Origin of the sequence: Mesorhizobium sp. B2-8-1, from assembly GCF_006440955.1 — a bacterium.
Classification (GTDB): domain Bacteria; phylum Pseudomonadota; class Alphaproteobacteria; order Rhizobiales; family Rhizobiaceae; genus Mesorhizobium.
Genome location: NZ_VFTX01000009.1, coordinates 57672 through 113109 on the forward strand (window position 1 = coordinate 57672; position 55438 = coordinate 113109).

The window sequence follows — 55438 nt, forward strand, 5'->3', positions numbered from 1 at the left end:
TTACAAATGCGTAAGTCCGGTACGGATTGTCATAGATCCCGCAGGTGCTCGGCGTCTTGTCCCGATGAAGGCCTGGCCGACAGGACCGCGGCGACGACCGAAGCGCCGACAAGGCCGAGCACGACCCCGAGATAGGCCCAGGGGATCGACAGCGCTTCGGGCGGCGGATCGAACACGCCGGTCAACAGCTTCACCAGCATCCACGCCGTCAACCAGCCCGACAGAAGACCGAATCCGAAACCCCCGACGAGGATGAGGATGCCTTCGCCCCACAGAAAGGCCGCCAATTGCCGGGGCTTGGCGCCGATGGCGCTGAGTATAGCGAAGTTTCTGCGCCGCTCGATGAACCCCAACGCCAGCATCAGGCCCGCGGCTGCAGCCGCCATGGTGACGGAAAACCCCAGTTCGATCGTCGTCAATCCGCCGAGGTCGACCGCCGTCAGGCTCGAGCCGACGAGATGCGCGGCCTGGCCGATGTCGGTGACCTTCAGTGACGGATCGAAGGAGAGCGCCGAAACGGCCTGCCGTGCGAGCGCTGCCGGATCGGTCTTTGCCCGCATCAGGACGTATTCGGATGCATCCGACCCGGTCATGCGGGCGACATAGCCGGCGTTGGCGACGAGGAAGGAGTCCTTCGGCGCGGTCGGAAACTCACGCGCCACCCCAATGAACTTGAAGGCGATAGGATGGTACTGATGATCTCTTGCGTCCATGAGCCGAAGATTGATCGTATCCCCTTGCTGGAGCTGGAAGTCCTGCACTGTCTCTTCCGACACCAGAACACCGTCGGGCGTCAGGGTGAGCTGGTCGAGCATGCTGGCTGCGCCGGCACCGCTGAAATAAGCGTCGGAAAGGCTCGTGGCGCGTTCGATGTGCCGGGGGTCGATGCCATAGAAATCCTGCAAATCGGCGCCGACATAGGCGAAACGGTGCTGCATGGGCTCTGCCGCCGCCGCCGCGGGCAGTGAGGCCAGCGCCGCCAGATGTGACCCGGCCGGCCTGTCCGATGTGCCGAAGACGGTGACGTCGGAACCGTTGGTCAATTCCGCATCGATGCGCGCCTGTGCGTTGTAGGTGGTGTTGAAGATCGCGGTCGACGTGGCGAAAGAGATCGCCAGCGCGGTCATGGCGATGCCGATGGTCAGGCGCCGCGATTGCCGCGACAGCGCGGCCGATACGACAGCCGTGAGGGGTCCGGCGACCGGCGCAATGATCGCCCGAAGACCGCTGCCGTTGCGCGCGATGATGGCGCCCGACAGCCGCACGGTCAGCAGCGCCATGCCCAGCCAGAACAGCGCCGGCGCGATGAACGCCTTGTAGTCGACGGAGGTGGCGGCGACGCCCTCGGGCGCAAGCACGATCTGGTATCCGGTGCTTGCCGACTGCCAGAAGAAGAGCCCGGCCGCCGCGAGCAGAATGATGTCGAGCCACAGGCGCTGCCAGAGCGGCGTCCCGTTGCGGGTGACGGTACGCCGCGCGGCACTGACAGTTACCCAGCGCGTGTCGCGCAAGGCGGGAAACAGAAAGGCGATGAAACCGACAAGCAACCCGAACAAGGCGACAACAAGCAGTGTCGGACCGCTCGTGGTTGCCGTCACGCGCAAGCCCGGGGCGATGCGGCCGAAGAGCAACGCCGCGGCTATGCCGAGCGAGGTTCCGCCGACTGCGGCGATTGCGGCCTCGGCGGCGGACAGGGACAGGATTGTTCTCGTCGTCGCGCCGCGGACGCGGAGCAGCGCCTGCTCTGTGCGCCGCCGCGTAGCACCGGACGAGGTGACCGCAAAGGTGAGGGCAATGGCCAGCACAATGCCGGGCAACCCGAGAAACAGAAACAGGACGGAGGCATAAAGGGCATCCTCGCGGACCGCTCCGAGGCGGGAGCCGAGATTGTCGGCGACCAGAGCCTGACCTGCGGTCCGCGCCTCGAGATTGCGCTGTGCACCGGTGACAAATGTATAGGCCGTTACCGGGTCGGGCGGCAGCGTCTCGTGGGCGAGCCGCACGTGAAATTGCAGCCTGGTGGTGTCGGGGCGTATTTTCTGCTGCGGGTCGAATAATTGCTGCCAGTCTTGCTGCGGCAGCACGAGCACATTGTCGGGCGGCGCCTGCGGAGCCGCCTGCGGGGGCAGGCCCACCGCCTGGAACAGCGAATCCGCGTCGGGAAGGTCGATCACGCCGGCGACTTTCACCTCTGCCGGAGGCAGCCCAACCCGCTTGATCGACACCGTGTCGCCGGGGCCGACATGAAGGTTGGCCGCCGTCTGCTGGGCGATCAGCACGCCGTCGGTCTTGCCGGAAAGTGGTCGGACTTCCGCCGGGAAATCTTCCTCATTGGAGCTGTCGAAGGCGATGACCTGCCCCGGCCCGGTAGTCTGCATCGTGCCGCCGGTCTGGGCTTCGAAACCGGCGACATCCGCATAGCGGACCTGGTGAACGGCCTTGACCGGCGCGGCCTCAATCAGCGCTTTGCCGATCAGGTCCGAGTCGGCACCGGAAATCACCTGGACCTGCCAGTCGATCGGCACGGCCGATATGGCGCGGGTCGTCATCGAGGTGCTGGAATTGGCGAGGAAAAGCGCCATCGCCGCCAGAAGCGCCACGGTCAGCGCAACGCCTGCCATGGCACCGGCGACGCGCAGCAGACGGCGGGCGAGAACGCCCCGGATCCACAACAGCAGCATCACGCCGCCTCGGTTCTCGGTCGCCCGGCAATCAGCCGGCCATGGTCCATTGTCCACCGCGTTGCCATCCGGGCGGCCACGGCTTCATCATGCGTCGCCACCACCAGCGCGATGTCCGTTCCCTCCAGGTGATCCAGCACAGTGTCGAAGAACAATTGCGCCGTGATGCTGTCGAGCTGCCCGGTCGGCTCGTCGGCAAGAACGAGTTTGGGGCCTATGGCCAGCGCACGGGCCATCGCAATGCGCTGCGACTGTCCGCCGGACAATTCCTCTGGCTGTTTGTCGCCAAGCTCGCCGAGGCTGAACGAGCCCAACAGTGCTGCCGCAGTTTCGTCCGCGGCCGCGGCTTCGCCGGCAAGCACCATGGGCAGGCCGACATTCTGAGCCGCGGTGAGAGCGGGAAACAGGCTGGGCGACTGGAACACAAATCCGACCTGACGCGGCCGCAGTTGCTCGAACGTCCCAAGTCCCGGCCATTCGATGGCGCCGGTCGTCGGCCGGTCCAGCCCGCCAAGGATATGCATCAGAGTTGTCTTGCCGCTGCCGGAAGGTCCAACCAGGGCAATGCGCGCACCCAGCGCGATCTCGCAGTCGACATCGCGCAAAACGGCGATCCGGCCGGCGTTCCCATCAGGAAAGTCGCGGCCAAGAGCTTTGCCGGCAACGAGCGTCCTACTCACTCTCGACCCTCCCGTCTCTCAGACGAATGATCCGGTCGGCTTTTTGCGCCAGCGCTTTGCTGTGGGTTGCGAGCAGCGTCGCCAATCCGGCTTCGCGTCTGGCCTCGAACTGCTCGATCAGCCCTGATTCGGTGTCGCGGTCGACCTCCGCGGTCGGCTCATCGGCAACCAGAATGGGGGGATCCGCGGCCAGCGCCACGGCAAGGCCGGCGCGCGCCGTCTCGCCGCCCGAGAGCTCGGTTGGAAATGCATTTGCGCGATGCGACAGGCCGACGCGTTCCAGCAAAGCGCCAAGTCGTTTCTCGTCCGGCTTTCCCGCCAGCAGCATCTGCAAACGGACGTTTTGTTCGACGCTGAGGTGGCCGAACAGATTGCCGGACTGCAGGAGGATGCCGAAATTGGCGGCGCGAATGCGCGTGCGCTCGGCCTCCGATCGCCGGGTCAAGCGCATGCCGGCCACCTCGACATGGCCGCCATCCGGCTCGTCGAGGCCGGTTGCGCAGGCCAGCAAGGTCGACTTGCCGCTGCCGGACGGCCCGGTCAGGGCGACGATCTCACCGGCCGACAGCTGAAAACTTACACCGCGCAGTGCAGCCGTCTCGTCGTCGCCGATGTGATAGAACCGATAGAGTTCGTGCGCGTCCAGCGCGTGCATCTCACTTCCACCGCAACGAGTTGGACATCAACTGCCACTGGTCGACATTGTCGGCGCCCTTTGGCGCATAGAGTTCGAGCGTGACGAGCTTGCCGCCCTTGAAATAGAGGTAGCGCTCGTTCTCCAGGCGGATCTGCTTGTTGGTCACCGCGTTCGGTTCGGAGTTGGACGTGTAGACGATGCGGATTGCCGGCCCCGCCGGCAGCTTGACCTGCTTGACCGCCGTTACCCGGATGGCTCGACCGGTGGATTGCAGCTTCGGAACATAGTCCGCCTTGACGCTGTCGACGGTCGGCGCGGCGTCCGCCTTCGCCGCGGAGACAACGACGCCGTCGAGCTTGTCGACGAAACTGGCGCCGTCCGCATGATCCGACCGCGCCCAACCCTCCGGCACCTTCATGGTGAAGCCTTGAGGCGAGACATAGTCGATGAAGACCTGCGTATCGGGAATGTCGCCAGGAGGGTTCTTTTCCGCGGGGACGACCTTTTCGGCCGCCAACGCCGGCAGATTTCCGAAACCTGGAACGAGCGCGCCGGCAGCGCCCAGACATGCCGCCACGGTAAGGATCGGCAGAATCCGGTTGATTTTTCGATGAGCGGAGATCATTTGAGCGGCCTTTCGAGTTGAACGGCGAATGCACCCACTATCGCGCGTCAAGCTTACAGGCATGTCGCCTGGTTCATACGGATTGGTAAGCTTGGAGGGCGGTGCCTAGCCAGCCGACGATTTAGCAGCGGGGAAACTGACCACCACCGCGAGGCCGGGCTGACGGTCTTCCAAGGCAATGGATGCGCCGTGCAGATCGGCTATGGCGCGCACCAGGCTAAGCCCAAGGCCGCTGCCGGGCGTCGAGCGGCTGTTGTCGAGCCGGTAGAGCCTCTGGAACACTTTTTCGCGCTCCTCGGTTGGAATGCCGGGGCCGTCATCGCTGACTTTCGCAAGAATGCGGTCATCCCTAGGGATCACCGACAATTCGATGGCAGTGCCTGCCGGGCAATGCCGCAAGGCGTTCTCCACCAGATTGGCGAACATCTGCGTCAACAATTCCCAATCGCCGTGGATCTGGCATTGTTTGCCTTGAAAGATCTTTGCCGTCAGCGACTTTCCGTCATCCTCGGCAACGTCGGCATAGATTTCAGCAATGCTCTCGACGACGCCATTGACGTCCAGATCGATGAAGCGCGCCTTGCGCGCGCCGGCCTCGATCTGGGCGATGCGCAGAAGCGCGTCGAACGTCTCGTTGATCTGAAGACCTTCCGCGCGCGCTTCCGCCAAATCATCCGAAACCTCCTCGCCCAAAGCGGTCCTATCGGCGGAGGCTTCCAAAATCATCTGCAGGCGGTTCAGCGGTGTCTTCAGATCATGGGCGATGTTGGCGCTGACCTGCTTCATGCCTTCGACCAGCGCCGACAGCCGGTCGAGAGCAGCGTTGACCTGCGCGGAAACCCCGTCGATATCGTCGCCGTTGCCAACCAAGGGGATACGGGCGTCAAGCCGGCCATGCGACACGTCGACCATGGTGGCGGCAATGCCGTCGAGGCGGCGCTGGACACGCGACGCCAGCAAGGCGCCGCCGGCCACCGCCAGACCGGAAATGATGAGGGTTCCCCAGCCGAAGCTCATCAGCACGATGGTTTCCAGCTCCTGGGTCTCGGCAAGGCTGAAGGCGACCGTCAGATTGTTTCCGCCAACCGAACCGGACCAGGCCCGGTAGACGGTGCCGACCGGCACGCCCGGCATGGTGGCGTCAAACATCGAGAAGCCGTCGGGTAGGTCCGCCGCGGTGAAGTTTCCGGCGAGATGATTGCCGGTTGGACCGGTCAGCGAGAACAGCTGCTCCTTCTTGGTTGAGAGCGTGGCATGGCTGTCGACCGTGGCAACCAGATCCTCCAGGTCGCTTTCGGCATAAGTTGCCGCCACCACGGAATAGGTCTCCTTGATGGATTCATCGAGCCGCTGGGCAAGGTCGGCGCTCATCAGCTGATAGACGATGGCGCCGGACAGGATAAAGGCGAGTACGAACAGGAAGGCGAAGGTCAGGGCAAGCCGGAAAGGCGTGCTGCGCAGCAGGCTAAATTGGCGCATGCAAACTGTAGCCGGTGTTGCGGACAGTATGGATAAGCTGGGTCTCGAACGGCTTGTCGATCTTGGTCCGCAGCCGGCTGATATGGGTCTCGACGACGCTGGTCTTGGGATCGAAATGGAAATCCCAGACGCGTTCCAGCAGCATGGTCCGGGTAATCACCCGGCCTTCGCCGCGCATCAGCACTTCGAGCAGGCTGAATTCCCGCGGCTGCAGGTCGATCGCCTGACCCTGCCTGGTGACGCGGCGCATGATCAGGTCCATTTCGAGATCAGCGACCCGCAAGGCGGTCTTCTGCTCCTGCGCCGCCGGCCGGCGGCCAAGGGCGTTGATGCGGGCAAGCAACTCGGAAAAGGCGAACGGCTTGACGAGGTAATCGTCGCCGCCGGCTTCGAGGCCCTCGACCCGGTCGTCGACGCCGCCGACCGAGGTCAAGAAGATCGCCGGCGTCCGCACGCCGGCGGCCCGCACCGCCTTGATCATCGACAGGCCGTCCAGGCCGGGGATCATCCTGTCAGCAATGATCACGTCATAGGCGTCGCGTGTCGCGGCAAACAGCGCGTCATGGCCGTTGCGCAACAGGTCGCAAACATGCCCGGCTTCGCTTAGTCCCTTGACGACGTAGTCGGCAGTCCGTGGATCATCCTCAATAAGGAGAAGTCGCATCTCTGTTCCGGTCTGTTGCCGAGGCTTTGTCAGCGCGGCATGCTAGCATCGGCAGCCGCCCGTTCCTAGAAATACCTGTTCCTGGAATATGGGATCATGAGCCGAGATCGAAACTCGCCGTGAACGTGTCATGGGCTGCCTTTCCGTCACGGCTTGAGGCCTTTGAAAATGGTCCGAAATCATCTGGCCGGATCTCGCGCGGGGACAAACATCCTGCGCAGCACTGCGTCCTTCAGGACAAAATGATGGAAGAGTGCGGCGCCGGCATGGACGCAGATCAGGACGATGAACACCGGTTTTGCCCAGCCATGTATATCGCCCATCCAGCGCCAGAGATAAAAGGCCAGAAGCCCGGAAACGGGAACGGCGACGAGAAGGCCATAGAACAGCACATGCGTTGCTCGTGAGGCGAGAGCCATCCATTTCGGCATTGTCGATTGCGGCTTGGGCGCACCGATAAAGAGGCGCACGGCCAGACGCACGAACACTAGCAACAAGATCGCCAGGCCGACCCAGTAATGGGCGGACCCCATGGTCTGCTCGCTGGACGACAGTCGGCGTCCGTCCGCTACCGCATCGACGTAGATTGTCATGCTTTCCCCGAACAGGAGCTGGAACAGGACAAGCGCCGCTATCGTCCAATGCAGGCTAATCTGGAGGCCGCTATAACCGGATTTCTTGGAGTTCATTCTTCTGTCCATGGTGAGCGCGATAGCTGTGATGGCGATCCACGGCAGGGATCCGTTGCCATTTTGGCGCGTTCTCGTCGCGTCCGGCGGGCGTGCAGATGCTTGATTCCTACTCCGATTCAAGCAGGATTTTGTCGGCCTCGTCGGCGTCCTTCTTCAGGCTCATGTAGAGAACCAGGGCGACGATGCAGCCAAGGAAGAGGATGCTGGTCAAGGTGGTGCCAAAGCCGAGGCCGCCATATTCGACCGGCTGCGAGAGCAGGTCGCCGAATGAAGCGCCCAGCGGCCGCGTCAGAATATAAGCGAGCCAGAAGGCAAGGATGCCGTCCAGTTTGCGACCATAGTAGGCAAGTGCGATAAGCGCGATGACGCCGCCAAACAACAGGCCGGTGGTGAGGTAGCCCATGTCGAACTTTTCGGCGACCAGATCGCCTGCCGCGGTGCCGAGCGAAAAGGTGAACAGGATCGCCAGCCAGTAGAATATCTCACGCCTGGTGGTGAAGATGGTGTGGATCGACAGCGTTCTTTCGCTGGCGTACCAGACCGCGAAAGTCGCCGCGAGCGCAATGCTGAACGCAATGGTCGTCGTTTCGAGCCGCACGCCGAAATTGTCGACAAGGTTGTCTGTCACCAGCGTGCCGACGATGCTGATCAGCACCACCGCAAGCCAATAGGCCCATGGCACATAGCGTTTCTGGGCGAACTGCAGGATGAGGGCGACAACCAGGATGCCGGTCATGATCAGCGATGTGACCGTCAAACCAAGGCCGAGATTGACCGCGAGATAGTCGGCCGCCGTCTCGCCCATGGTCACCGCCAGGAGCTTGATCAGCCAGAAATCGACGGTGACATCGGGAACCCGGTTAAGTGCAGGCGCGAAACGTTGGGCGGCTGGCGAGAGCATGGCTGTATCCTGTCGTTGACGGGGAGGGGGGTGGACTTACTTGCCCAGGATTTTCATGGCCTGAGCGAAGAAGTCGTCGGCGCGCTTGTCGTCGTCGGCGTTGCAGCGCTCGATGCCCTTGGTCTCCAGCTCGGAAACCTTCGCCTTGTCCGCATCGCCGATTTTGGCTTCGGCTTCCGCGGCGCGCAGGGTCTTGAGCGTCTCTTCGCAAGGCGCCGGCGCGGCGGAGGCGGATGCAATCGGGCTGGCGATAGCAAGTGCTGTGAGCGCGAAAGCGAGAACCAGTCTGTTCATGGGATGATTTTCCTGTTTGGCGCCGGTCTCCCGGCGTCGAGCTCCGGCCAGGCCGACCGGCACAGCGACCATAGGGACGCGACCTCACCGGCATCTGTCTCGTAGTTTACATTTTCGTAAGAATGGGCGCGGAAGCGACAAAAACGCGCCCGACGTCTCGCCAGCAATCGGCAGAAAGAGTAGTGGCTAATGCCGGGCGCACATGCCTTTGCCCGGTTCCACAGGCTTGCCGGGCGCGCGAGAAACACCAATGACCTATGCTTCTTCCAAGCCGTCACCGAAGGCGTTCAACCAGCACAAGCGCCTGATCGTTGTCCAGGTGGCGGCCGTGCTCGCCATAGTGCTGCTGTTGTTTGCCAAGCCTTTCCTGAGCGAAGCGTCGAGCGGACACGAGCTCATCGAACTGCTCGGCTGCGTCCTCATCCTCATCTGCGTCGGCGGCCGTCTGTGGAGCATTCTCTATGTCGGCGGCAAGAAGAACGCCGAACTGATTTCCGCCGGGCCATTTTCGATGACCCAGAACCCTCTCTATTTCTTCTCCACGTTGGGCGCGGTGGGCATCGGGTTGATGTATGGATCCATCGTGGTGGCCGCGGCATTGGGCCTGGTCAGTTTCGTGGTTTTCCGGGTGACGGCGCGCAAGGAAGGTGAATTCCTGCTGCAAAAGTTTGGCCCCGCTTACACGGCGTATGCTGAGCGAACGCCGCGCTTCTGGCCGAACCCGTTTCTGTTTGCCGACCAAGCCGAACGGCAGTTCTCAACGCATGCCTTGAAGCGGACGTTCTATGACGGGCTTTATTTCCTTGCCATCTTCCCCGCGATCGAGATGATCGAGTATTTCAGAGCCAGCGGCTTTCTGCCCACGTTTTTCACGCTCTATTGATCAATATTGATCAATGCATAAGTCTGCTGCCATTCGTCATGCTCGCCGCTATCAGCTGGAACATAAGAGCACCGACTAATTTTCGGCACATCGCGCAATGCAGACCGGAATTTACGACATCGGATGGTCATTTACCGGGAAGGGCACTAAGCGGGACGGCGGTCCGCGGAAAACCCATCTCCCAACATTGGCCAAAGCATTTTTGCCGGACCATGATGTAAGCACTCTTTCGCGATGTGGCTATCGTGCGCCGAGACGGATTAAATGCGTATCTTACTTGCGGAAGACAACCGCGAATTGTCGACATGGCTGGCGCGCCTGCTGCGGCGCGACAATTACGTGATCGATTGCGTCTTTCGCGGCGATGATGCCGATGCCGCCCTGGCAAGCCAGGACTACGCTTTGGTGATCCTCGACCTGGCGTTGCCGCATCTCGACGGCATCGAGGTGCTGCGGCGGCTGCGAGGCCGCGGCACCACGACGCCGGTCATCATTCTCACCGCCAACGATGCCGTATCGAGTCGGGTCCGTGGCCTCGACAGCGGCGCCGACGACTATCTGGTCAAACCGTTCAATGTCGACGAATTCGAAGCGCGCGTCCGTGCGCAGCTCAGACGCGGGCGGGCGAATTTCGATCCCATGGTGCGGTTTGGTAGACTCGCCTTCGACACACAAGGGCGGACCTTCGTGCTCGGTGATACACCGCTTCATCTGACGGCCAGGGAACACGCCGTGCTTGAAACGCTGATCATGCGCGCCGGCCGGCCAGTGCAGAAGACCGTGTTGGCCGAGAACATCTTTGGCATCGACGACGAGACGAACCCGAATGCCCTGGAAATTTGTATCCATCGCGTCAGGAAGAAGCTCGAGGGCAGCGGCATGGCCATCACCACGCTTCGCGGTCTCGGCTACGCCCTCAAAATCGACGATGGCCAATAGACGATGGCCAGCAGAAGCCTCCAGCGTGAACTGCTCGGCTGGCTGGTCGTGCCACTGACGGCGGTCGTCTCGTTCAACGTGTGGACGACTTACAAAAACGCAGCGGAAACCGCCAATCTGATAACAGATCGAACCCTTCTGGCGTCGGCCCGGGTGATCGCGGAAAACATTCGCGAGAATGACGGTGTGCTGGAAGCGCCGATCCCGCCGGCGGCGCTGGAAATGTTCGCCTCCGATCAGCCCGACCGCGTCGTCTACCGCGTGACGACGCCGCGCGGCCAGGTCATTGCCGGCTATCCCGACGTCATCGCGCCGCCAGGGCAGCCCGTTGATCTCAAACCGGTCTATTTCGAAACAACGTTTCGCGACCAGCCTGTCCACGCGGTTGCCATTGCCCAGCCTATCGTTAGCAAGCAGAATCCGGGCAATGCGATGGTGGCGGTCGGTCAGACGCTGAGAGCGCACGATAAGCTGATGACCAGCCTGTGGCTGAAGGCGCTGCGCGATCAGGTGCTGCTCGTCGCCGCTGCCGGCCTGCTCGGCGTTTTCGGGCTGCGCCGCGGCCTGGCGCCGATCCTGCGGCTTCGCAACGATGTGATGGAGCGCGATCCTGCGGAGCTGAAACCTTTCGCCGCCGACACCGTCCAGAGCGAATTGCGGCCGCTTGTCGAGGCGCTGAACGAGGCCTTCGATCGCATCCAGCGCCAGATAGCCACGCAGAGGCGGTTCGTCGCCAACGCCGCGCACCAGTTACGCACGCCGCTGGCGCTGTTGAAGACGCAAGTCAGCGTCGGCCTGCGCGAACGCGATATCGGCACCAAGGATGAAGTTCTGGCCGCGGTCGACATGTCGGTCGATGGCATGGCGCACCTGTCGAACCAGCTTCTTTCACTTGCTCGCGCCGAGCAGGGCAGTGCGTCGCTGATGAAATCCGAGGTCGATTTCGGCGCCGTGGCCAGGGATGCCCTCGAGGGGTTGGCGCAGGCGGCACTGGCGCGCAATATCGACCTCGGCTTCGAGTCCGGGGAAGATGGCTTGGCTGTGTGGGGACATCCAACCTTGCTGCGCGAGCTGGTCGTCAACCTGGTCGACAACGCCCTGCGCTACACGCCGCAAGGCGGCTCGGTCACGGTAGGTATTGGCCACGAGGCGGGCTGGGTCGTGCTGCAGGTGGAGGACACCGGACCCGGCATTCCTGACGGCGACCGGGAAAAGGTGTTCGAGCGCTTTTTCCGTGGCTCCGAGGCCGGCAGCGAAGGCACCGGCCTGGGTCTTGCCATCGTGCGCGAGATCGTCTCCTCGCATGACGGCCAAGTCGAACTCGCCAATCGCCGGCCGCAGCCTGGATTGAGTGTGCAGGTCAGGCTGCCGGCCCACCCGCCAGCCCAGACTTGATTCAGCCCTGAACTCTCCGCAGCTTACTGCGTCTCGTGCAGGGGCTGGGGACGCCACTTCGCCAGCCGGTCCTCGACCAGCGTCATCAGATATTCCGCGCCGAGCGCCACCACCATGACGATGACGATCGCGGCATACATGCCGGCGGCGTCGAAGGAACCCTTGGCGATGTTGATCAGCAGGCCGATGCCGTAGCGCGAGCCGACGAACTCGCCGACGATGGCGCCGATGATGGCAAAGCCGAAGCTGACATGCAGGCTGGCGAAGATCCAGCTCATCGCCGACGGTACGATCACCGAACGGGTCAATTGCCAATTGGAGGCACCGAGGATGCGGGCATTGGCGATCATCGCCCGGTCGGCTTCCCGCACGCCCTGGAAGGCGTTATGGAAGACGACGAAAAAAACCATGACGAAGGCCAGCGCCACTTTCGAGGCCAGCCCAAGACCCAGGATCATGATGAAGATTGGCGCCAGCACCACGCGAGGAATGGAGTTGATGACTTTGATGTAAATGGAAAAAATGTCGGCGGCCATGCGGTTGCGGCCGAGTGCTACGCCGATGATGATGCCGGCGACCGATCCGGTGACGAAGCCGATCGTGGCTTCCTCCATGGTCACATAGAGATGGTACCAGAGCGGTCCTTCGGACGTACCCTCAGTTGTCCATTCGTAGAGCCGTTCGGCAATCGTGCTCGGCATCGCGTAGAAGAACGGATCGATCCAGGCGAGGCGGGCGGCGATCTCCCACAGGGCGAGGAACACGACGAGAATGGCGATCCGCCAGAAGATCACCGTGCGACGCCGCTGCGTTGCTGCCTTGGCGGCGGCGGCTTCGATTTCGGCGTCCGAGGTTCCCGGCCTGAAGCTTCCGGTGCTGATGTCGATGGCAGCATCAGTCATGATGTTCTCCCTCAGGCCGCGGCGCGTGCATAGCTGGTCTCGACCTCTTCCTTGAGATCGGCCCAGATCGTGCGCGAATAATCGATGAAGCTCTGTTCGTAGCGTATATCGGCGACGACGCGCGGCCGCGGCAGATCGATGGTGTAGACCGACTTCACCGTCGCCGGCCCGGCGGTCAGTACATAGACCTTGTCGGCGAGCGCGATCGCCTCTTCCAGATCGTGGGTGACGAAGACCACGGAGGCCTTGGCCTCGGACCAGAGGCGCAACAGCTCTTCATGCATGAGAACGCGTGTCTGCACGTCGAGCGCGGAAAACGGCTCATCCATGAGAAGAATCTCGGGGCCGTTGATGAAGGTCTGGGCGAGCGCCACGCGCTTGCGCATGCCGCCCGAAAGCTGGTGTGGATAATGCTGCTCGAACCGCGACAGGCCGACGCGCGCCAGCCAGTCGCGCGCCGCGGCCTGGGCTTGCGCTTTAGGCTTGCCGCGAAAAAGCGGTCCGGCCATCACGTTCTCGATCACCGTGCGCCAGGGGAACAAAGCGTCGGTCTGGAACACGAAGCCAATACGCGGGTCTATCCCCTTGACGGGACCGCCCATCACGCGAACCTCGCCGGCGCTTGGGCTTGCCAGACCGGTGATCAGGTTCAGGGTCGTCGACTTTCCGCAACCTGTCGGGCCGACGACAGCGACGAATTCGCCACGCTCGACCGTCATGGTGAAGTCGCGCAGCGCTGTCAGCGATTTTCCGGTGGGGGAGAGGAAGCGGCGGCTGACGTTGATCAGCTCGATCGCCGGAACGGTTTTTTCGGCAGCCATGATGAAGACACTCCAAGACCCAACGGTCGCCGCGCGGGAGATCGCCGGACGCAGAAACAGGATGGATGCCGGCGCGAGGCTCGCGCCGGCGATGTCGGCTATTTCACGTTCTTGACGAACTCGGTGGTGTAGGTCTTCGACAGGTCGATCTGCTTGCCCTGTAGGTCCTTCTTGAAGGCTGAGAGCACGGTCAGCACCGTTTCCGGGCCGCCTTCCGGCATGACACCATCGGCGGTGAACATTGCCTTGCCCGAGTCCAGCGCCTTCACATAGCCTTCCTTGTCGCCGACATAGTAGTCCTTCGGCATCTTGTCGGCGATCTCGGCGCCGCTATGGGTGTTGATGAACTTCAGTGTCTTGACGAAGGCATTGGCCAGCTTCTGCACCGTCTCCTTGTGGGCGTCGACCCAGTCGGTCTGCATGTAGAGGGAAGCAGCCGGATAGGTGCCGCCGAGCGCGGCTTTGGTGCCTTCCATCGTACGCATGTCGACAAGAATAGAAGCTTCGCCGGTCTTCAGAAGCCGGGTGATAGTCGGCTCGGTCGTCATGCCGGCCTGGATCTTGTCCTGCTGCATGGCTGCGATGAAGGTGTTGCCGGCGCCGACCGGAACCGAGGTGAATTCGCCGAGCTTCAGGCCGTTCTTGACGGCAAGATATTCAGTCAGGAAGTTTGTCGAGGAGCCGAGGCCAGTCACGCCCAGGCTCATGCCCTTGAAGTCGGCGGGCGATTTGATCTCGGGATGCTTTGTTGAAACGAGCTCGACTTCGCCGGGCGCCTGGCTGAACTGGACGACGGATTCGACGAATTTGCCCTTCGCCTGCAGGTCGATGCTGTGGTCGTAGAAACCGACCACGGCCTGCACGGCACCGGCCAGCATCTCGTTTTCGGCATCGACGCCGGCTGGCTCGTTCAGCAATTCGACGTCGAGACCCTCGTCCTTGAAGTAGCCGAGTCCTTCCGCCAGCTTGGCGGGCAGGTAGATCTGCTTCTCGTAGCCGCCCACCATGATCGAGATCTTTTCATCGGCGCGAGCCGATGGTGCGGACAGGGCCATTGTGGCGACGAGTGCGATTGTAGCGGCTGAATCAAGCAGTGTTCGCTTAAGCGACATGGCCTCTTCCCTTGTTTCGTTTCCCGCGTCCCTCTCTTCTCCCATCGCTTTTGCGACATTTGCGGGGACGCCTGCCAATGTCTATGGCATCAACCTTTCATCAACCTTTCAAACGGGAACGCGAACGGCTTCAAGGTTTGGAGTTCTGCCGGAGTTGTGCGGCGCGGCGAACGCTTTGCAGCAGTATGGCGAGGCAACCCAACAGCAGCAGGCCGCCGCCGAGCAGAGGCGGCAGCGCCAACAGCTTCACCACCGCCGTGATGACGGCCACCAGGACTAGCGCCAGCAGCGCCAGACTGCCATCATCGACGAACATGCCGAAGAATTCCTTGGCCGCGAGACGACTGACGTTCATCGGGCAAGCCCTCCTGTGAGTTCGGGGTAGGCACCGCGCAGCCAGCGCACCATGGCAAACGACGCCAGCGCGACGATGGCGAAAATGGCGAGCAAAGCGAGATCGGCCCCCGGCCAGTCGGCGCCGATGCCTTCGCCGGTCCAGAAGATGCCGAAGCTGGTCAGCATCAGCCCGACGACGAATTTGAGCGCATTCTCCGGCACCCGCGCCAATGGCCGGTGGACCGCCAGGCCGATAAGCATCACCAGGATGAACGCCGCCAGCGCGCCCAGGCTGGCGTAAAGCGTCTGCCCGTGCGCTGCGCCGACGGCAATGACTATGAACACCACTTCGACGCCTTCGAGCAACACCGCCTTGAACGACGCCAGCCCGGCGAGGTAGTCGGCCCGGCGGTCGTTGGCCTGCTGGTGCAAGGCGGCGGTTTCCCTGGAGAACGCTGCCTCTTCGTCATGCAGGGCGATGACACCAACACTGCGCAGAATGGCCTTTCGCAGCCAGCGCATGCCGAACAGGGTCAGCAGCACCCCGACAACGAACTGCAGCGTGGTGATGGGTACGAGCGCCAGCAGCGGGCCGAACGCCAGCACCAGTGCCGTGAGCACCGCCAGCGCCAGTGCGACGCCAGTCAGCGCCGGGCGCCAGCTGCGCGTCACCCCGACAGCAAGCACGTTGGTGAAGGCCTCGACGACCTCGACGAAGGACGCCAGGAATGCCGCCGTGACGGTCGAAAGGATGGGTGTCAGTGTCTGCATGGAGGTTTCCTGTCTCGTTCGACCGAATGCCCATCGCAACCTCTGACATCCGGGATATTGCTACGGCCGTTTGAATCCGCCCATCGCGCCGCGATCAACTCGTGAATTCGCCGACCTCAACTAAGGCCGCCGCCGCCTTGAACCTCGACGTTTTGATAGCTGCTCGTCTCATTGTTTGCATACAAGGAGCTAGAGAATTCTCGTCACCAGATTGTCCAGCCGGGTGTTCTCACGATAGGCCAATCGGACCACAACGGCACCTAAGACGCCAGTGATGCCGCCGCCGACCACGTCGGTGACGTAGTGGGTGCCAATGTAAATTCTCGACCAGCATATTAGGAATGCCATGATCATGAATGCCAGCGTCCGGCGCGGCAGAGCTTGCGTCGCAAAGGCCGCAACGATCGCAGTAGATGCCGTCGCGTGGTCGGACGGGAACGACCAGTCGGCGCTGGGCGCAATCAACAGATGCGACACGCCGGCATCGTAGGGCCGTACCCTGTGCTCGAACAGGAGAATGAACTGGTTAATCGCCAGACCGACCAGAAACGCCAGACCGGACGACACTGCTGCGTGACGAACATGGTAGCGGTCGGCGTTCGCCCACCATTGCACAACCACAGCCAGCACCATGAGCGGAACGCCGATTTGTGAGGCGCCAATCATTGCTTTATCCAGAACCGGGTGAAGCCCGGCTGCGGCGTTGATCCAGCGGGTGAGAGATGCATCCATTCGTTCTTGCCTCCGTTATTGTCGATCGCGAGGTGAATTGTGAAAGCAGTCGACGAACGCCACATCCATCAGATTTTTGAGGTCAGTGTCTGGCTCAAGGGTGCGCACGCCTTGATCGAATGCCTTGGCGGTGTCCTGCTTTATCTCGTCACCACGGACACCATTGCCTCGTGGGTCAATGCTTTCACCCAAGAGGAGTTGACCGAAGATCCGCACGATTTCATAGCTGGCTATCTGTCGCAGATGGCAAGCCATTTTTCCTTCGCCAGTAAGGGGTCAGAACAAGAGCAGTGCGAAATCGTACGCTAAGGTCGAACCGAGCGTGAACGTCATGCGGCGTGGCGTAACCGAGCCGGAAGTCTGAGCGACCGGAAGCCTTCAGGCATTTGATGCTCTGCATCCCAGGTGTAGATGCCGGTCAGATTGATGTGTTCCCAGCTCAGCGGCGAGACGTGCTTGAGCAGATGGCCCGGGATCTCGCGATGCATTTTGCGTAAGTGGGTGACGGCCCGTTCGATATAGATCGTGTTCCAATGCACGATCGCGCTAACGACGAGGTTGAGGCCGGAGGCGCGGAACGCCTGGCTTTCGAATGATCGGTCACGGATTTCACCACGCTCGTGGAAAAAGACGGCGCGCTTCAGCTTATGCGCGGCCTCGCCCTTGTTGAGGCCAGCTTGGCACCTTCGCCGCAGTGCCGGGCTTGAGTACCATTCGATCATGAAGAGCGATCGCTCGATCCGACCGAGTTCGCGTAGAGCTCTGGCGAGTTGGCTTTCCTTCGGAGATGCGGACAGCTTCTTCAGGATCGTAGACGGCACCACAGATCGCGTCGTGATCGACGCCGCCAGATGGAGCAGATCGTCCCAATGGTCGAGAATCAGGGTGGTGTTGATCGGTGCCCCGATATGGTTCGACAGCGCCGGGTATGCATCGCCTTTCTCGAATGTGTGGAATTTCCGGTCTTTAAGATTGCGCAGTCGCGGTGCGAAGCGTTTGCCGATCAGAGCGAATAGCCCAAAGACGTGATCGCTCGCGCCGCCGGTGTCCGTGAAGTGCTCTTGGATGTCGAGGATTGTGTCCTGGTCGAATAGCCCATCGAGCACATAGGCGGCCTCGCTTTCGGTCGGACTGATGGGCAGAATGCTGAAGTAGCCATACTGATCGGAAAGATGGCTGTAAAATTTCGATCCGGGTTCGCTGCCATAGTGCAGATTGACCTCACCGCGCTTTGCGGCACGGTCGCTCGCGCGGAAGAATTGGCCATCGGACGATGATGTTGTTCCGTTGCCCCACAGTCGAGAATGCGGATGTCGGGTGTGTGCATCGGTGATACATGCTTGCGCCGCCCGATAGGTCTCGGACCGCGCGTGGAAGGTACGCATCCAGCCGATCTGGTGCGCGCTGATGCCCGTGGACGCGCTCACCATTCGCTTCGGACCGAGGTTGGTCGCATCGGCCAGCACGCCGGCCAGCATGGCCGAGACATTTCTTGGGACGTCGCCGGTGCGAACATGCGTGAAGAAATCCGCAAAGCCGGTCCATTCATGCACTTCCCTCAGCAGGTCGGGAACTTCGACCAACGGATACAACTCGCTGATCTCGGCATTCAATTCTTCGGCTGCGGCAGGCACCTCACCGGCGATCGGCGTGACGATCAACGTTCCATTTTCAAGACGAACACCTTCGAGCTTTCCGGACCGCGCTCTATGCGCCAGACGCTTCAGGTTGAAGTCGAGCATGTGACGCGCTTCGGCAAGCCACTGCGCGCCGTCACCTTGGACGCCCAGTCCAAGGCGGTCCTCCTCCTTCATGGACGTGAATGTTGACCGCGGCATCAGATGCTCGTCGATCGGCCGGAAGGATCGGCTGCCATCGACCCAAATGTCCGCAGATCTAAGCCGGTCCCGCAAAGCCGCGAGCGTCGCAATTTCATAGAGACGACGATCAGGTTTGTCCTGGCCGAAGATGAGCTTTCGATCGGACTGGCTTAGGTGAGTGACGGGAACGCGATCCGGAAGTGTCCGACGCTTCACGGCATAGAGGCCTTTCAGGACCGAAATTGCCGCAAGAAGGGGATCGTGGCGGCGCGCTGAGCGGAACGTGAACGCCTGTAGGAACGCACCGGCATATTTGTTGACGGTCGCATATTGCTCTGCCGCCAAGGTCAAGGGTGACGCCTCGTTGTCTTCGACCATCGACTCAAGCTCAGGCTTGATTCGGAGCAGGCGGTGCCACCCGACTTCCTGATCGAGAACCTCCAATGCGTTCCGGCCATAGTCGTTCGCGGATTGGAGAGCAGTGATGGTTTGGAGGAACATGCGCAGCGCCTTGGCGGTATCCGGCCCGCAGTCCATGTGCCGCTGCTATTGGCTTGCGAGAACAGCCGACCTATCAGCTTGATGAACATCGACACTGCATCGTCCGTGAGCTTCTGGCCGAGCTTGATAATCTGCGCCACGATCAGGGCGTGTCGACGGCTGGTATTGAAGTCGTTGGCCAGCCATGCCGGTGTGGCGTTGCCCTCACGGATCATCTGATCCCACCGTCCGGAGGATATGCGCATCTGCAATTTCGGATCGATCTCCAGCGTGCGCAGGAAGGCGATCCGTTCGGTCAGCCCAATCAGGTTCGAAGCACCAGGCGCATCCGGCGCCGATCTCAGCCAATGAAAGCGCGTCTGCCCGACGGCCGGGTCAACCTCCAACAGCCTGTCCAAAAATGTAAGCCGTTCGGGCGGGATACCTTCGACGAGTTCTTTCTCAGCCCGTCGGCGAGCTATCGCGCGACCGCCGAGGCCGATCTTCTCGATGGAATGCAGCGAGGGCAGGAGTGCGTTTCGTTTCCGGAACTCGGCAATGACTGCTGTCGCGATCGGCAACCCGTGATCGCCATGGGCCGCCGCGTCGATTGCAGCCACAAGGGCGGCGCGACGATCGTCTCTAGATGCAGTCCGGAGACCGAGGTAAGCCATCAACGATCGGCTGTGATCGAAGCGCGTCTGTACTCGATGGGCATAGAAGGCGTAGAGGCGCGCGTCGATACCAAGCTGATCCGCAAGATAGTCGATCACAGCCGCGGGTGGCTGCTCGTTATCCCACAAGAGCCGCCCCGTTTGTCGCATCGTGCAGAGTTGAACGGCGAAGCCCAGCTTGTTCTGCGGTCGCCGGCGGAGTTCGCATTCCAATCTATCTGACGGGTCCAGTGTAAAGTGACGGATCAGACTATCCTCGTCCGTCGCTATGCCCAGAAGTATCGCCGCTTCCTTTGAACTGACAAGCCGTCTTCTACCCACTCGCCTTCTCCCTCGGCACACTAAATTCCAAGGGAATTGGTTCGCCATCGGCCGGAGGCTTTCAACCAGCCCAGTGGCTTCATCTACAGATCTATGCGCGTGTTCGCGCTTCGTTCGACCTTAGCGTGTCTGCGGGAACGGTTCTTGTTCCGACCCCAGGGAGCAGGGGCAGGCTTTGTCCTTGGCGCTCAACCTCAACATGGCGCAGTGGTATCGCCCGACTGTGGCGGGGTATTTCGGGAGGATCAGCAAGGCTGCGATCCTCGCCGATCTTGAAGCCATGCGTCAGGCCCCGTGCGCACCGTCATGGTTCAAGATGAAGAAGGGCGAACTTGGCGTGCTTGCAGAGCGTGAAGCCGCCGAACGCGGCTGGCTTCCTGTATGGCCGCACTGATTGCTTTTGCCGGGAAGCGCCGCTGGCGCTTCCCGGTGACGGTGCGGCCTTGAGGCCGCGCTTGGTTCGACGCGCCCTTTGCCCCGCGCCCCACCCTTGGGCGGCGCTTCAGCGCCGCCGCTTAAGCTGATCGACAATTCGCTGGACATTCACGAAAGGATGGTCGCGCTCGATCTCCCGTGCCCACATACAGGCCAGCCAGGCGTCGGGATCGTCAGGGTCGAAGCCGTGATCGATCTGGGCAATCTGTTCCGCATCCATGCTGAGGACATAGAACAGTAGGTGAAACTGCTCTTCCCATGCGTCGGCATCCCCCACCGTGAACAGGTTGGGGCGCGGCACCGGCCTGTGGTCTTTCATTGAATTCCCCTGCCTGACTTCAATAGTTTACCGCAAGATGCGGCCCGCGAGGCGGATTGCCATTCAATACAGGCAGGCTTCAGACATTCACTCCGAACTATGGCCGGAAAATTTCTTTCGCGCCGCCAAGTTCGCGGATCGCATTTTGCCGACCCGCGCCGAGGACGCAAATACCATCCTGCTTCTCGCGAGCGATAGTGGCTCATATCCTCCGCATCGTCTTCAAGGCCGTCATCGACCCTGCGCCGTCTTCGTCATTTCACCAAGCACAACCCCCCTGTAGATAGTAGAAAAAACATAGTATAAGGCCCAAGGGGAGAGCAATCGCATGGCGCGGCATTCGGTGACGTTTCTAGCCATAGTTCTACGCTCTTGCGTACTCTCTCTTATGCCGGCTGCGGCATCTGCCGCAACGACAAGCGAAAGCTCCAGCGGCAATGGCTGGATAATTTGGGTCCTTCTGGCAGGCGCTGGCGCTTGGTACCAGTATCGAAAGGGGGGGTTCGTCGGAACCTTTGACCCACAACCAGGCGAGCTGACCGCAGCCAACACAATTGACACCGATGACCGGATCAATAGCCTCTTCGACAAGAAGGATGGCGTTCTTTGGTGCACGGGCAAATACGATAACAAACTGAAAACCGAAGTTTCCACACGCGATGGATCGCGCGTACGCAAGGTCAGGGTCCAAATAAAATACCGCATTCGTCGAAGCGTCGCGTCGATGCCACATCGCGAGCGTGAGGCAGCGCGCATGCTGTATCTAATGATGAGTCAACAGCACATCACCGCCAGGGAATTCGACCGCCTTCGCTTCGCACTGATCTGGGCGGATGGAAAGGGAGAAATCGTCAATCAGAAATGGCAGGTCAACGATATAAGCGCGGTGCGGCAGCATAATCTCGGATCAGCACCCGACATACTGGCTCACAAAGCCAAGCAAATGGGAATAGCGTTGGAGAGCGCGGTATCGCAAATATTTTCAAGCCTCGATGCAGCCAAGCTGCGACAGCCGAACAGCAAAGGAATCGCGGATATCGCCAATCGGGTCTCTTCCGGAAATGTCTGGCAGCAAGCCGCTGAGCTGACCGGGACGACATTGACGACCGCATCGGATGTCTCGAACCTGCTTTTAGGAGTGGCAAAGGACACAAACAAGGCCGTGTTCTATGGCGGCGAAGGATCGCTTGTCACGGTTGCACCGCCCGGTTCGGGCAAAACGCAATGCCATGTCATCACAAACCTTCTCCTGTGGACCGGCCCAGCCATTGTTCTCGACGTGACAGGTGACTTATGGCGAACGACCAGTCTGGAACGTCAGAAACTCGGGCCGGTATTCAGGTTGAATGCGGTCGATGCCAGCAATAGCCACAAGTACAATCCGATCGACTGCGTGCGGACTGACCCGGATTTTGTTTGGGAAGATGCCAAGCTGATTGCCGACATGCTCGTCCTTCGCGAGAGCAAGACCGAGCCGTTTTTCGAGAACCGGGCCCGCGATATCATCACAGCAGTCATAGCGTATCTGGTGATCTGCGTTGAACCGGAAAGGCGTAACTTCGATACATTGCTCAATGTCTTGTCGGGTTTAAACTGGCAGAGCTTTATCAACGGCTCGATAGAGCAACAATCCGTTCCGAGCCTGGAGCGCGTAGCGGCCTCATTAAGTGAAATGGAGGAACGAACGCGCAGCAATGTTCTCCAGACAGCTTTAACATCTGTCGACGCCTGGGAAGGGGGCCAGGTTCCGAAAGTGACCCGATCGTCGGACTGGCATCCAAGCGTGCTGCGAGCAAAGAACGCTACTATTTACATCTGCCTCTCTTCGACAACCTTGAAAGCCTATGCCGGATTGGCGCGGTTGATCATCGGCCAGCACATAAAGGTCTTGCTAGAGTCTGCGACCGATCGCAACTCACCCTGGGTGCAGTTCTTTCTCGATGAACTGCCCCAGTTGCGGGCAATGGAGCCTATTCGGCAGGCGCTGGACGTCGGCAGAAACAAGAGGCTGCGCCTGTGGATGTTCACCCAATATGTGGCGCAGTTGGAAGACGCTTACGGCAAGGACGTAGCGCGTGGGATGATCGGGGCATGCGGGCTTCGTGCTTACATGAATCCATCCCTGTCCGACGGAACGGCGGAAAAGCTCTCTGAAGAGCTGGGAAAGACAGATAGCGTCGTTGATCAATCACGCCGAAACGTGGCGGAGCCACATGAGCTCGCTGGCTCTGACTACAAAGATGACATCATTGTTTTTGTCGCAGGGCACAAGCCTATGCGCTTGAAAAAAGTGCGCTCGTACGAGTCCAGCTTCTTCCGGGATAAATTCGGCGAAGCGGACATGTCGGGGCGCGTGCGCACTTAACATGCAATCGACGTCAGTCGACCAGCTGCGGCCCGTCGCCGGGAAGGTCATCGCCGGGAAGATCGTCTCCGATGCTCAAGCCAACGATTTTGAACAACTCCGTCGTCAATGTGAGGTCTCGACTTAGCTTATTTGCAGCGGCCTCATCAACGATCGAGCGGGCCACGGACGCTTCGATCTTATAGAGACAGTCAAACAGATTCCAAAAGTACTTCGTTTGATAAAAGGCTATATATTCGCCACTCGACGTTCGGACTAGCCGGCGCTTAAGCTCCGTGTCCTTCGCGATCCAGTCTTCACATGTGTCATCCAACACGACTTTGGCGTATTCCATGCCACTATTGTATAGAAAACCGGCGCAAATGTCCCGAATTAACGAACACGTTTGAAGTCAGTGGCCAGGAATGACGGGCCGCCGGTTCGAACCTGCTCTTTCAGCTTCGCTTTCTCGGCTTCTCTTTGCTGGATCTCAGCGATTTTGCGAGCCTTGTCTGCATCGAGGTTCTGGACCCGCGGAGGAACTGGGCTCCCTCCCATACCCTTTGGGGCCGGATGGGCGGATTTGGGCGGCGCGTACTCTTTACCCGTGTTCCCCTTCAGCGATCGCTTAGGGTCCTTCGTCGGATCGTCCATCGGGCACACCTGTCAGCATGAGGACGATGGGACCTTATCCAGTGTGATGCGCATTGTCACTGCGCTTTGCGATGAAATTTTCCCGTGCTTGCAACTGAGTGCGATAGCTGGGGGGCCCTAAGCGAGATGGAAGGGTTGTGTGGATGCCACGACGTTTCAATACAGACTTGTCTTCGACATTCATTCCGAGTTTGGACGGAGAATTTTTACGGGGCCGCCAAATTCGCGGATCGCATCGTGCCGGCTCGCGCCGACGACGCGAAGACGATCTTGCTTCTTGTGGGCGACACCGGCTTACAAGTGTCGTGGACCGCCTGTGCGACCGCTTCCGCGCCGTCCTCGATATTCCCGGCAATCACTATTGGTACGGCGGGACCGAATGGGACGGCGGCGCCGCGCCCAACGGGACAACTACGTCGTCGATCATACCTTTTCGGCGTCATCGCGGCGACGCTGTAGACAGACTTCCGCCAGATCGATCCTTTTGCCGAGCGGGATTGCGTGGGCGCCATGAACGACTTTCGGCAAATCCCCGGCCTGATACGCGGACGCTTCCACTGCCTGTGCCGTTGTTGCCTGCCATCGCGCTCCTTTATTCCGATAGCGGTCAGCTGAAAGTCGCATGCCGGACCGCTCGACATTGTTCGAATTGGCAACTAATAGCGATAGCGGAAACCTCTATGATCGACTTACCCATTCGCGATGGATGTTGTCATGGATGCTATTGTCTGGATCGCATTGCTCCTCGCATGCCTGCTTTCATACCAGATGCCGATCTATATCGCGCGCCTGACAGGATATGAGGCCGAACTCGCCTCCCTCTGGGCGACGGGCTGGGGGGACAATCTCGCGGGCCGCGTGGTTTTTGTGGCTGTCTACATGGTTGCGGGATTGGCCTCGTGGCTCCTCCCAGTTCTCCTGATTTATGTACTTATACATCCGCGATACGGCGCGTCCTGGCGCCCTCGCGTCGCTGCGATTATGTCCTTTCCGTTCCTGCCGTTCAAGCCGTGGTATCATCGGCTTTACCAGGATATTGAGGCGAGAGCGGAACAGACGGAACGCAAGCGAGGCCTCAAGCAGCTATACAAAAAAGAGTTTTCCGACCAGTTCCCCTCATTCGCGAATTTCGAGCACTTCTATAATTGGTCGGAGACAAACGGCCTGATCGATCCAAGGCACCGCTTCTCCATCCAGCAGGACGCGTTCGAGGATTCCATTCTTCTGCTCAGCCTTCCGGAGCGGTTCACCGACCGCGATCTCAGCGAACGATACCGCAAGCTCATGAAGTGCGTTCACCCCGACCAGATCGGTCCAAACGACATCGCGCGCCGTCTGAACAGCGCGCGCGACCTCATCGCAGCACGAAAGGGTTGGAAATGACAAAACCGCCAAGCCTCTCCGGTCAAGCCGGCCGTGAACTGGATTTTCAGAAAAAAATGGCTCGGCTTCGCGCGGCCACGGGCCGTCCGGAACGTCGAACCGTCAATGGCCGATGTTCAGCCGGCGGAGGCGCGTTCCAGATTGTCTTCGACCGGCTCGATCCGGCCGCTCAATTCAAGATCTCATCGATCACCAAATTAGATGCCGAAGCGCGATCCCCGGCAGTTGCACGGGACGGCGGCAGCACCGACGCCGAAAGCTTCAGCGTCCTCGAATTCGATACTTTCGGCTGGACCTGCCCCTGCTGCGGCGACAAATCCGGCTGGATCCGATGCAACGGCTGCCGCACCACCTATTGCGGCGCCTGTCGGGCTTGCGCCGCTGACGGCTCCGATCGGTTCACATGCCCGACCTGCAAGACGACCGCAAAGCTTCACAGCGCCACGGAAATCCATGGTGCCCGCGGGCGGGCCGAAATAGGAGGGAAAGGCTCACAGAACAAGCTTCTCAGCCAGGCTAAAACGCTGTTCCTGCCGTTCGGGGGGCGGAAATAGCGCGGTGCTCTCTCCGACTCCAAGTTCACTTGAAAGGATAAGGACATGAAAGCAGTCTCTCTGGAAACAGTTCAGTGGTCATCCTTGTCGGACATCGACGACGTAAAGCCCCTCGATGACGAAGACGCGGCCGTTCTCGACGAGTTGCGGCAGGTGCTGCTGACGCACGACCGGCTGGACCGCTTCGGCGTCTGCCTGCTCCACAAGCACTTCGAGGTCGGCGATGATGAAGTTGCGGTCGAATATACCGACATCGATCGAAGGGTCTCTCGCGTGGTCGTTGAAAAGAAAGACACGCTCAACATGAATAGCGTCCAGACCATCTGGAGGTTCAGCGGAGGGGGATCTTCGATGGGAACGCAATGCGTTCAAAGATGCGCCCCCGGCGGTACCACCCACCGCACAATCCACCAGAAGGTTATCACCTGAGCCGGGTTCTAAGAGCCTTCGTCATTTGGACGGGCGCAGGCCATGCCCTTCCCGCCCTGTAGTCGGCAAGCTCGATCTCGCCCCAGACGTCGGGGACGAAACCCATGGCGCTATAATAGCCAACGGCTTCCGGATCGGCGTTGACGCACATGCGCCCGATCCCTTGGGTTTTGGCGAAGGATTCCACCAGCCGCCCCAGCACAGGGCCGATGCCTTTCCCCTGGCGGTCAGACCTGACCGCCACGCCCCGGATGGCGCCGCTGCCGTCGCCCAAATCGTCGAGCGTCACCACGGCGACGGCCTCGCCGTCCGCTTCGAGCAATAGGGCCGTCCGGCGGGCGGGCTGCGCGAAATGCGCGTCTACGCTTTCCGCGACGTACTCGTCTTCGTCCTGATAAAACAAAGCCGTCCGCATGATGTCGTGGAATCGCGCGTAAGACGGAGCGCCAGGAAACACGGCCTTAAGCGAATATTGTTCTTTAGTAATCTCCCGGCTGTATGAATTTATTTAATAATATCATTGCTACCGCTATTCTCCAATCTTTTTCTATTAGACCGTTATTTGATGGATTCTCCTTTTTATGCCAGTTGCCTGGCGGCATACTCAGTGAAGGGGAGCAGGGCAGCCTTGTGGTCTAGGCGGCCTCTTTCGACCGAGGCAAAGACTTGTTGCGCACTATCCGGCGGCCGGCACGCAAAGCGGTGATCCGAGAATTGCTCGTCGCTATGGCAAATCAATTGTCAATTGAAAAGCGGCCAGTAAGAATATAATGACTTATATGAAAAACATTTAGGAATACTTCAATAAACTTGGCGCTCAATCGCAACAAATGACGACCGACAAGTATTTTATTGGCACAGCCGCGGTCTGCGGCGTGTTAGCCCTGCCGTTCAGCACGACGGCTGCCCTCATCGCGCTATCAGTGCCGACCGCCTACTATGGCCTAGGCACGGCCACGCGCGCACTCGGCGCCGCGCTGTCACACGGGAAATCCAGCGGCCCGGCGCCTAGCTAATCGGAACAAGTTTCTGTGCGCAGGTGACGAATGCCTTTGCTGCTTCTCCCCTCAGGTCTGCCTTCTTCTCAACGACATGCTTGAAGCCGTTAAGCAGGTGACAGCCTAAAGGTTCGTCAGGAGCATCATCTTTTGAGCGCCGATAGCCGGCATCCGCGAGCTTGACCGCAGCACCGATAATGCTGAAACCGACGCACAGGCCGTAGTAGCCGAGCGCCGTCAGAATCGTTCCTGACAACATCAACGGGTTCCTTACGACACCAAGGGCGCGAATCTCCGTTAGTGTCTGGTCGTCCTCAAGGCTTGTTATTTTCAGGTAGAACTCGAGCTCCGGCTCTTTCTCGCTCATCGTTGAACTGAGCAGGCAGTGGTACGTGTCGCCCTCGGGCGAATTTAACTTCTCGTCGACAAGGATCTCGGACATTTCATCAGCCTTCCGTTTTGTTGAACTTGCAGGCTACCATAGTGGTGCTTCCGAATTTCGGCCCACCGCTGTTTGTGGGACGCAAGCCGGATACAATCAGACCTGCAGACCGACGCAACGAACAAATTTCTTCTAGGGATGGTTTCATCTCCGTGCGATACAGACTTGTCTCCGACATTCACTCCGAGCTTTGGCCGGAGAATTTTTACAGGGCCGCCAAGTTCGCGGATCGCATCCTGCCGCCCCGCGCCGACGACGCGGAGACCGTCCTGCTGCTCGCGGGCGATATCGGCTCTAACCGCCGCCGCAACGTCTACAAGGCCGTGATCGACCGGCTCTGTGACCGGTTCCACGCGGTCCTCGACATTCCCGGCAATCACTATTGGTATGGCGGGACCGATTGGGATTTGTGCGTCGCGCCGAGCGCGCGCGACAACTACGTCTTCGGTCACACCCTTTCGGCGTTCGGCGCCACCGCCGCGACGCTCTGGACGGACTTCCGCCAGGGCGACCCTGTCGCCGAGCGGGATTGCGTCGATGGCATGAACGACTTCCGGCAAATCCCCTTCCTGACGCCCGCCATGGTGAAGGCGCGTAACGCCGAACACGTCGCGTTCCTGCGCCAGAATATTCAACCGGGCGGCATTGTCATGACGCACTTCGCGCCGTCCTGGCAGTCGATTCCGGAAGCGGACAAGGCCGAGCGCGTTGCCGCCTACTATGCCAGCGACCTGGAGGAATTGATTGAAGAGCGGCAACCCGCGCTATGGGTGCACGGGCATATTCACAGCCGGTCGGACTATCGCATCGGCCAGACCCGGATCCTCTGCAACCCGGCTGGATATGACGGGCGGGGACATGATCCGGGCTTGACGTTCGAACTGTAAAAACGCGGGCCCGGTCGGCGACCGGCCCGCGTGGACGGCTGCGGCGATCATGGTCCCTTGATGAGATGGTTCATGCGGGCGAGCGCGTAGGCGCAGAATTGCGGCGACCTGCCCTTGGCGTGGTAGTCGCGCGCCAGCCTGATCCCGTCAGCGCCTGCCCGGACTCCGAACTGCCGGGTCAGGAAGCCCTGCATCTCCGCCACGTACTGGTCGAAGGGGATGCGTTCGCGTTTGTCAGTCTTCTGCATTGTGGTTCTCCATTTGGTTTCGATGGAGAGCCGTCACAAAGCGGGGCCAGAACCGGCCAACAACAGGTTACACGGGAGGCCATGCTGTATGGCCGAATGGAGCGGGCCACTGTTCGTGCAGCCGGGACGCCGCGCTTAAGGTGATCTTTCGAAGCCCAGGAGAACCTCTTGCTCGATACACTGCACGCGAGCGCAGCACCTTTGGCCGGGAGATCGCGCGATCGAGCGTCAGACCTTTCGACGAAGTACGTCGGCAGTGACGATAGCGGTTCAGTATCACGGCGCGTTGCGACACAGCGGCGATTTGATGGCGCGGGCACATGGATGCGTTCGCTTCCCACGCGTCTTTGCCTGCCACCGCGCTCGTTCATCGGGCTTTGATCCGGCACGCCAGCCTCAGAGTGCCAAACCTGACGGAACGCGGCCCTGATGGCCGCAAGCCCTTCTTCGGTTTCCCCTGAAGGTCGCCCCCAAACAAGAGCTTGCGTCCGGGCCTGTGCGTCCCATCGACGGAAAGGCACGGCTGGCATGGGGTCAGCCCGAAACAAAGGAGCAAGACAATGACGAACGGCAAAAACACGAAGAAGGCAGCGCAGCGCGAAACCACACCCCCGGCACTGATCGCCTGGCACATCGCGGAACGCGGGGAAAGAAACTACTGGACCCGCATCGGCGTCGCCTGGAGCCACGAGGACGGCGAGGGCATGACCCTCCAGCTCGACCTCATCCCGGCAGCGGGCGGCCGCATCATCCTGCGGACGCCGAAGCAAGAGGAGGAAGGGGCGTAAGTCCCTTCTTTCTTTTCTACGGAAGTCCCGGACCGAGGGCGCGTCAGCGCCGCGCCCACGTCCAGGCCAAAGGGAAGAATTTGACGACTGGGCAGTCGCCTGCAGGGGGCAGGTGCGGAACGACGGTGCGGCTGCCGTCGATCCCAACATACTGGCACTGCAGATAGTAGAAGCAGCGGCCCTGTAGATCGCCGCCACACACCGAACGCATCCGGAGGCTCGGCGTTCCGACTGTCACCGCCGCCAACGCGAGCGCCATGACCGCTATCGCCTGTGCCGTTTTCATGGCGCATCTCCCTTGTCCGGCTTCGATACCGTGTCCACCGGCGGCTTCAGAAACGGATGGCCGCCCATAGCCAGATCGTGCAGTTCGAGACTGAAGTGTTCGTTCAAGACCCACCTGACGTAGGACTTCGCCAGGTGGCGCCATTGCCGCGCAGTGAGCGCCTCCACAGGGAGTGGCGAAGGGCCGTGCTTGCCACGGCGGCGCATCCGGCCGCGCAGCGCAAGCCACGCCGCAAGCACCTGCCATCCCTCATCCAGGTCCAGGACGAAGCGCTGCGTTTCCCTTTCCTCCTCGTCCTTGTTGATCAAGGTGTGAACCAGATCGAGCAGGTCCAGGATTTCCTGTTTCAGATCGTTTGTCATTGCTCATGCTCCTCCAGTTCGTGCTCGGTCCTGACTTCAGTGGCAACGGCCCTTCCGGCACCTATCCGCCCTGCCACTGCAACAGCGGCCAGTTCAGGGGTCGGGGACAGCTCAATGGCCAAGCACGACAAAGCCGGTCGCAAGACCGTCGCCGACTCTCTTCGGGAACTGATACGAAACGAGGACAACCGCCGTCAGGTTCGGAAGGCCTTCGGGTTGGAGGCTGAACCTGCGCTGCCGCCAACGCTAGCCTCACTGCTGGACGCCATTGAAAAGGCTCATAAGGGTACCCTAAGTTAGCCTTCACCTGTTTGGTTCGAGGAACCCTGTCCATACTCACTGTCTAGCATGACGAGCAGCTCGCGCACCCCGTGGTGATCGGAGGAATAATAGACCGTGTTGTTGTCGTAGCGGACACGAACCAGGCCAAGTGTTCGCAACTCGGCCATGTGTTGAGAGAGTGCCGACGGGCCAATCCGCAGTTGCTCCCGAATCGCCTCCCCCGACAATTCACGGTCTAGCACCAGGCTCATAATAATCAGGCGTCGCCCGTTAGACATGGCCCTCAGAAATGCCGCAGCCTGGCTAACGTTGGCTATGAGTTGACTAAAGACCATCGAGACCCCCCTTATGGCATGGCGCGACGATGCCGCTCGGCCGGCACCGAACCAGCCGACGCTAAAGTAGTTCCGAGCGGAGGTGTCCAGTCGATGCCTCTCCGCGCCACGGGTGCGGAACCATCCAGGCAGCCTCCAAGTTCGATGCTGAACTACTCGTGCAGGCCGACTATGGAAGAACTCGACAACGCACACCAGCAGGCCATAGCCCGCCTTATTCGCCGGTGGATCAAGACAGAGACGTTCCGCCGCCACCTTCGCCAGTTGCTGGCGCTGCGGGTAGACGACGACATTCCCCAGGAGCATCGGTCCCTGCTCGACGAACTGAAAACGCAGATACAGCGAATGGTCTGATGGACCCAAGATACGAACTGAAAAGAGACCCCAAGGGGTGGACGGTGGTCGACCGAAAGACCGGGAATCCCGCTAGGCCCGAGGGGATCACCCAGCGGTCAGCCCTGAGGTCACCTGCGCGACGGATGCTCCTGAACTCCCACGCCGTAAAATACAGGCTTTACCAAAGTCGGTCTGTCTGATGGCCCTCCACTGGTTCACCCCTCCGGTCCCTGTCAGGGGCGAGCAGACCGATATGACCTACATCGTCAGCAACGTCGAGGCAGCCGCCGAGCATCTCCTCACGTGGACGAAGCGCGGCCCTAAGTGGAACCAGGCGGTGCGCACATGCATGAACGCTCTGGTGGACCAAGCGACACCGGAGGAGGCGAGAAGATGCTTCAGGCTGGCTGCTATCGAGGCGGGTAGGCTGCGGGCTGCTCGTGAAGAGGGATGACTAAACAAGGGAGAGCCCGCCGTCCTCGTCGATTGGGCGCACCGGCATCATCTTCTTGACGACCATTCCCCCGCTTTACACTGAGGCAACGACGTCGGATCAAAAGAGAACTGCGGTCGTCATAGCCATTATTGCCACCATGGCTGCGGTCTTTGGGCTTTTTGTCTGGGCTATTGTCCAAAATTCCGGGGAATCCCGGCCTAAGGCACTACCCAGCCGCGGAAGTCGTAGCAAAATCGCCGCCCTCGCAAGGTGGCGATTTTCCAAGATGCCAGCCTTGACGATCCAGGAAGATGTTCTTTATTCGTTCTCATGGCGCAAGATCCGATCGATACGCTGGGCAAGGCAACCCGGCACAATATGCTCGTCAAGGCGGAACGCAGCTGCGGTAACGTCCGCCACTGCCGTTGAGCCGACTTGATGATGGTCTACGGCGGCGTCGACCCGCTGTCGCTGAAGTTCGATTGCAGCCGGTGCAAGCCGCAGGTGACGATTACGCTGCTTGAAGTGCATCCCGAGCACCTGCCGAAGCGCCTGATGATCCAAAAGCCGATGAAGGTCGGCGGGAAGATCGCCTGGCACACCAAGCGCTTCCGAGGGCGAAAGACGCTTGCTGACATCATCTGGCCCGGAAGCCGGCCGATTGTTCTTCATATCCGTTCCTCATTTCGAAGGCCGGTAGCAAGGGCACAATCCCCGTCGGAAACCGACATTCGAGCGAAAATAGCGCTCGGATTAGCTTGACGGAGCATTAGCTATCGCTAACGATTGTGTTTGGGCAGGTGATGCCCTCCATCGCCTGCCAAGATCGGCGTCACCCCGATCGGCCCGTGTCCTCCGCCGAGGCGCGGGCTTTCGGCGGCTGATCCTGTCCCATCCAAGGGTTTTTGAGGTGGATGCCCGCTCATCAAGAAGTGGCTAATATTCTGGAGCGCGACCGCCACTCTGATATTGCGGCCAAACAGAGCGACCCGTTCACAGGAGGCAACAGGTGAGGCACGAAACAACGAAAGTCACTGGAGGATGTCTTTGTGGCAGCGTTCGATATGAAGCAGAGGTCTATCTTCACAACGGCTATATCTGCCACTGCACCATTTGCCAGCGCAGCACAGGCCAACCGGCCGAGATTACGGTCTTGGTTAAGGCCGGAACTCTCAGATATCTGAAGGACGAACCGAAATACTATGCTTCGTCAGATGACGGGAAACGTGGGTTTTGTAGGCATTGCGGGTCTCGGATCGTATGGCAGGCATCCAGGTGGAAGGATGACTGGTTGACGAATATCACGGTGGGCACGTTGGACCGGCCGGCCGAGGCCAGGGTCACCAGGCATATCTACACGGACACTCAGTTGCCTTGGTATCGTGTGTGTGAGGAGTTGCCGAAGTTAACGGAGAGTGATGCTGGAAGGCTAATCGAACTTCTCAGAGATGAGTTGCGGCCGGAGAACTCTAGATATGTCGATCCGCGATGAATTGCAGGAACTTTGGGACATCTATGTCGCTGCCTACCGGTCGAAGAACGCCGCCGGTTGCGCAGCCATATTCGTACCTTACGGGGAAGTTTATTCGCCTTATGCGCCCCCGGCTTGCGGCCGCGCGGCGATAGAGTCGCTGCACGCCGTATGGACGCAAGGGGCGCGTTTTCAGCTCTACCTAGCGCTCAGGCTTGCCGGGTATTACGAGTTCGCACAGTTTCGACCCTCAGTTCCATTCATGGCCGACGACATCATGGAGACCTTCGATCATGTCCGTTCCGAGGAGGTTTTCCGGCTGTTTGGGGAGATGGCAAGTGCAGGACAGGTAATTTACCTGACGCATCACCAGCACCTCTGTGAAATCGCCAAGGCCGTCGTGCCGCGCCTAGCGATCCATGAGCTCGGATGAGATTGGACTTGCTTGATGCGTTGCTGGAATACCGTGCTGTTCGATGTTTGCCCCTTAGCTAGTCAAATCCAAGCGCCGGCTTTGGCGTGCGCTTTGCGCCTACAAGCGGACGTTAGCCGTCCGAAAAGGGTCGCCCGCGGTCATTCGGACAGGTGCCACCTTCGTTCCTCCGCGTCGAACGAAGCAGGGGCGCAGTGATCGACTCGCTTCGTCAGGCTCCGCGATTGAAGCGATCTATCCTAAAATCATCGAGGGCCGTTTCGCAACGGCCGCTCGTCATGAGTTCGGCCATGGCGTCGCCCACGCCCGGGCCAAGCTGGAAGCCGTGCCCGCTGAAGCCAAAGGCGTGGAACAGGCCTGGCGTCGTCGCCGAGCGCCCCATGACCGGCAGCATGTCCCTGATATAACCCTCGCAGCCGGACCAGGTACGGATGACCGCGACCCGCGCGATTGCCGGCAGCAGCCGCGCGACGGCGCGCAGTTGCGGCGGAAGGCGGATGGGATCGGCCGTCGCATGGCCCGGCTCCAGGTCCACCTGCACCCTTTCGGCCGCACCGCCGAAAACGATATTGCCTCGCTCGACCTGGCGCAGATAGGCGCCATGGTCCTTGTCGCGGGTCCAGATGCCAACCACCGGCAGGATCCGATGCGGCAGCGGCTCGGTCACACCCATCTGCGGACCACGGGCGTCGAGCGGTACCTCCTCGCCGAACTGCGCAGCGATGCGCGCGCCCCAGGCTCCGGCGGTGTTGAGTAAGCACTCGGCGGCGAATGCACCTTTCGAAGTGGCGACAAGGAAACTGGAGCCCGTATGGCTGATCTTCTCGATCTCAGCTCCCTCGATGATTTGCGCCCCCAGTCTGCGGGCCGCCTCGGCAAAGGCGGGTGCGATCAGCCGTGGATTGCCGCTGCCGTCATGCGGAGAAAATGACGCGGCGATCGCGTCAGGGGCGAGGCCGGGAAACCGGGGACGGATCTCACGCGGGCCGAGTTCTTCCAGCTCGAGCCCCCACGGCCGCGCTGCCTCGGCATAGGCCCGCATGTCGGCAAGGCTTCCTTCATCGAAGATCAGCCGGATATGGCCGGTGGCGCGGAACTCGACGTCGCGGCCAAGCATCTTCTCGGCCTCGCCCCAAAGCCTGAGTGAGCGGTAGGCCAGTGGAAGCTGGGACAGATGGCGCCCCGTGCGCCGAACGTTGCCGAAGGAAGCGACGGTCGCCCCGCTACCGATCCGGTTGCGCTCGACCAGCGTTACGCGCACGCCGCGCCTGGCGAGGAAATAGGCCGAAGCCGTCCCCATAAGCCCGCCGCCCAGCACGATCACATCCATAGTCGGTCCCTAACGCAGAGCGGCTGATCCTTGGATGCGCCCATCTTGTCGGCGCCGTGCCATTGCGTCAAAGATGGGTTTGGACAAGAGGCATAAGCTTAACCTATGGAGTGGCAATGCGGGCACGTCAGCTCGAAGTGTTCATCGCCGTCATGCGCGCGGGCACCGTGACCGCCGCGGCGCGGATGCTGAACATCTCCCAGCCCGCTTTGAGCCAGATCGTGATCCACACCGAGGACGAACTCGGCTTCACGCTGTTCGAGCGCGTCAAAGGCCGGCTGCGGCCAACTCCGGAGGCGCTCGAGATTTTCGCTGATGCCGAGAGGTTGTCAGCGGGACTGGAGGGCCTTCGCCGCAAGACCACAGACCTGCGGCTTGGCCGGACGGGGCTGGTGCGGGTCGCAGCCTCGCCGCCCCCGGCCATGGCCATCTTGCCGCGCGCTTTCACCAGCTTCCGGGCGCAGCATCCCGATATCTTGCTGCGGTCCCATATGGCGCCGATCGCCGCGATCGTCGACATGCTGCGCGCGGGTGATGCGAGCCTCGGCGTCGCCATGGACGATCGCTTGCCTCCCGACATCGAGGCCGAGGTGATGGGGAGCATCGGCTTTGTGTGCCTATTGCCCGCCGGGCACGCGTTGCAGAAAAAGACCGAGCTAGCGCTCGCCGATCTCGTCGGGCAGGCGTTGATATCCTATCGCGGGAACACGCGCCCAGCCGACGAACTGGCCCATGCAGCCCGCGCACAACGCGTCACGCTTTCGCCGTCGCTCGAGATCGACGTATCCATCTCCGCGGTCGGTTTCGTCCAGGCCGGCCTGGGCATCGCGCTTGTCGACGGGCTGCTACCATGGCACCAGTTTGCAGGGCTTGCGGTCAGACCGCTGGCGGCGGGACCGGAATTTCCGATCGCGCTGCTTACTTCCCGCGCGCATGCCCTTTCGCGAGCCGATGAGATAATGCGCTATGAAATCCGCGCGACTTGTTCCGCCGTGCTAGGCGAGCATCGCGTAAGAGCATAAGCAAGACTTATATCCTTGCCCGTCATCCATCTTGGACCCTGGCCATCCGATCATGCCAGCTTCAGTCGGAAGACAGGAAGGGACGCATCATGGATGGTGTCATCGCGGCGAACGAAACGCAGAACGGAGCCGACTGGAAGGTCGGCGTCGATATCGGCGGGACATTCATCGATTTCTGCGCGCTTGAGGCCCGTTCCGGTCGCGTCGCCTCGCTGAAAGTGCTGACGACGCCGGAAGACCCAGGCGCCGAGCTGATGACGGGTCTCGCCCTTCTGGCCGAGCGCGAAGGCTTTGATCCCAGGCACATGACGCGCTTCGTGCACGGCACGACCGTCGGCATCAACACGGTCATCCAACGCAAGGGCGCGCCGCTCGCGCTGTTCACCAATGCCGGCTTCGAGGATGTGATCGAACTCGCGCGGCTGCGCATGCCGGACATGTATTCGCTGTTCTGCTCGCGGCCGGACCCGCTGATCTCGCGCGACATGGTCTTCGGCATTCCGGCTCGCATGCGTGCCGATGGTAGCGAATCGCAGGCACCGAACCTGACGGCGGTGGAGAGGGCGGTGGCGGTGGCGAAAGCGAACGGAGCGCAGGGGATCATCGTGGCCTTCCTCCATTCCTGGCGCAACGCCGCGCAGGAGGCCTCCGTGAAAGCGGCGATCACGCGCCTTGCCCCCGACCTCTTCGTCTTTTGCTCCGCCGAGGTCTGGCCGGTCATCCGAGAATACGAGCGTGCCTCGACCGCCATTCTCAACGGCTATGTCCATCCGCGCGTAGCGGGCTATCTGACGGCGCTGGAAGAGCGACTGAAGGGTCTCGGCGCGCCAGCCCGCCCCATGCTGACCAAGTCGAACGGCGGCCTGATGAACGCTGCTGAAGGCAAGCGCGCCTGCGTGAACATGCTGCTGTCGGGAACGGCCTCCGGCGTCATCGGCGCCTCGTGGCTGGCGCGTCAAGCAGGCGAGGACAAGGTCCTTACCCTCGACATCGGCGGGACCTCGGCCGACTTCGCGCTCATCATCGGCGGCGAGGCGCAGTTCGGCACCGGCGAGCTGATTGGCGAATTTCCGCTCCATATCCCTTCCGTTTCCGTGAGTTCGATTGGCGTTGGCGGCGGCTCTATCGCCAGTGTCGATGCACAGGGGGTGCTGCGCGTCGGGCCGGAGTCGGCCGGTTCGACGCCAGGACCGGCTTGCTACAGCCGTGGCGGCGAGCACGCGACGGTAACGGACGCCATGGTCGTGTGCGGATGGCTCGGTCACAGCGAGATGGCCTACGGCCAGCTCAGTATCGATACCGGCCTGGCGCATCGCGCGGTCGGGGAGCTTGCCACCCGGCTCGGTCACCCCATCGAGCAGACTGCGCAGGCGATCCTCGATATCGCGGTGTCGGAGATGTTCGTCGAGGTGGAGAAACTTGCTTCGCGCGCCGGCGTCGACTTGCGCGATTTCACGCTGATGCCGTTCGGTGGCGGCGGCCCTATGCTGGGCGCCTTCCTTGCCCGCGAGCTCGGGATGAAGCGCGTCATGGCGCCCCGCCGTCCCGGCGTGGTGTCGGCGCTGGGCGGGCTGGTGGCGGACCTGCGCGGGGACTTTATTCGCACCGTCTTCGCTCCGCTGTCGGGCGCGTCGCTCCCGGCAATTCGTGAGGTCTTCGAGGTTCTCGCTCGCGAGGGCCGCGACTGGCTCGCGGCGCAGGGGCACGTTGCGGCGGCGGAGCTCAACCTCTCCTGCGATATGCGCTATGTCGGGCAGAGCTACGAGATCGAGGTTGTCCTGGCGTCGGAATGGCTGACATACGGCAACGCGGACGCCGTCGAGCAGGCCTTCCACCTCACCCATGAGCGGCTCTACGATTTCCACGACCCGGACGGCGAGATCGAGCTTGTGAATGTCCGGCTGTCCGCCATAGGCGCCGGGCCGAAACTCTCCCTCCCGGAGACCGACGAAGTGGAAGTTGCGGCCATCCCGGCGCGTCGTCTCCCTGTCTATACCGGTTTGAGCGTCGAAACCGTCGACCTTCACGAGCGGCAGACCCTCGTGCCAGGCAGCATGTTCCACGGGCCCGCCGTGGTCGTTCAGGAAGATACCACCTTCGCCATTCCCGCTGGAACGCAGGCAAGGGTCGACCGCTATCTCAACCTTCTGCTGACCTTCGCGGAGTGATGCCTTTGTTTGACCGCACAAACCTTCAGGTTCTGGCCAACCATGCCCGCGCGGCCGCCGAAAATATGGCCCACACGCTGCACCGCACCGCGCACTCCGCGTTCGTCAAGGAGACGCAGGATTTTACGGTGATGCTGATGGATCGCTCGGGAGCGACGTTCGCCGTGCCGATGGAACTCGGCGCCACCTGGTATCCCGGGCTTTCCTATCACCGCGCGATCGCGATGGTCGGCGACTATCGGCCAGGCGATGTCGCTTTCACCAACGATCCCTATTCCGGTTATGTCGCCACGCATGCCCCCGACACGCATCTGTGGAAGCCGGTCTTCATCGATGGCGAGATCGTCGCCTGGACCGGAGGGCATATCCACAACACCGACATGGGCGGGGCAGTGCCGGCTTCGCTCAGCCGGGCGCTGACCGAAATCCATCAGGAAGGCATACGCTTTCCTCCCATGAAGCTGGTGAACGAGGGCGTCTTCGATGAGGCGATTCTGCGGATCATGAGCACCAACGTGCGCAAGCCCGACCTCAACATCGGCGACATCAAGGCGCTGGTCGGCGCGCTCAATACCGGCGAGCGCAAGATCCAGGCAATGGTGAGGAAGTTCGGCAAGGCCGGCTTCGTCGAAGGCGTTGCCGCTCTTCTCGATCATGCCGAGGCGCAGGCGCGCGACGTGCTGCGCGCCATACCCGACGGCACTTGGAAATTCGCTGACTATGCCGACGAGGATTCGGTCGAGGCCAATCCCTGCCGGCTGAAGCTGACGCTGACGATCAGGGGTGACGAGGCGGTGCTCGACTTCACCGGCTCCGATCCGCAGCTTGGCTCTTCGCTCAACGTGCCTTCAGGCGGGGACCCGCGACACACCATGTTGCTGGTGGGTGTCTACTACGTGCTCTACACGCTCAACCCGAAGATCCTGCTCAACACCGGCCTCACCCGGCCTTTCACCTGCATCACACCCCAAGGTTCGGTGCTGAACCCGGTCCACCCCGCCGCAGTCGGCATGCGCTCGCTCACCTGCGCCCGGCTGCGGTCGGTCATCTTCGGCGCCTTTTCGCAAGCGGTGCCGGAGCGCCTGCCCGCGGCTCCGGCCGGCAACAACTGCATCGTCAACGTCATGACCACGGACGAGCGCACCAGCCGGACCGTCATCGCGGCGGTGAACCCCGTGGTGGGGGGCGGCGGGGCGATGCCGCATCGCGACGGCACCAACGGATCGGGCGCGGATGCCGCCTATCTCAAGAATACGCCGATCGAGATCACCGAGACCGAGACCCCGGTCGAGTTCGTGAAATACGGGCTCGCCATGGATAGCGGCGGGGCCGGTCGCTGGCGCGGCGGATTAGCGACCGAGATGGCGTTCCGCGTCTTTGCCCCCGATTCCAGGATCACGGCGCGCAATCGCGACCGCAGCTTCTTTCGTCCCTGGGGCGTGTTGGGCGGCAAAGCGGCCGGCCTGTCGGATATGATCGTCAATCCGGGGACCGACCACGAGCGGCGGCTGGGCAACATCGACACTGCGGTTCTGCAGCCCGGCGACGTGCTCGATATCCGCTCCGCCGGAGGCGGCGGGCGCGGCGATCCGTATCAACGCGAGCCCTGGCGGGTCGGGCAGGATGTGCGACGCGGCTATCTCTCGCCGGCCGCGGCCGAACACGACTATGGCGTCGTCATCCGCGAAGGCGAGGTCGACGAGCAGGCAACGGGAAGGCTGCGCGCGCGTCAGGGGCCGCCCGCCGGCCATTTCGATTTCGGTCCGGAGCGCGAAGCTTACGAAGCGCAGTGGACGCCGGCCGCCTATGACCGGCTCACCGCCATATTAGGGGATTTGCCCATCCACTGGCGGTTCTTCACCAAGACGGAGATCTTCCGACGCATGAAGGGGCGCTCGGGGCCGGAGGGCGTTCAGGCGGCGTTCGATGCGGTCTGCGAACGGTTTCCCGAACTGCCTCGTCCACGCCCGGTACGAGAGGCCGCGGAATGATCACCGCCGGCCGCATCGTCCGGCTGGCCGAGCGCGACCGGGCGCAGCTACATTTCTTTCTTGACGGGCAGACGCGCAGTGCGTTGGCGGGCGACACCGTGCTGACCGCCATGCTGGCTTCAGGGCACGCGTTGCGGAACTCCGAATTCGGACCCGAATGGCGCGCCGGATTCTGCCTGATGGGAGCCTGCCAGGATTGCTGGGTGTGGCAGGACGAGGGACCGCGCATGCGGGCGTGCTCGGCGCTCGTCACCGAAGGCATGCGGTTGCGCACGACGCCATTGGAGAGCTGGCCGTGAGCGAGACCTTGCCGCGGATCGTGATCGTAGGCGCCGGTCCCGCTGGCATACGGGCGGCCGCGACGCTCGTGGAGACCGGGCTCCATCCGGTGGTGATCGACGAAGGGCATCGCGCGGGCGGGCAGATCTATCGCCGCCCGCCTGCCGGGTTCACCCGAACCGCAAAGCAGCTCTACGGGCCGGAGGCGGCGAAGGCGCGCGCACTGCATGCGCTCTTCGACCGGCTGACCAAGGAGAGGCGGCTCACCCATTACGCGGCGAGCTCGGTCATCGCAATGCATGAGGGTCTGCTGCACGTGCTGGGGGAGCGTGGCGTACAGGTGATCGGCTATGACCGCCTGATCCTTGCCACCGGCGCATCCGACCGTGTCGCTCCGGTCCCCGGCTGGCAGAGCGCCGGCGTCTACAGCCTTGGTGCGGCGCAGATCGCGCTCAAGGCGCAAGGCGTGGCCCTCGGGCGGCGGATCGTCCTGATCGGATCGGGGCCTCTGCTGACGCTGGTCGGTGCCCAACTCGTCAAGGCCGGAGCGGGTGTGGCGGCCGTGCTGGACACCTCTCCCTGGCATCGGCAGGCGCGTGGGCTTTGGCAGATTGCCGCCCGTCCTATTGTCGTGCTGCGCGGTCTGGCCCTGCGGGCGAGGCTCGGCGGCCGCTACCACGCGGGCGTGACGCTCGAACGGATCGAGGCCGACGGGAAGGGTGTCATGGCGATGCGCTGGCGCGATGCCGGCGGAAGGCAGCGCCTCACTCAATGCGATACGATAGGCATGGGCTGGCACTTGCGGGCGGAGACACATCTGGCCGATCTGGCGGGATGCGCCTTCAGCTATGATGAGCAGTGGCGGCAATGGCTGCCCAAGACCGACCGGATGGGTCGGGCCGGCAATGGCGTCTATCTTGCGGGCGACGGGGTTCGTCTTCTGGGAGCGGACGGCGCGGAGATAGCGGGGCGCCTTGCCGCGGCGGCGTGCCTTGCCGATCTCGAATTGCCGGCGCCCTGCGCCAGCGCCGATCTGCGCAAGCTCGCGCGGTTCGAGCGCTTTGCGGGCGGTCTGGCCTGCGGCTTTCCCTGGCCGGCCGCGATGGTGCGGGCGCTTCCCGACGACGCGGTCGTCTGCCGATGCGAGAATGTGAGTGCCACATACGTGCGCCAGAGTGTGGATTTCGGTGGCGGCGAGGCCAACAGGGTGAAGTCGCTGTCGCGCGCCGGCATGGGGCGCTGCCAAGGACGTTATTGCCAGCTGGCTGCCGTCGAACTCACAGCTGTGCAGGCCGGCTGCACGCCCGGCGCTGTCGGCCGGTTTCGCGGGCAGGCGCCGGTCCGGCCCGCGCCCATCGGCGCTTTTCTCCGGGAAGGCTGATGCGGTTCCAGAGGCTGGATGTCGGCACGGATCAGGTCTTAGAAATCGGCGACCTTCCCCCAGGCCGAAGCGTCGAAGCGCTGGGGATCGTAGGACTTCGGATCGACGATCGGTTTAGAGCCAGTCACCAGATCGGCGACAAGGTGTCCGGCGCCGGGTCCGATGCCGAAGCCGTGTCCCGAAAACCCGGCAGCCAGGAAGAAACCCGGAACGGTATCGATCTCGCCGATGGCAGGCACGCCGTCCGGCGTGCTGTCGATGTAGCCGGCCCAGGCCGCGCTGATCCTGGTCTGGCGCAGCGCCGGCAGAAGTTCGAGTGCCCGCGCATGGGTCAGGCGGATGGTCGCCTGGTCCGGGACCGGATCAAGGATGCGCATCCGTTCCATCGGCGTCGGCTGGTCGAGCCGCCAGTGCCGGAGCGTTTCGTGGCCCGAGCGTATGCCCTGCAGGCCGCCCGGCGCGAGGCTTCGCCACCGCTTCAGGAACATGGGCAGGAACTGCGAGGAAAAGCGCAACTGTTGCGGCGTCACGTCCACGCGGCCGCGTCCGCTGATGGCGAGCGTATAGCCGCCGTCGCCACGGCGCGTGGCCGAAATCCTTGCCGTGTGCAGCGCATCGGGCAGGTCCTCCGCACCGGGCGATACGGACAGGATAGAGGAACGGATCGACGCCTGCGGAAAGCGGAAACCGAACTGCCGGCAAAAGGAAGATGCCCAGGCGCCGCCGGCCAGCACCGCCAACTTGGTCCGGATCGTACCGCTTTCGGTGACCACGCCGCTCAGGCATCCGCCCTCGGTCTCGATGCCGCGCGCGGCGCAATTCTGATGCACGGTGCCCCCGAGCTTGAGGATAGCGCGGGCGACCGAGGGTGCTGCCTGCGACGGATCGGCGGTGCCATCGGTCGGTGAGAAGACGCCGCCCTTCCAGGTCCGGCCCGTGGCGCGGCCCCGCTCGCTGGCCTCGGCACTGTCAAGCATATGCGTAGTGACGCCGGCCGTTCTGGCGAAGTCACGCCAACGCGCCCAGCCGGCAAGTTCCGACTCGTCATTGCTGAGATAGAGCAGACCGCAGCGGCGAAAGCCGGTGTTTTCGCCGGTTTCCGTCGCGAAGCTGTCCCACAGATCGAGGCTGCGGGTTGCCATCGGCAACTCCCGGGCGTCGCGGTTTTGCTGGCGGCACCATCCCCAGTTCCTCGAGGACTGCTCGGCGCCGATGCGCCCTTTTTCGACAAGCGCGACCTTCATGCCGAGCCTGGCCAGATAGTAGGCCGAGAAAACACCCACGATGCCGCCGCCGATCACCACCGCGTCCGCTGTCTGTGGCAGTTCGCCGGGTGTCTCGATTTGCTGCAGTGGTGCGCGCATGGTCTCTCTGCCTTGACGCGCCAATTTAACGCATTGCGCAGGTAGCCGCTGCCGCAGTTGCGGCCGAAGCAGAATTTTATTCCGGCAACACGGTGGAAATCGGGAGCCGCTGCGTTTCAAAGCAGTGCCCGCTTGGATGGACAGGCGAGCGGGCTGTGGTAGTGTCAATGCCTATGAGCAAAGCAGCATTTTGTGCTGCGGCGTGCGTTCTGTGGAGACGACCGTGAAACTGGATCGGATCGACATCAAGATTCTGTATGAGTTGCAGAAGAACGGCCGCATCACCAATGTGGAACTGGCTGATCTGGTGCATCTGTCGCCGAGCCCGTGCCTGATGCGGGTCAAGAAATTGCAGTCGGAAGGCTACATCGAAGGCTATTCCGCGCAGGTCAACATCGGCAAGCTCGGCCAGACGCTGACCGTGTTCACCGAAATCACCTTGAAGAACCATCGCCAGCTGGACTTCGCCCGCTTTCTCACCGTCGTGGAGAAGATCGACCAGGTCATCGAATGCCATCTCGTGTCGGGCGGCTACGACTATCTGATGAAATTCGTGACCGCCGGCATCGCCGAGTACCAGACGATCATGGAACGGCTGACCGACATGGATATCGGCATCGACAAGTATTTCAGCTTCGTGGTGCTGAAGTCACCGATCGTCAAGGCGCACATGCCGCTGCCCAGCCTGTTTCCGAGATAGTCTTCGGCGATCGCGCCACGCTTATCGCCTGCAGCCCGCTACAAGATGTCCGGCCGCAAGATCGGGTGCAGTGCCTCCAATTCGGCTTGCATCTCGGCGATCATCCAGGCGCAGATATCGGAGACGACGGGTCGTATCGGCCTTGAGCGCGGGGCAATCAACTGATGGATCCGGCCCGTCTTGATCTGCCTGTCCGAGGCAGGGACAAGGGTTCCCTGAAGCAACGCCCTTGAAACGTTGCTGAGCCAGCCGAGCGCCACGCCTTCCCCGTTCATCGCGGCTTGAAGCACGACCGCGTAGTCCGAGAATTCGAGCCACTTTGCCCTGCTGGTCTTGCGGTCCGCCACACTGCCCCAGGCGTCCAGCCACTGCTCCTTGGCGTCGGTCAGGTGAAGCAGGGCATGACCTTGCCCGGTTCCGGCATGGATCAACCGGCCGTGAGCCGACAAATAGGATGGGCTGCAGACCGGAACGATGATCTCGGGCGAGAATGCCCAGTGGTGATAATGGGTATCGTCATCGGCCAGGATTCTCGTGGCAAGGTCGACATTCTCGGCGGGTCCCCGCAGAACGCCCGCGATCAGTTCGAACCTCAGGTCGACGTCAGGAAACCTGGTGTTGAAGGCCCCTAACCTGGGAACGAACCAATAGGTTGCCAGAGAACTCGAAAGGGAAAGGGTGACCACCGGCTTTGCAGCGCTGTTCTGCTTGATCCTCCGGATCATCTCCGCGATGCCGTCAAATCCCTCCCGCACGGCCGAATAGAGGGCGCGCCCGTCCGGGGTCGGGGTCAACCCCGTTGGGCCTCGTGTGAAAAGAGCGACGCCAAAATCGGCCTCAAGCTGGGCAATGCTGCGGCTGATGGATGGCTGCGTGACGTTGAACTCGCGCGCCGCGGCCGTGAAGCTACCTGACCGGACGGCAGCTTCGAAGACAAGCAGTCCGCGCGCGGAAGGAACGAGTTTTGCGAAACCAGCCATACGCCCAGCGTATAGCCACCCCAACAATTTACAAGCTTTCTGTGATTCCGGAAATGGCGAACTATAACCCTGATGAATGGGGCGGAGCAGGACGTGAAGACAGCGGCATCTCAAGCGGACAGCCCATCCAGCGATCCTCTGCTTCAGCCGTTTCGGCTCAAGGATCTGACGCTGCGCAACCGTGTCGTCAGCACCAGTCATGCCTCGATGCTGGACGATGGCGGCCTGCCGCTCGAGCGCTACCAGCGCTACCATGAGGAGAAAGCGCGCGGCGGCCTGGCGATGACCATGGCGGGCGGCTCGGCCATGACCTCGCCCGACTCGAGTTGGGGCGGCGGTCAGCTGGACCTTTCGAGCGATCGCATCGTGCCCCATCTCCAGTCGCTGTCGCAGCGAGTGCATCGCCACGGCGCGGCCGTCATGTGCCAAGTCTCGCATCTTGGCCGGCGCGCCACCGCCTATGCCGGGAATTGGCTGCCGCCGGTGGCGCCGTCACGCGTTCGCGAGACGCGAAACCGGAACTTTCCAAAGGAGATGGACGGCGCGGACATCGACAGGATCGTCAAGGATTACGCCAGTGCCGCCAAGCGCTGCCGTGACGGCGATATGGACGGCATCGAAACCGTCACCGGCGGCCATCTGATCGGGCAATTCCTCTCGCGCAGAACCAACAGACGCACGGATGGCTTCGGCGGCTCGCTTGAAAACCGCGCGCGCTTCGGCCTCATGGTCCATGAGGCGATTCGCCATGCGGTAGGCGACAACCTTGCTGTCGGCATCCGGTTGGTGATCGACGAGGCGGCCGACGGCGGGTCGGATTTCGAGGAATGCCTTGCCTTCGCCAGGCTGTTCGAGCGGGAAGGCCATATAGACTTCTTCAACTGCATCTTTGGCCGCATGGATACCGATCTGTCCCTGGCTGAGCAGAACATGCCCGGCATGTTCAGCCCGAGCGCACCGTTCCTGCCGCTGGTCGGGCAGTTCAAACGGGAAACCGGGCTGCCCGTCATCCACGCCGCAGCCATTCGCGACGTAGCCACCGCCCGGCATGCCATTCGCGAGAACCTCGTCGACCTGGTCGGCATGACGCGGGCGCATATTGCCGACCCCCATATCGTCACCAAGGTGATGCGCGGAGAAGAAGAACGTATCCGTCCTTGCGTCGGCGCATCCTACTGCCTCTACAAAAAGGTCCAGTGCATCCACAACCCGGCCAGCGGCCATGAAACGATCATCAGCCACACCATCGTGCGGGCCGAAACGCCGAAACGGGTGGTCGTGGTCGGCGGTGGCCCTGGTGGGATGGAAGCGGCAAGGGTCGCCGCCGAGCGCGGACACACAGTGAGCCTGCTTGAAGCCGGGGCGCGGCTTGGCGGGCAGGTACTCGTCGCGGCCTCGGCGTCCGATCGCAAGGATCTCATCGGCATAGTCGACTGGCGCGTCGACGAACTCGCGCGCCTGGGCGTGGAAGTCCGTCTCAACACCTATGCGGACGCAGAAATCGTCCTTGCCGGGAAGCCGGACGCGGTCATCGTCGCCACCGGCGGTATTCCGGACATGGAATGGCTGGAGGGCGCGGAACATTGCGACAGCGTCTGGGACGTCTTGACCGGTGTCGTGCCGGCGAAGGACGATGTGCTCATCTACGATGAGACTGGACGCCAGGCCGCAATTTCCTGCGCCCTGCATCTTGCCCGCGACGGGCGCGTGGTCAGCATGGTCATAGCAGACGACACCTTGGCGATCGAAACGCCCTATCCGGACAGGGTAAGTTTCCGCAAACGCGCCTCGGAACGCGGCATCCGCGTCGTCAGCGATGTGCGCCTGGTGAAAGCAGTGCGCCAGGGCAACGGCATTGTCGCCAAATTCCAGCATGAGCTCACCGGCGCGGAGACGAAAATGACGGCGGCCCAACTCATTGTCGAGCGCGGTACGGTACCCATGGAGGATACCTACCAGGAATTGCGTGTCCGCTCCGCCAACAACGGCGTCACCGACATAGCACTCATGACGGGAACGGAAACGACGGGAGACTATGGTCCCCAAGCTGCCGGATCATTCGTCCTGCACCGCATTGGAGACGCGGTTGCCAGCCGGGACATCTACTCGTCGATCTATGAGGCCTACCGGCTCTGCTCGCAATTGTAGACAGGGTGAAGGCCGGCTGCGGTGGGCTGATTTGCCCTGACAGGAAGCACATTAGCCCATGAGACTCGATCGGATTGACATCAAGATCCTCTACGAGCTGCAGAAGAACGGCCGCATCACGAATGTGGAACTGGCGGAATTGGTCAATCTCTCCCCCAGCCCATGTCTGATGCGGGTAAAGAAGCTGCAGGCCGAAGGCTATATCATGCGCTATTCGGCGCATATCGACGTCGCGAAGCTGGGGCGGACGCTCACCGTCTTCACGGAAATCACACTCAAGAACCATCGTCAGATCGACTTCGCGCGTTTTCTTGCCGCCGTTGACAAGGTCGATGCGGCCGTCGAATGCCACCGCGTTTCGGCCCGTTACGACTATCTGATGAAGTTCGTGGCGGCTGGCATCGGCGAGTACCAGGAGATCATGAAGCGGCTGAGCGACATGGATATCGGCATCGACAAGTATTTCAGCTTCGTGGTGCTGAAGTCTCCCATCGTCAAGGCGCACATGCCGCTGCCCAGTTTGTTTCCCTTATAGTCAGCGATGGCCGTACAGGTTGACCAGCTCGGGGTCGCGAACGAGGCCATCGAGCCAGGTCGGGTCAAGCTTCGGCACGGAGGAGAACAGAAGCTTGGAATAGGGATGGGTGGGCGCCTTCAGCTTGTCGGGCGTGATCTGCTCCACCCGCTCGCCATTGTACATGACCATGATTTCGTCGCAGATCGCTTCGACGACGGAGAGGTCGTGGCTGATGAAAATGTAGGAAAGGCCCAACTCGCGCTGCAGCTCCTTGAGCAATTCGATCACCGCAGCCGCCACCACCGTGTCGAGCGCCGAGGTGATTTCGTCGCAGATGATGAGCTTGGGTCCGGCCGCCAGGGCGCGCGCAAAGTTCACGCGCTGCTTCTGACCGCCCGACAGCTCCGACGGGCGGCGGTAGCGTAGCGTCCTGGGCAAGCGAACCATGTCGAGCAATTCGTCGACCCGCTTCGAGCACGCCTGCCGGTCGAGCCGGTGATAGAAGGCCAGCGGCCGGGCAATAGTGTCCTCAACGGGCTTGGCCGGATTGAGCGCGGTATCGGCATACTGGAACACGATCTGCATCTCACGCAGTTGGTTCTGACTGCGTTTCCAGGCGGCACGCTTCAGTTCCTCACCGTTGAAGACGATGTCACCGGCAGCTGCCGGATGGATGCCGGCGATGACGCGCGCCAGCGTCGATTTTCCGCAGCCGGATTCGCCGATGACGCCGAGATTGCGCCCCTTCTCAACGACCAGACTGACGGAATTGACCGCGCGGATAAGCGGCAGTCCGTCAGCCCGCACCGCGCCATATCCGGCGGTCACATTGTCGATACGCAGCAGCGGCGTCCTTCCGGCATCCGCGTCCGCATGTGCTTGCCGCGGTTTCGGCTCGAAGGCAGCCAGCAGTTCGCGCGTATAGGGGTGCTGGGCAGCCGAAAGTATCTGAGCCGTGGTGCCGGTTTCCTGCACTTCGCCGCTCTTCAGCACAACGATGTGGTCGGCGATCTGGGCGACGACGGCGAGGTCGTGGGAAACGTAGACACCCGCTATACCGCCCGCCCGCATGACCGACTTGAATGCCTTCAGCACATCGATCTGCGTCGTCACGTCAAGTGCCGTCGTCGGCTCGTCGAAGATTATCAGCTTGGGATCGCCGATCAGCGCCATGGCCGCCGACAGCCGCTGCAACTGCCCGCCCGAAACCTGGTGCGGATAACGCGCGCCGATCCCTTCCGGGTCCGGCAGCGACAAGGCCCGGAACAGCTCGACCGCTCTCTTTCGCGACTGCTCGGGCGGCATCAGCCCGTGGATGCGCGTGACCTCGATCACCTGCTCCATGATGGTGGACGAAGGGTTGAAGGAGGCGGCGGCACTTTGGGGAACATAGGCAATGTCGGTGCCGCGCAATTTGGCGCGTTGCTTTTCGGAAAGTGCGGCCATGTTCTTGCCGTTGACATTGATCTCGCCGCCGGTGATCCGGCAGCCGGGCCGCGCATAGCCCATCAGCGCGAGCGCGATCGTCGTCTTGCCTGAGCCGCTTTCGCCGATCAGGGCGACGATCTCGCCGTCGGCGATGTCGAGGCTGACGCCCTTGATGATTTCGACGACGCGACCGGCGTCGGTCGTCGCCTCGATCCTCAGGTCCCTGACCTCGACGAGATTGGTCATGCGTCTCTGTCCCTGATCTTCTGCGGCAGGTTATCGATCAGCAGGTTGACGCTGATGGTGAGGCTGGCGATCGCCAGCGAGGGAATGATGACGGCGGGGGCGGCGAAGGGCAGGCCGCCTATGTTCTCGCGCACCAGCGCGCCCCAGTCGGCGAGTGGCGGCTGCAGTCCGAGCCCGAGGAAGGACAGGCCGGAGAGCAAGAGCACGATGAAGACGAAGCGCAGGCCGAAATCAGCCAGCACAGGGCGGATGATGTTGGGCAGGATCTCGGACCCGATGAGATAGGCTGTGCTTTCGCCGCGGATGCGGGCGACAGTCACGAAGTCCATGCTGTTGATGTTGACGGCGAGCGCACGCGTAAAGCGGTAGGCGCCTGGTATATAGATGACGGCGAGCGTCAGGATCAGCACCGGGATCGAGGAACCGACGGCCGCAACGACGACAAGGCCGAACAGCTTGCTGGGAATCGAGGTCATGGCGTCCATGAAACGGCTGAGGCAAGTGTCGAGCCAGCCGCCGGTGACGGCTGCTATCATTCCCAGCACGACGCCGGAAAAGCAGGCGATGGAGACGGCGGCGACCGATATTCCGACGGTGTAGCGGGCGCCCATCAGCACCCGCGAGAGCATGTCGCGCCCCAGATAGTCCGAGCCGAGCCATAGGCCCTGGCGCATCGGGCCGAAATAGTCGTCGTCGACGATGTCGCCGATCGAATGGGGAATGATGGTGGGGGCGAAGATGGCGATCAGCGTCCACGCCAGGATGACCAGCGAGGCCACGACGCCCACGAGATTGTAGCTGTGGCCCAGGAAGGACCGTCGCGAAGCTGCCACGCGCGCCATCGTCACCTGAGCCTCGGGTTGGACATGATGGCGATGATGTCGGCGACCGTGATGAGCAAGAGGTAGCCGAGGCAGAAGATCATCGCGCAGCTCTGGATCAGCGGCAGGTCACGTGTCGCGACCGCGTCGACCATCAGCTTGGCGATGCCGGGATAGTTGAAGATCGTCTCCACGATGATGACGCCGCCGACCAGATAGGACAGCGACAGCGCGACCGCGTTGACGATCGGACCGAGTGCGTTGGGAAGCGCGTGCCTGAGCACCATGCGGCCGCGTGAGGCGCCTTTGAGAAGCGCCATCTCGACATAAGGCGTGGACAGTGTCTCGATCACCGCGGCGCGGGTCATGCGGATCATCTGGGCTGAGATGACGAAGGTCAGCGTGATCACGGGCATTGCATAAATGCGTACGAGGTCGGTCAGCGTATGCGCCTCATTGACCGAGGACAGCGCCGGCAGCCATTTGAGATAGACGGCGAAAAGCAGGACCGCCAGCGTCGCCACCATGAACTCCGGCACCGAGATGACGCCGATCGCAAGAATGGTGACGGTGCGATCGTAGAGGGAGCCGCGCAGCATGGCGGCGGTGATGCCCAGCGTCAGCGCCAGCGGGACCGAGAGCAGCGTGGTGATGCCGGCGAGTTCTATGGTGTTGACGAAGCGCCCCCCGATCAGCGCCGCGACCGGCATCTCGTTGGCATAGGAGGTGCCGAGATCGCCGTGGAGCAGGCCGAGAAGCCAGCGCAGGAAGCGCAGGATTGCCGGATCGTTGAGATGCATGGCCTCGCGCAGGCCGGCGACCGCCTCCGGGGTTGCCGCCTGGCCGAGCAGGATCGACGCGGTGTCGCCGGGCAGCATGCTGGTGGCGAAAAAAACGGCGAACAGGACGATCAGAAGTGTGATCACCGCGATTGCCAGCCGCTTTAACACGAGGTTTAGAACCCCAGACGTCATGAAAGCGCTCCTGCGGTTGCGTTCGGCCAAGCGATGTTGCGCAATAAGGTGCCAGGGACCGGCTGTCCGGTCCCTGGCAGGCGCCTCTCAGGCTTCGAGCCAGAGATATTCCGCCATTGCGTAGCCCATCATGCCACCGAGCGGGTTCGCCTCCAAACCCTTCACCTTGCTGGAGAGGGCATCGACGTTGGAAATGTAGGCCGGGATGATGGTGCCGGCCTCCTCGGAGACCATGGTCTGCATGTGGCCGTAGATTTCCTTGCGCTTGGCCTGGTCGAGCGAGCCACGCGCCTCGATCATCAGCTTGTCGAACTTCTCCGACTTATACTGGCTTTCGTTCCACGGCGCGTTGGAGGCGTAGAGCAGCGAGAACAGGATGTCCGGCGTCGGGCGTGGGTTGATGTTGCCGAAATGGACCGGCGCCTTGAGCCAGTAATTGTCCCAGTAGCCGTCGGACGGGGCGCGCTGGACATCGAGTTTCATGCCGATATCCGCGCCGGCGGCCTGGATGATCACCGCCATATCGATCGACGAGGTCGCGGCGTCGGAGGCGATCACGGGGATGGACTGGCCAAGCAAGCCCGACTTCTGGAAGTGGAACTTAGCCTTGTCGGGGTCGAACGCCTTCGGCTTGAGGTCGGCATTGTGGAAGATGTTCGCCGGCGAGACGGGCTGGTCGTTGCCGACTTCGCCGAGGCCGCGCAATGCCGATTTGACGATCTGCTCGCGGTTGACGAGGTATTTCATGCCGGCCACGAAGTCGGCCTTGTTGCCCGGATCCATGTCGAGCCGGATGTTGAGGTCGGTGTAGTTGCCCGAGGTGGTTTTCGACAGTTCGAAGCCCTGCTGGCCGCCGATGAGCTTCATCGCGCGCGGATTGATCGAGGCGGCGAAGTTGATGTCACCGGAAAGCAGGGCGTTCACGCGGGCGCTGTCATCGCTGATGGCGATGAATTCGAAAGAGTCGAGATAGGGCTGGCCCGACTTCCAGTAGTTCTTGTTCTTGGTGACGACCGACCGCACGCCCGGTTCGAACGTTTGCAGCACGAAGGCGCCGGTGCCGTTGCCCTTGGAGAAGTCGGTGGTGCCATCGGCGACGATCATGAAGTGATGCAGCGCCAGGATGGTCGGGAGGTCGGCATTCGGATCGGCCAGCGTGATTTCCACGGTCGACTTGTCGACCGCCTTGAAGCCGATCATCTGCGCGGCGATCTTGGCGACTTTGGAACCGACCGCCGGATCGAGATGGCGCTTCATCGAGAAGACGACGTCGTCGGCAGTGAGGGCCTTGCCGTCGTGGAAGGTGACGCCCTTGCGCAGCTTCACCGTCCAGGTCTTGGCGTCCTTGCTGTCGAAGCTTTCGGCCAGCTCCATCTGCGTGACGCCATCCTTGTCGAGGAAAGTCAGGCGATTGTAGAGCGAACAGCAGCGGACATAGTCGGTCGACAGCGACGCCTTTGCCGGATCGAGCGTGTCGGCGGTCGAGGACGACCAGCCAGCCGCCTTGAAACTGCCGCCGGAAACCGGCGTGGCGGCGACGGCATTGGTAGCGCGGCCAAGCACCATGCTGCCCGCGGCAATCGCAGCGCCGCCGGCCAACAGCATCTTGAGGAGTTCGCGGCGGCTCGCGCCCCGCCGAATGGCATTTTCGACCATGGCATCGTCTGCGCTGGTCCAGTTCGTGATCTTGTCGGTCATATCATTCCCCTTTCGTTTGTTTTCCGGCTTGCTCGTCTTGACGCGGCTTTCCGGGCTTGGGCTCAGGTTCGTTGCTTCAGGCTTTCCCGCACGGCGGCGGCAAGGGCCGCCATTGACGTGAAGTGGTAGTCCGGCGTGGTGAAACGCTCGGGCTCGATCGTGCCGCCATAGCCCTTCTGGGCGTGCCGGCGCTCGATCCAGCAGTTGGTCAAGCCAAGCGCCCGGGATATGCCGATATCGTGATACTGGCTTTGCGCGACGTGCAGGATGTCATCCTTGCTGTCGCCCCTTGAGGTTACGAAATCGAAGGCCTTCTGGAAAAAGGCCGGGTCCGGTTTTTCCGTGCCGGTATCGTCGGCCGTGAAGGTGGCGAAAAAGGGCGATCCGAGTTGCTTCTCGAAATGATCGAGTGCCCAGCGTCGGGCATTGGTCATGGCGATCAGCCTGTGCGACTTCGCAAGCTCCGCCAATGCCGCCGCGCTATCGGGAAAGCCGTGCCAGGCGCTGGCCGAATCCCGCAGGCGGATGCCGTATTTTTCCTCAGCGGGCAGGCCGAGCCGCGGCGCGATGACCCTGTAGACACGCACGAGATCATCGGGGAACAGGCCTGCATCGGGCATGTAGCGGGCCTGCCGGTAGAGGCTCAGCGCTTCCTCGCCGTCGAGCGAAACGCCGGCCTCGGCGGCAATCCCGGCCAAGCAGGTCGTGATGCCGCCTTCGAAGTCGATCAGCGTGCCGACCACATCGAAGGTCATGTATTTGAATTCGCTAAAGCCCCTGGCCAAGACTGGGTCTCCTATACGCGCGGCCGAATTGCATGTGTTGAACAGAACAAAATTCCGTGCTGTCTGGGGCGTCGACCTTTTCCGAAGGCCCGGAAATCCGGGCTTTCTGGCCTTGTCCTATCAGCAGTGTGGCACTTCCCCCGCGTTGGATTCGCCGAAAAGGCGTGAGGGGGCGGCACAAAATTGCGAAATCGTCTGCTCCGGCGCTATTTCGAAACACAGGGTATTCGTCTGCCGTCATGCCATTGCCTGGCGGACATCCGGATCGTCCAGCGTCTGGTCGAGCGTACGGCGCGTGCGCTCGATGATCGCATCAATGTCGGCGTCGGTGCAGCAGAGCGGCGGTGCATAGCCGATAACCCCATGCGCAAAGGCACGGATGATCAGGCCGTTGTCCCACGCCCTGTCGAAGACGCGCCGCGCCGGCATGGCCGACGCCGGAAGCGGGGTCTTCTTCTGTTTGTCGACCACCAGTTCGATCGCGGTAAGCATGCCGCGGCCGCGCACGTCGCCAACGAGCGGGTGGTCCCTCAGGCCCTCCAAGCCCGCCATCAGGCGAGCGCCGGCCTTGGTGCCGTTCTCCAGCAGGCCGTTTTCGTAGAGCTTCAACACTTCGAGCGCGACGGCGGCGCTGACGGGATGGGCGGAATAGGTGTAGCCGTGACCAACGGCCGAACTGCCCGCGCCGTCGGCGATGACGTCGTAGACATGATCGGCCATGAACACGGCGCCCATGGGAACATAGCCCGAAGTCAGCCCCTTCGCGGTCGTCATGAAATCGGGAACGATGTCCTCATCGGTGCAGGCGAACAAGGGTCCGGTGCGGCCGAAGCCGGTGATCACCTCGTCGGCGATGAACAGGATGCCGTACTCCCGGCAGAGCTCGCGCATCGCCTTGATCCAGCCTTTCGGCGGGACGATGACGCCGCCCGAACCTTGGATCGGCTCGGCATAAAAGGCAGCGACCCGCTCCGGTCCGATCTCCTCGATCTTGGCCTTCAGCGCGGCGCGTGATGCGGCGATGATCGCGTTGCCGTCCTCGCCCACCGGGTTGCGGTAGGGATAGGGGGAGGGGATCTTGTGCTGCCATTCAAAGGGAACGCCAAAACCGGCGTGAAAGGCGGGCAGCGCGGTCAGGCCCGCGCCGACCACCGATGACCCGTGATAGCCCTGCTCGATGGAAATGAACTGGTCGCGTTGCGGCTCGCCTTTGGCATTCCAGTAGTAGCGGACGAAGCGGATCGTGCTGTCGACCGCGTCCGACCCGCCGAGCGTGAAATAGACGTGATTGAGATCCCCGGGCGCGCGCTCAGCCAGCTCCGAGGCGAGGCGGATGGCCGGCTCCGAGCCGAGGTCGAAATAGGCGGTGGCGTAGGGGAGGTCGCGCATCTGCCGGGCCGCAGCCTCGACGATGCTGTCATGGCCATAGCCGGCATTGACGCACCACAGCCCCGCGAAACCGTCTACGAGTTGCCGGCCTGACGCATCGGTCACGGTCGCCCCCTTCGCCGATTTCAAGACGCGCACGCCGAGCGCCTCATGGCCGCGATATGATGAGACCGGATGGATGAGGTGGGCGCGATCGAGTTCGATCAGGGAATTCGCGAGCATTGTTGTCCTCCTAGCCGAGCGCCTGGTTGGCGAGGGCGTAAACTTTTGGCTTGGTCTGTTCCGCGACGCTCTTGGGCGGACGGTCCATGGCCACGCCTCCGCCGACATGGGTGAGGCCGATTTCCTCGAGCCAACCGGCAATGCCGGTCCTGCTGTCGGTATCCACGCGCAGAAAGGCGCCGGGGCGGTTCGCGGCCAAGAAGCTAATCAGGGCCTTCGCGGTGTCAGCGCTTTCCGCGATGACCGGTCCGATCACCTCACCGCGTCCGAACGGACGGATTGCGGCATAGGCTTCAATCACGCCGTGGCGGCCAATGATTGCGAATTGGCCGCGCTCGGCCAGCGCATCGATCAGGGCTTGCCGGTCGGCGCCATAGGCGTTGCGGTCCAGCGCCTTGATGTCCGGCAGCTCGTCCATGCTTGCGGCTTCCACTCCATCCGGCACGCCGAGCGCTGCAACCGTACCTTGATGCTGCCGGATCGTGCCGGAGGGCACAAAGCCCAGTTTCTGGTAGAGAGGCATGCCGTCAGTCGTCGCGACGAGCCGCAGCGGACGGTCGCCGGCAAGGGCGATGGCCTGATCCATGAGCCGGCGCCCGAGCCCTTTGCCACGCACGTTCCTGTCGACGATCACCATGTTGATCATGGCGCAGTCCGCGCCATAGGGTGTCACCAGGATGGTTCCGGTGACACGGCCCTGGTCGTCGAGCGCGACCGCGCCGCTCGAGAGCTGC

The 55438-nt window shown here is 61.9% G+C and carries 57 protein-coding genes and 2 pseudogenes (1 of these 59 running past the window's edge); 24 read left to right on the forward strand and 35 right to left on the reverse strand.

From position 1 onward, the window contains the following. Positions 1 to 29: 29 nt before the first annotated feature. The 9 genes from FJ428_RS21830 to FJ428_RS21870 all read right to left on the reverse strand — a co-directional run bounded on the left by FJ428_RS21830 (position 30) and on the right by FJ428_RS21870 (position 8653). On the reverse strand, positions 30 to 2681 hold the full coding sequence (locus FJ428_RS21830; protein ID WP_181167371.1) for an ABC transporter permease: 2652 nt from the start codon (positions 2679 to 2681) through the stop codon (positions 30 to 32). After that, positions 2681 to 3361, reverse strand: a complete 681-nt coding sequence (locus FJ428_RS21835) for an ABC transporter ATP-binding protein (RefSeq protein WP_140880127.1) — start codon at positions 3359 to 3361, stop codon at positions 2681 to 2683. The genes FJ428_RS21830 and FJ428_RS21835 overlap by 1 nt, the downstream gene beginning before the upstream one ends. After that, on the reverse strand, positions 3354 to 4016 hold the full coding sequence (locus FJ428_RS21840; RefSeq protein WP_140880128.1) for an ABC transporter ATP-binding protein: 663 nt from the start codon (positions 4014 to 4016) through the stop codon (positions 3354 to 3356). Before FJ428_RS21840 ends, FJ428_RS21835 begins: the two co-directional genes overlap by 8 nt. Position 4017: 1 nt before the next feature. Continuing rightward, the gene (locus FJ428_RS21845) at positions 4018 to 4623 is read right to left on the reverse strand and encodes a hypothetical protein (protein ID WP_140880129.1); all 606 of its coding nucleotides are present in this window, start codon (positions 4621 to 4623) and stop codon (positions 4018 to 4020) included. Between the two features lie 105 nt (positions 4624 to 4728). Beyond that, positions 4729 to 6102 carry an ATP-binding protein gene (locus tag FJ428_RS21850; protein WP_140880130.1) on the reverse strand — a complete coding sequence of 458 codons (1374 nt, stop codon included), beginning with the start codon at positions 6100 to 6102 and terminating at the stop codon, positions 4729 to 4731. Further along, complete coding sequence (locus FJ428_RS21855; RefSeq protein WP_140880131.1) at positions 6089 to 6766, reverse strand: winged helix-turn-helix domain-containing protein; 678 nt, start codon at positions 6764 to 6766, stop codon at positions 6089 to 6091. Before FJ428_RS21855 ends, FJ428_RS21850 begins: the two co-directional genes overlap by 14 nt. A 179-nt stretch (positions 6767 to 6945) precedes the next feature. Then, complete coding sequence (locus tag FJ428_RS21860; protein ID WP_140880132.1) at positions 6946 to 7455, reverse strand: cytochrome b; 510 nt, start codon at positions 7453 to 7455, stop codon at positions 6946 to 6948. A 109-nt stretch (positions 7456 to 7564) separates the two neighbouring features. After that, entirely contained in the window at positions 7565 to 8359 is a 795-nt protein-coding gene (locus tag FJ428_RS21865; RefSeq protein ID WP_140880133.1) for a hypothetical protein, read from the reverse strand. A gap of 36 nt (positions 8360 to 8395) precedes the next feature. Further along, complete coding sequence (locus FJ428_RS21870) at positions 8396 to 8653, reverse strand: hypothetical protein (protein ID WP_140880134.1); 258 nt, start codon at positions 8651 to 8653, stop codon at positions 8396 to 8398. Positions 8654 to 8903: 250 nt separating this feature from the next. On the opposite strand from FJ428_RS21870, the gene FJ428_RS21875 reads away from it, so the two are divergent. The 3 genes from FJ428_RS21875 to FJ428_RS21885 all read left to right on the forward strand — a co-directional run bounded on the left by FJ428_RS21875 (position 8904) and on the right by FJ428_RS21885 (position 11870). Next, entirely contained in the window at positions 8904 to 9536 is a 633-nt protein-coding gene (locus FJ428_RS21875; protein WP_140880135.1) for an isoprenylcysteine carboxylmethyltransferase family protein, read from the forward strand. Between the two features lie 264 nt (positions 9537 to 9800). Further along, the gene (locus tag FJ428_RS21880; RefSeq protein WP_140880136.1) at positions 9801 to 10475 is read left to right on the forward strand and encodes a response regulator; all 675 of its coding nucleotides are present in this window, start codon (positions 9801 to 9803) and stop codon (positions 10473 to 10475) included. A 3-nt stretch (positions 10476 to 10478) separates the two neighbouring features. Next, positions 10479 to 11870 carry a sensor histidine kinase gene (locus FJ428_RS21885; protein WP_140880137.1) on the forward strand — a complete coding sequence of 464 codons (1392 nt, stop codon included), beginning with the start codon at positions 10479 to 10481 and terminating at the stop codon, positions 11868 to 11870. Between the two features lie 23 nt (positions 11871 to 11893). Here FJ428_RS21885 and FJ428_RS21890 read toward each other — a convergent pair whose 3' ends face one another. The 6 genes from FJ428_RS21890 to FJ428_RS21915 all read right to left on the reverse strand — a co-directional run bounded on the left by FJ428_RS21890 (position 11894) and on the right by FJ428_RS21915 (position 16544). Continuing rightward, complete coding sequence (locus tag FJ428_RS21890) at positions 11894 to 12772, reverse strand: ABC transporter permease (protein WP_140880138.1); 879 nt, start codon at positions 12770 to 12772, stop codon at positions 11894 to 11896. Between the two features lie 11 nt (positions 12773 to 12783). Beyond that, complete coding sequence (locus FJ428_RS21895; RefSeq protein WP_140880139.1) at positions 12784 to 13593, reverse strand: ABC transporter ATP-binding protein; 810 nt, start codon at positions 13591 to 13593, stop codon at positions 12784 to 12786. 98 nt (positions 13594 to 13691) lie between these two features. Next, positions 13692 to 14705, reverse strand: coding sequence for an ABC transporter substrate-binding protein (locus FJ428_RS21900; protein WP_140880140.1), 1014 nt, complete (start codon positions 14703 to 14705; stop codon positions 13692 to 13694). 130 nt (positions 14706 to 14835) lie between these two features. Beyond that, positions 14836 to 15060 carry a hypothetical protein gene (locus tag FJ428_RS21905; protein ID WP_140880141.1) on the reverse strand — a complete coding sequence of 75 codons (225 nt, stop codon included), beginning with the start codon at positions 15058 to 15060 and terminating at the stop codon, positions 14836 to 14838. Continuing rightward, positions 15057 to 15812, reverse strand: a complete 756-nt coding sequence (locus FJ428_RS21910; RefSeq protein WP_140880142.1) for a COG4280 domain-containing protein — start codon at positions 15810 to 15812, stop codon at positions 15057 to 15059. Before FJ428_RS21910 ends, FJ428_RS21905 begins: the two co-directional genes overlap by 4 nt. A gap of 189 nt (positions 15813 to 16001) precedes the next feature. Beyond that, positions 16002 to 16544 (reverse strand): phosphatase PAP2 family protein, encoded by a 543-nt coding sequence (locus FJ428_RS21915; protein WP_140880143.1) that lies wholly within the window; start codon positions 16542 to 16544, stop codon positions 16002 to 16004. A gap of 39 nt (positions 16545 to 16583) precedes the next feature. On the opposite strand from FJ428_RS21915, the gene FJ428_RS21920 reads away from it, so the two are divergent. Beyond that, the gene (locus tag FJ428_RS21920) at positions 16584 to 16853 is read left to right on the forward strand and encodes a DUF2127 domain-containing protein (RefSeq protein WP_224518999.1); all 270 of its coding nucleotides are present in this window, start codon (positions 16584 to 16586) and stop codon (positions 16851 to 16853) included. A gap of 20 nt (positions 16854 to 16873) precedes the next feature. Here FJ428_RS21920 and FJ428_RS21925 read toward each other — a convergent pair. Beyond that, positions 16874 to 19839 (reverse strand): annotated as a pseudogene (locus FJ428_RS21925) (Tn3 family transposase). A gap of 181 nt (positions 19840 to 20020) precedes the next feature. Between FJ428_RS21925 and FJ428_RS21930 the strand changes: the two are divergent. Continuing rightward, the gene (locus FJ428_RS21930; RefSeq protein WP_140880144.1) at positions 20021 to 20233 is read left to right on the forward strand and encodes a hypothetical protein; all 213 of its coding nucleotides are present in this window, start codon (positions 20021 to 20023) and stop codon (positions 20231 to 20233) included. 108 nt (positions 20234 to 20341) lie between these two features. On the opposite strand, the gene FJ428_RS21935 is transcribed toward FJ428_RS21930, so the two are convergent. Next, positions 20342 to 20593: a hypothetical protein gene (locus FJ428_RS21935; RefSeq protein ID WP_140735119.1), complete on the reverse strand. Its 252-nt coding sequence runs from the start codon at positions 20591 to 20593 to the stop codon at positions 20342 to 20344. Between the two features lie 328 nt (positions 20594 to 20921). Here FJ428_RS21935 and FJ428_RS21940 point away from each other — a divergent pair, with 328 nt between their 5' ends. After that, on the forward strand, positions 20922 to 22958 hold the full coding sequence (locus FJ428_RS21940; protein WP_140880145.1) for a type IV secretory system conjugative DNA transfer family protein: 2037 nt from the start codon (positions 20922 to 20924) through the stop codon (positions 22956 to 22958). A 13-nt stretch (positions 22959 to 22971) separates the two neighbouring features. Here FJ428_RS21940 and FJ428_RS21945 read toward each other — a convergent pair whose 3' ends face one another. Together FJ428_RS21945 and FJ428_RS21950 are read right to left on the reverse strand one after the other, a co-directional pair. Continuing rightward, entirely contained in the window at positions 22972 to 23292 is a 321-nt protein-coding gene (locus tag FJ428_RS21945) for a hypothetical protein (protein WP_140880146.1), read from the reverse strand. Positions 23293 to 23330: 38 nt separating this feature from the next. Then, on the reverse strand, positions 23331 to 23591 hold the full coding sequence (locus FJ428_RS21950) for a hypothetical protein (RefSeq protein WP_140880147.1): 261 nt from the start codon (positions 23589 to 23591) through the stop codon (positions 23331 to 23333). Between the two features lie 714 nt (positions 23592 to 24305). Here FJ428_RS21950 and FJ428_RS21955 point away from each other — a divergent pair. From FJ428_RS21955 to FJ428_RS21965, 3 genes are read left to right on the forward strand one after another with little or no spacing between them, the layout of a single operon-like run. Further along, entirely contained in the window at positions 24306 to 24974 is a 669-nt protein-coding gene (locus tag FJ428_RS21955) for a hypothetical protein (protein ID WP_140880148.1), read from the forward strand. Next, entirely contained in the window at positions 24971 to 25528 is a 558-nt protein-coding gene (locus FJ428_RS21960) for a hypothetical protein (RefSeq protein ID WP_140880149.1), read from the forward strand. Before FJ428_RS21955 ends, FJ428_RS21960 begins: the two co-directional genes overlap by 4 nt. 45 nt (positions 25529 to 25573) lie before the next feature. Beyond that, a complete protein-coding gene (locus FJ428_RS21965) occupies positions 25574 to 25957 on the forward strand; it encodes a hypothetical protein (protein ID WP_140880150.1) in 384 nt (127 codons plus the stop codon). Here FJ428_RS21965 and FJ428_RS21970 read toward each other — a convergent pair. Beyond that, positions 25950 to 26372 (reverse strand): GNAT family N-acetyltransferase, encoded by a 423-nt coding sequence (locus tag FJ428_RS21970; RefSeq protein WP_140880151.1) that lies wholly within the window; start codon positions 26370 to 26372, stop codon positions 25950 to 25952. The genes FJ428_RS21965 and FJ428_RS21970 overlap by 8 nt on opposite strands. A gap of 593 nt (positions 26373 to 26965) precedes the next feature. Next, on the reverse strand, positions 26966 to 27397 hold the full coding sequence (locus FJ428_RS21975) for a hypothetical protein (RefSeq protein ID WP_140880152.1): 432 nt from the start codon (positions 27395 to 27397) through the stop codon (positions 26966 to 26968). 41 nt (positions 27398 to 27438) lie between these two features. Here FJ428_RS21975 and FJ428_RS21980 point away from each other — a divergent pair, with 41 nt between their 5' ends. After that, positions 27439 to 28284, forward strand: a complete 846-nt coding sequence (locus FJ428_RS21980) for a metallophosphoesterase (protein WP_181167359.1) — start codon at positions 27439 to 27441, stop codon at positions 28282 to 28284. Positions 28285 to 28331: 47 nt separating this feature from the next. Here the strand turns inward: FJ428_RS21980 and FJ428_RS21985 are convergent, their stop codons facing one another. Further along, entirely contained in the window at positions 28332 to 28532 is a 201-nt protein-coding gene (locus tag FJ428_RS21985) for a hypothetical protein (RefSeq protein ID WP_140880154.1), read from the reverse strand. Between the two features lie 560 nt (positions 28533 to 29092). Between FJ428_RS21985 and FJ428_RS21990 the strand changes: the two genes are divergently transcribed. Beyond that, positions 29093 to 29320, forward strand: a complete 228-nt coding sequence (locus FJ428_RS21990; RefSeq protein ID WP_140880155.1) for a hypothetical protein — start codon at positions 29093 to 29095, stop codon at positions 29318 to 29320. Positions 29321 to 29363: 43 nt separating this feature from the next. On the opposite strand, the gene FJ428_RS21995 is transcribed toward FJ428_RS21990, so the two are convergent. The 3 genes from FJ428_RS21995 to FJ428_RS22010 form a co-directional block, all read right to left on the reverse strand. Continuing rightward, positions 29364 to 29606 carry a hypothetical protein gene (locus FJ428_RS21995; protein WP_140880156.1) on the reverse strand — a complete coding sequence of 81 codons (243 nt, stop codon included), beginning with the start codon at positions 29604 to 29606 and terminating at the stop codon, positions 29364 to 29366. Beyond that, positions 29603 to 29968, reverse strand: a complete 366-nt coding sequence (locus tag FJ428_RS22000) for a hypothetical protein (RefSeq protein WP_140880157.1) — start codon at positions 29966 to 29968, stop codon at positions 29603 to 29605. Before FJ428_RS22000 ends, FJ428_RS21995 begins: the two co-directional genes overlap by 4 nt. 296 nt (positions 29969 to 30264) lie before the next feature. Beyond that, entirely contained in the window at positions 30265 to 30585 is a 321-nt protein-coding gene (locus tag FJ428_RS22010; RefSeq protein ID WP_140880159.1) for a metalloregulator ArsR/SmtB family transcription factor, read from the reverse strand. A 171-nt stretch (positions 30586 to 30756) separates the two neighbouring features. Here FJ428_RS22010 and FJ428_RS22015 point away from each other — a divergent pair, with 171 nt between their 5' ends. From FJ428_RS22015 to FJ428_RS30350, 5 genes and pseudogenes are all read left to right on the forward strand, one after another. After that, the gene (locus FJ428_RS22015; protein ID WP_140880160.1) at positions 30757 to 30939 is read left to right on the forward strand and encodes a hypothetical protein; all 183 of its coding nucleotides are present in this window, start codon (positions 30757 to 30759) and stop codon (positions 30937 to 30939) included. A 181-nt stretch (positions 30940 to 31120) separates the two neighbouring features. Further along, positions 31121 to 31375, forward strand: coding sequence for a DUF982 domain-containing protein (locus FJ428_RS22020; RefSeq protein WP_140880161.1), 255 nt, complete (start codon positions 31121 to 31123; stop codon positions 31373 to 31375). A 420-nt stretch (positions 31376 to 31795) separates the two neighbouring features. Further along, on the forward strand, positions 31796 to 32119 hold the full coding sequence (locus FJ428_RS30755; protein WP_224518997.1) for a hypothetical protein: 324 nt from the start codon (positions 31796 to 31798) through the stop codon (positions 32117 to 32119). Between the two features lie 247 nt (positions 32120 to 32366). Next, a complete protein-coding gene (locus FJ428_RS30900; protein WP_140880162.1) occupies positions 32367 to 32849 on the forward strand; it encodes a GFA family protein in 483 nt (160 codons plus the stop codon). A 154-nt stretch (positions 32850 to 33003) separates the two neighbouring features. Continuing rightward, positions 33004 to 33261 (forward strand): annotated as a pseudogene (locus tag FJ428_RS30350) (hypothetical protein); the annotation flags it as partial. 211 nt (positions 33262 to 33472) lie between these two features. Here FJ428_RS30350 and FJ428_RS22040 read toward each other — a convergent pair. Then, on the reverse strand, positions 33473 to 34591 hold the full coding sequence (locus FJ428_RS22040; RefSeq protein WP_140880164.1) for an FAD-binding oxidoreductase: 1119 nt from the start codon (positions 34589 to 34591) through the stop codon (positions 33473 to 33475). 116 nt (positions 34592 to 34707) lie between these two features. Between FJ428_RS22040 and FJ428_RS22045 the strand changes: the two genes are divergently transcribed. From FJ428_RS22045 to FJ428_RS22065, 5 genes are all read left to right on the forward strand, one after another. Next, positions 34708 to 35613 carry a LysR family transcriptional regulator gene (locus FJ428_RS22045; RefSeq protein WP_140880165.1) on the forward strand — a complete coding sequence of 302 codons (906 nt, stop codon included), beginning with the start codon at positions 34708 to 34710 and terminating at the stop codon, positions 35611 to 35613. An 89-nt stretch (positions 35614 to 35702) separates the two neighbouring features. Beyond that, positions 35703 to 37781, forward strand: coding sequence for a hydantoinase/oxoprolinase family protein (locus FJ428_RS22050; protein WP_140880166.1), 2079 nt, complete (start codon positions 35703 to 35705; stop codon positions 37779 to 37781). 5 nt (positions 37782 to 37786) lie between these two features. Next, complete coding sequence (locus FJ428_RS22055; protein WP_140880167.1) at positions 37787 to 39772, forward strand: hydantoinase B/oxoprolinase family protein; 1986 nt, start codon at positions 37787 to 37789, stop codon at positions 39770 to 39772. Next, positions 39769 to 40071 (forward strand): (2Fe-2S)-binding protein, encoded by a 303-nt coding sequence (locus FJ428_RS22060; RefSeq protein WP_140880168.1) that lies wholly within the window; start codon positions 39769 to 39771, stop codon positions 40069 to 40071. The genes FJ428_RS22055 and FJ428_RS22060 overlap by 4 nt, the downstream gene beginning before the upstream one ends. After that, positions 40068 to 41432 carry an FAD/NAD(P)-binding oxidoreductase gene (locus tag FJ428_RS22065; RefSeq protein ID WP_140880169.1) on the forward strand — a complete coding sequence of 455 codons (1365 nt, stop codon included), beginning with the start codon at positions 40068 to 40070 and terminating at the stop codon, positions 41430 to 41432. Before FJ428_RS22060 ends, FJ428_RS22065 begins: the two co-directional genes overlap by 4 nt. Positions 41433 to 41470: 38 nt before the next feature. On the opposite strand, the gene FJ428_RS22070 is transcribed toward FJ428_RS22065, so the two are convergent. Continuing rightward, entirely contained in the window at positions 41471 to 42796 is a 1326-nt protein-coding gene (locus tag FJ428_RS22070) for an FAD-binding oxidoreductase (protein WP_140880170.1), read from the reverse strand. 223 nt (positions 42797 to 43019) lie between these two features. Between FJ428_RS22070 and FJ428_RS22075 the strand changes: the two genes are divergently transcribed. Beyond that, the gene (locus FJ428_RS22075) at positions 43020 to 43496 is read left to right on the forward strand and encodes an Lrp/AsnC family transcriptional regulator (protein WP_140880171.1); all 477 of its coding nucleotides are present in this window, start codon (positions 43020 to 43022) and stop codon (positions 43494 to 43496) included. A gap of 38 nt (positions 43497 to 43534) precedes the next feature. Here the strand turns inward: FJ428_RS22075 and FJ428_RS22080 are convergent, their stop codons facing one another. Then, the gene (locus tag FJ428_RS22080; protein WP_140880172.1) at positions 43535 to 44476 is read right to left on the reverse strand and encodes a LysR substrate-binding domain-containing protein; all 942 of its coding nucleotides are present in this window, start codon (positions 44474 to 44476) and stop codon (positions 43535 to 43537) included. A gap of 72 nt (positions 44477 to 44548) precedes the next feature. On the opposite strand from FJ428_RS22080, the gene FJ428_RS22085 reads away from it, so the two are divergent. After that, the gene (locus tag FJ428_RS22085) at positions 44549 to 46624 is read left to right on the forward strand and encodes an NADH:flavin oxidoreductase (protein WP_140880173.1); all 2076 of its coding nucleotides are present in this window, start codon (positions 44549 to 44551) and stop codon (positions 46622 to 46624) included. A gap of 58 nt (positions 46625 to 46682) precedes the next feature. Continuing rightward, complete coding sequence (locus FJ428_RS22090; protein ID WP_140880174.1) at positions 46683 to 47159, forward strand: Lrp/AsnC family transcriptional regulator; 477 nt, start codon at positions 46683 to 46685, stop codon at positions 47157 to 47159. Here the strand turns inward: FJ428_RS22090 and FJ428_RS22095 are convergent, their stop codons facing one another. From FJ428_RS22095 to FJ428_RS22125, 7 genes are all read right to left on the reverse strand, one after another. After that, positions 47160 to 48815, reverse strand: a complete 1656-nt coding sequence (locus tag FJ428_RS22095) for an ABC transporter ATP-binding protein (RefSeq protein WP_140880175.1) — start codon at positions 48813 to 48815, stop codon at positions 47160 to 47162. Continuing rightward, positions 48812 to 49657, reverse strand: a complete 846-nt coding sequence (locus tag FJ428_RS22100) for an ABC transporter permease (RefSeq protein WP_140880299.1) — start codon at positions 49655 to 49657, stop codon at positions 48812 to 48814. The genes FJ428_RS22095 and FJ428_RS22100 overlap by 4 nt, the downstream gene beginning before the upstream one ends. A gap of 2 nt (positions 49658 to 49659) precedes the next feature. Beyond that, positions 49660 to 50610 (reverse strand): ABC transporter permease, encoded by a 951-nt coding sequence (locus tag FJ428_RS22105; protein ID WP_140880176.1) that lies wholly within the window; start codon positions 50608 to 50610, stop codon positions 49660 to 49662. An 87-nt stretch (positions 50611 to 50697) separates the two neighbouring features. Then, positions 50698 to 52308, reverse strand: coding sequence for an ABC transporter substrate-binding protein (locus tag FJ428_RS22110; RefSeq protein WP_140880177.1), 1611 nt, complete (start codon positions 52306 to 52308; stop codon positions 50698 to 50700). A 62-nt stretch (positions 52309 to 52370) separates the two neighbouring features. Further along, positions 52371 to 53093 (reverse strand): HAD-IA family hydrolase, encoded by a 723-nt coding sequence (locus FJ428_RS22115; RefSeq protein ID WP_140880178.1) that lies wholly within the window; start codon positions 53091 to 53093, stop codon positions 52371 to 52373. Between the two features lie 237 nt (positions 53094 to 53330). Next, positions 53331 to 54704 carry an aspartate aminotransferase family protein gene (locus tag FJ428_RS22120; protein WP_140880179.1) on the reverse strand — a complete coding sequence of 458 codons (1374 nt, stop codon included), beginning with the start codon at positions 54702 to 54704 and terminating at the stop codon, positions 53331 to 53333. Positions 54705 to 54714: 10 nt separating this feature from the next. Then, positions 54715 to 55438: the 3' portion of a GNAT family N-acetyltransferase gene (locus FJ428_RS22125; protein ID WP_140880180.1), read on the reverse strand. It continues 116 nt past the right edge of the window; 724 of the gene's 840 nt are visible here — the last part of the coding sequence; its start codon lies beyond the right edge, outside the window — the gene reads right to left on this strand; it ends in the stop codon at positions 54715 to 54717.

Excerpts from the sequence above, each read along its gene's own strand:
- FJ428_RS21830 (WP_181167371.1), bottom strand. The coding sequence starts at position 2,681 with ATGCTGCTGTTGTGGATCCGGGGCGTTCTCGCCCGCCGTCTGCTGCGC.
- FJ428_RS21840 (WP_140880128.1), bottom strand. The coding sequence starts at position 4,016 with ATGCACGCGCTGGACGCGCACGAACTCTATCGGTTCTATCACATCGGC.
- FJ428_RS21845 (WP_140880129.1), bottom strand. The coding sequence starts at position 4,623 with ATGATCTCCGCTCATCGAAAAATCAACCGGATTCTGCCGATCCTTACC.
- FJ428_RS21850 (WP_140880130.1), bottom strand. The coding sequence starts at position 6,102 with ATGCGCCAATTTAGCCTGCTGCGCAGCACGCCTTTCCGGCTTGCCCTG.
- FJ428_RS21855 (WP_140880131.1), bottom strand. The coding sequence starts at position 6,766 with ATGCGACTTCTCCTTATTGAGGATGATCCACGGACTGCCGACTACGTC.
- FJ428_RS21860 (WP_140880132.1), bottom strand. The coding sequence starts at position 7,455 with ATGAACTCCAAGAAATCCGGTTATAGCGGCCTCCAGATTAGCCTGCAT.
- FJ428_RS21865 (WP_140880133.1), bottom strand. The coding sequence starts at position 8,359 with ATGCTCTCGCCAGCCGCCCAACGTTTCGCGCCTGCACTTAACCGGGTT.
- FJ428_RS21870 (WP_140880134.1), bottom strand. The coding sequence starts at position 8,653 with ATGAACAGACTGGTTCTCGCTTTCGCGCTCACAGCACTTGCTATCGCC.
- FJ428_RS21875 (WP_140880135.1), top strand. The coding sequence starts at position 8,904 with ATGACCTATGCTTCTTCCAAGCCGTCACCGAAGGCGTTCAACCAGCAC.
- FJ428_RS21880 (WP_140880136.1), top strand. The coding sequence starts at position 9,801 with ATGCGTATCTTACTTGCGGAAGACAACCGCGAATTGTCGACATGGCTG.
- FJ428_RS21885 (WP_140880137.1), top strand. The coding sequence starts at position 10,479 with ATGGCCAGCAGAAGCCTCCAGCGTGAACTGCTCGGCTGGCTGGTCGTG.
- FJ428_RS21890 (WP_140880138.1), bottom strand. The coding sequence starts at position 12,772 with ATGACTGATGCTGCCATCGACATCAGCACCGGAAGCTTCAGGCCGGGA.
- FJ428_RS21895 (WP_140880139.1), bottom strand. The coding sequence starts at position 13,593 with ATGGCTGCCGAAAAAACCGTTCCGGCGATCGAGCTGATCAACGTCAGC.
- FJ428_RS21900 (WP_140880140.1), bottom strand. The coding sequence starts at position 14,705 with ATGTCGCTTAAGCGAACACTGCTTGATTCAGCCGCTACAATCGCACTC.
- FJ428_RS21905 (WP_140880141.1), bottom strand. The coding sequence starts at position 15,060 with ATGAACGTCAGTCGTCTCGCGGCCAAGGAATTCTTCGGCATGTTCGTC.
- FJ428_RS21910 (WP_140880142.1), bottom strand. The coding sequence starts at position 15,812 with ATGCAGACACTGACACCCATCCTTTCGACCGTCACGGCGGCATTCCTG.
- FJ428_RS21915 (WP_140880143.1), bottom strand. The coding sequence starts at position 16,544 with ATGGATGCATCTCTCACCCGCTGGATCAACGCCGCAGCCGGGCTTCAC.
- FJ428_RS21935 (WP_140735119.1), bottom strand. The coding sequence starts at position 20,593 with ATGAAAGACCACAGGCCGGTGCCGCGCCCCAACCTGTTCACGGTGGGG.
- FJ428_RS21940 (WP_140880145.1), top strand. The coding sequence starts at position 20,922 with ATGGCGCGGCATTCGGTGACGTTTCTAGCCATAGTTCTACGCTCTTGC.
- FJ428_RS21945 (WP_140880146.1), bottom strand. The coding sequence starts at position 23,292 with ATGGAATACGCCAAAGTCGTGTTGGATGACACATGTGAAGACTGGATC.
- FJ428_RS21950 (WP_140880147.1), bottom strand. The coding sequence starts at position 23,591 with ATGGACGATCCGACGAAGGACCCTAAGCGATCGCTGAAGGGGAACACG.
- FJ428_RS21955 (WP_140880148.1), top strand. The coding sequence starts at position 24,306 with ATGGATGCTATTGTCTGGATCGCATTGCTCCTCGCATGCCTGCTTTCA.
- FJ428_RS21960 (WP_140880149.1), top strand. The coding sequence starts at position 24,971 with ATGACAAAACCGCCAAGCCTCTCCGGTCAAGCCGGCCGTGAACTGGAT.
- FJ428_RS21965 (WP_140880150.1), top strand. The coding sequence starts at position 25,574 with ATGAAAGCAGTCTCTCTGGAAACAGTTCAGTGGTCATCCTTGTCGGAC.
- FJ428_RS21970 (WP_140880151.1), bottom strand. The coding sequence starts at position 26,372 with ATGCGGACGGCTTTGTTTTATCAGGACGAAGACGAGTACGTCGCGGAA.
- FJ428_RS21975 (WP_140880152.1), bottom strand. The coding sequence starts at position 27,397 with ATGTCCGAGATCCTTGTCGACGAGAAGTTAAATTCGCCCGAGGGCGAC.
- FJ428_RS21985 (WP_140880154.1), bottom strand. The coding sequence starts at position 28,532 with ATGCAGAAGACTGACAAACGCGAACGCATCCCCTTCGACCAGTACGTG.
- FJ428_RS21990 (WP_140880155.1), top strand. The coding sequence starts at position 29,093 with ATGACGAACGGCAAAAACACGAAGAAGGCAGCGCAGCGCGAAACCACA.
- FJ428_RS21995 (WP_140880156.1), bottom strand. The coding sequence starts at position 29,606 with ATGAAAACGGCACAGGCGATAGCGGTCATGGCGCTCGCGTTGGCGGCG.
- FJ428_RS22000 (WP_140880157.1), bottom strand. The coding sequence starts at position 29,968 with ATGACAAACGATCTGAAACAGGAAATCCTGGACCTGCTCGATCTGGTT.
- FJ428_RS22010 (WP_140880159.1), bottom strand. The coding sequence starts at position 30,585 with ATGGTCTTTAGTCAACTCATAGCCAACGTTAGCCAGGCTGCGGCATTT.
- FJ428_RS22015 (WP_140880160.1), top strand. The coding sequence starts at position 30,757 with ATGGAAGAACTCGACAACGCACACCAGCAGGCCATAGCCCGCCTTATT.
- FJ428_RS22020 (WP_140880161.1), top strand. The coding sequence starts at position 31,121 with ATGGCCCTCCACTGGTTCACCCCTCCGGTCCCTGTCAGGGGCGAGCAG.
- FJ428_RS30755 (WP_224518997.1), top strand. The coding sequence starts at position 31,796 with ATGATGGTCTACGGCGGCGTCGACCCGCTGTCGCTGAAGTTCGATTGC.
- FJ428_RS22040 (WP_140880164.1), bottom strand. The coding sequence starts at position 34,591 with ATGGATGTGATCGTGCTGGGCGGCGGGCTTATGGGGACGGCTTCGGCC.
- FJ428_RS22045 (WP_140880165.1), top strand. The coding sequence starts at position 34,708 with ATGCGGGCACGTCAGCTCGAAGTGTTCATCGCCGTCATGCGCGCGGGC.
- FJ428_RS22050 (WP_140880166.1), top strand. The coding sequence starts at position 35,703 with ATGGATGGTGTCATCGCGGCGAACGAAACGCAGAACGGAGCCGACTGG.
- FJ428_RS22060 (WP_140880168.1), top strand. The coding sequence starts at position 39,769 with ATGATCACCGCCGGCCGCATCGTCCGGCTGGCCGAGCGCGACCGGGCG.
- FJ428_RS22070 (WP_140880170.1), bottom strand. The coding sequence starts at position 42,796 with ATGCGCGCACCACTGCAGCAAATCGAGACACCCGGCGAACTGCCACAG.
- FJ428_RS22080 (WP_140880172.1), bottom strand. The coding sequence starts at position 44,476 with ATGGCTGGTTTCGCAAAACTCGTTCCTTCCGCGCGCGGACTGCTTGTC.
- FJ428_RS22085 (WP_140880173.1), top strand. The coding sequence starts at position 44,549 with ATGAATGGGGCGGAGCAGGACGTGAAGACAGCGGCATCTCAAGCGGAC.
- FJ428_RS22090 (WP_140880174.1), top strand. The coding sequence starts at position 46,683 with ATGAGACTCGATCGGATTGACATCAAGATCCTCTACGAGCTGCAGAAG.
- FJ428_RS22095 (WP_140880175.1), bottom strand. The coding sequence starts at position 48,815 with ATGACCAATCTCGTCGAGGTCAGGGACCTGAGGATCGAGGCGACGACC.
- FJ428_RS22100 (WP_140880299.1), bottom strand. The coding sequence starts at position 49,657 with ATGGCGCGCGTGGCAGCTTCGCGACGGTCCTTCCTGGGCCACAGCTAC.
- FJ428_RS22105 (WP_140880176.1), bottom strand. The coding sequence starts at position 50,610 with ATGACGTCTGGGGTTCTAAACCTCGTGTTAAAGCGGCTGGCAATCGCG.
- FJ428_RS22110 (WP_140880177.1), bottom strand. The coding sequence starts at position 52,308 with ATGACCGACAAGATCACGAACTGGACCAGCGCAGACGATGCCATGGTC.
- FJ428_RS22120 (WP_140880179.1), bottom strand. The coding sequence starts at position 54,704 with ATGCTCGCGAATTCCCTGATCGAACTCGATCGCGCCCACCTCATCCAT.